The sequence below is a fragment of the Pedobacter ginsenosidimutans genome, assembly GCF_001442625.1.
In the GTDB taxonomy this organism is placed as follows: domain Bacteria; phylum Bacteroidota; class Bacteroidia; order Sphingobacteriales; family Sphingobacteriaceae; genus Pedobacter; species Pedobacter ginsenosidimutans.
Genome location: NZ_LMZQ01000016.1, coordinates 1 through 57,671, shown reverse-complemented (window position 1 = coordinate 57,671; position 57,671 = coordinate 1). Strand labels below are relative to the sequence as shown.

General features: G+C 40.4%; 40 protein-coding genes and 1 tRNA gene (1 of these 41 running past the window's edge). 15 read left to right on the top strand and 26 right to left on the bottom strand.

All coding sequences use genetic code 11. The annotated features are described in order from the left end of the window. The 4 genes from ASU31_RS18685 to ASU31_RS18670 form a co-directional block, all read right to left on the bottom strand. On the bottom strand, positions 1-3,274 hold the 5' portion of the coding sequence (locus tag ASU31_RS18685) for an FtsW/RodA/SpoVE family cell cycle protein (protein ID WP_057933802.1). The gene continues 830 nt to the left of window position 1, outside the view; only the first 3,274 of its 4,104 coding nucleotides appear in the window; it begins with the start codon at positions 3,272-3,274; the stop codon falls past the left edge of the window. Then, complete coding sequence (locus tag ASU31_RS18680; RefSeq protein ID WP_057933801.1) at positions 3,261-4,706, bottom strand: PP2C family protein-serine/threonine phosphatase; 1,446 nt, start codon at positions 4,704-4,706, stop codon at positions 3,261-3,263. Before ASU31_RS18680 ends, ASU31_RS18685 begins: the two co-directional genes overlap by 14 nt. A gap of 94 nt (positions 4,707-4,800) precedes the next feature. Then, positions 4,801-5,754 carry a hypothetical protein gene (locus ASU31_RS18675; protein WP_057933800.1) on the bottom strand — a complete coding sequence of 318 codons (954 nt, stop codon included), beginning with the start codon at positions 5,752-5,754 and terminating at the stop codon, positions 4,801-4,803. Positions 5,755-5,802: 48 nt separating this feature from the next. Continuing rightward, entirely contained in the window at positions 5,803-7,146 is a 1,344-nt protein-coding gene (locus tag ASU31_RS18670; RefSeq protein ID WP_057933799.1) for a serine/threonine protein kinase, read from the bottom strand. A 779-nt stretch (positions 7,147-7,925) separates the two neighbouring features. Between ASU31_RS18670 and ASU31_RS18665 the strand changes: the two genes are divergently transcribed. Further along, entirely contained in the window at positions 7,926-8,516 is a 591-nt protein-coding gene (locus tag ASU31_RS18665) for a GIN domain-containing protein (RefSeq protein ID WP_057933798.1), read from the top strand. A gap of 113 nt (positions 8,517-8,629) precedes the next feature. Here the strand turns inward: ASU31_RS18665 and ASU31_RS18660 are convergent, their stop codons facing one another. Continuing rightward, positions 8,630-9,097 (bottom strand): Lrp/AsnC family transcriptional regulator, encoded by a 468-nt coding sequence (locus ASU31_RS18660; protein WP_057933797.1) that lies wholly within the window; start codon positions 9,095-9,097, stop codon positions 8,630-8,632. 199 nt (positions 9,098-9,296) lie between these two features. Between ASU31_RS18660 and ASU31_RS18655 the strand changes: the two genes are divergently transcribed. The 3 genes from ASU31_RS18655 to ASU31_RS18645 are packed head-to-tail and all read left to right on the top strand — an operon-like array spanning position 9,297 to position 12,490. Beyond that, entirely contained in the window at positions 9,297-10,343 is a 1,047-nt protein-coding gene (locus ASU31_RS18655) for a PLP-dependent cysteine synthase family protein (RefSeq protein WP_057933796.1), read from the top strand. A 28-nt stretch (positions 10,344-10,371) separates the two neighbouring features. After that, entirely contained in the window at positions 10,372-10,821 is a 450-nt protein-coding gene (locus tag ASU31_RS18650; protein WP_057933795.1) for a protein-disulfide reductase DsbD domain-containing protein, read from the top strand. Positions 10,822-10,834: 13 nt separating this feature from the next. Continuing rightward, entirely contained in the window at positions 10,835-12,490 is a 1,656-nt protein-coding gene (locus tag ASU31_RS18645; protein WP_057933794.1) for a protein-disulfide reductase DsbD family protein, read from the top strand. Positions 12,491-13,720: 1,230 nt separating this feature from the next. Here ASU31_RS18645 and ASU31_RS18630 read toward each other — a convergent pair. The 4 genes from ASU31_RS18630 to ASU31_RS18615 all read right to left on the bottom strand — a co-directional run bounded on the left by ASU31_RS18630 (position 13,721) and on the right by ASU31_RS18615 (position 15,529). After that, positions 13,721-13,794, bottom strand: a tRNA-Ala gene (locus tag ASU31_RS18630). A gap of 121 nt (positions 13,795-13,915) precedes the next feature. After that, positions 13,916-14,122, bottom strand: a complete 207-nt coding sequence (locus ASU31_RS18625) for a hypothetical protein (RefSeq protein ID WP_057933791.1) — start codon at positions 14,120-14,122, stop codon at positions 13,916-13,918. A gap of 58 nt (positions 14,123-14,180) precedes the next feature. Beyond that, the gene (locus ASU31_RS18620; protein WP_057933790.1) at positions 14,181-14,837 is read right to left on the bottom strand and encodes a chloramphenicol acetyltransferase; all 657 of its coding nucleotides are present in this window, start codon (positions 14,835-14,837) and stop codon (positions 14,181-14,183) included. Then, positions 14,834-15,529, bottom strand: coding sequence for an HAD family hydrolase (locus tag ASU31_RS18615; protein ID WP_057933789.1), 696 nt, complete (start codon positions 15,527-15,529; stop codon positions 14,834-14,836). Before ASU31_RS18615 ends, ASU31_RS18620 begins: the two co-directional genes overlap by 4 nt. Before the next feature lie 78 nt (positions 15,530-15,607). Between ASU31_RS18615 and ASU31_RS18610 the strand changes: the two genes are divergently transcribed. The 4 genes from ASU31_RS18610 (at position 15,608) to ASU31_RS18595 (ending at position 18,770) form a co-directional block, all read left to right on the top strand. Continuing rightward, positions 15,608-16,249: a Crp/Fnr family transcriptional regulator gene (locus ASU31_RS18610; protein WP_083505427.1), complete on the top strand. Its 642-nt coding sequence runs from the start codon at positions 15,608-15,610 to the stop codon at positions 16,247-16,249. A gap of 321 nt (positions 16,250-16,570) precedes the next feature. Continuing rightward, positions 16,571-17,179, top strand: a complete 609-nt coding sequence (locus ASU31_RS18605) for a hypothetical protein (RefSeq protein ID WP_057933788.1) — start codon at positions 16,571-16,573, stop codon at positions 17,177-17,179. A 147-nt stretch (positions 17,180-17,326) separates the two neighbouring features. Next, positions 17,327-17,986 (top strand): hypothetical protein, encoded by a 660-nt coding sequence (locus tag ASU31_RS18600; RefSeq protein WP_057933787.1) that lies wholly within the window; start codon positions 17,327-17,329, stop codon positions 17,984-17,986. A 157-nt stretch (positions 17,987-18,143) separates the two neighbouring features. Continuing rightward, a complete protein-coding gene (locus tag ASU31_RS18595; RefSeq protein ID WP_057933786.1) occupies positions 18,144-18,770 on the top strand; it encodes a carbonic anhydrase in 627 nt (208 codons plus the stop codon). Positions 18,771-18,887: 117 nt separating this feature from the next. Here the strand turns inward: ASU31_RS18595 and ASU31_RS18590 are convergent, their stop codons facing one another. From ASU31_RS18590 to ASU31_RS18555, 8 genes are all read right to left on the bottom strand, one after another. After that, positions 18,888-19,652, bottom strand: a complete 765-nt coding sequence (locus ASU31_RS18590; protein ID WP_157258109.1) for an SDR family NAD(P)-dependent oxidoreductase — start codon at positions 19,650-19,652, stop codon at positions 18,888-18,890. 85 nt (positions 19,653-19,737) lie between these two features. Then, on the bottom strand, positions 19,738-20,577 hold the full coding sequence (gene kduI / locus ASU31_RS18585) for a 5-dehydro-4-deoxy-D-glucuronate isomerase (protein ID WP_057933784.1): 840 nt from the start codon (positions 20,575-20,577) through the stop codon (positions 19,738-19,740). Between the two features lie 86 nt (positions 20,578-20,663). Next, positions 20,664-21,887 carry a DUF2264 domain-containing protein gene (locus tag ASU31_RS18580; protein WP_083505429.1) on the bottom strand — a complete coding sequence of 408 codons (1,224 nt, stop codon included), beginning with the start codon at positions 21,885-21,887 and terminating at the stop codon, positions 20,664-20,666. 213 nt (positions 21,888-22,100) lie between these two features. Next, entirely contained in the window at positions 22,101-23,285 is a 1,185-nt protein-coding gene (locus tag ASU31_RS18575; RefSeq protein WP_057933782.1) for a glycoside hydrolase family 88 protein, read from the bottom strand. Positions 23,286-23,305: 20 nt separating this feature from the next. Then, a complete protein-coding gene (locus ASU31_RS18570) occupies positions 23,306-25,399 on the bottom strand; it encodes a polysaccharide lyase 8 family protein (RefSeq protein WP_083505426.1) in 2,094 nt (697 codons plus the stop codon). An 18-nt stretch (positions 25,400-25,417) separates the two neighbouring features. Beyond that, complete coding sequence (locus tag ASU31_RS18565; RefSeq protein ID WP_167346205.1) at positions 25,418-26,341, bottom strand: DUF5017 domain-containing protein; 924 nt, start codon at positions 26,339-26,341, stop codon at positions 25,418-25,420. Between the two features lie 23 nt (positions 26,342-26,364). Continuing rightward, positions 26,365-28,269, bottom strand: a complete 1,905-nt coding sequence (locus ASU31_RS18560; RefSeq protein WP_057933779.1) for a RagB/SusD family nutrient uptake outer membrane protein — start codon at positions 28,267-28,269, stop codon at positions 26,365-26,367. A 21-nt stretch (positions 28,270-28,290) separates the two neighbouring features. Next, positions 28,291-31,497, bottom strand: coding sequence for a SusC/RagA family TonB-linked outer membrane protein (locus tag ASU31_RS18555; RefSeq protein WP_245224562.1), 3,207 nt, complete (start codon positions 31,495-31,497; stop codon positions 28,291-28,293). A gap of 203 nt (positions 31,498-31,700) precedes the next feature. Between ASU31_RS18555 and ASU31_RS18550 the strand changes: the two genes are divergently transcribed. Further along, positions 31,701-35,756 (top strand): hybrid sensor histidine kinase/response regulator transcription factor, encoded by a 4,056-nt coding sequence (locus tag ASU31_RS18550; protein WP_057933777.1) that lies wholly within the window; start codon positions 31,701-31,703, stop codon positions 35,754-35,756. Between the two features lie 215 nt (positions 35,757-35,971). Here the strand turns inward: ASU31_RS18550 and ASU31_RS18545 are convergent, their stop codons facing one another. Both ASU31_RS18545 and ASU31_RS18540 read right to left on the bottom strand, forming a co-directional pair. Continuing rightward, entirely contained in the window at positions 35,972-36,856 is an 885-nt protein-coding gene (locus tag ASU31_RS18545) for a HEPN domain-containing protein (RefSeq protein WP_083505425.1), read from the bottom strand. After that, positions 36,822-37,994: a hypothetical protein gene (locus ASU31_RS18540; protein WP_057933775.1), complete on the bottom strand. Its 1,173-nt coding sequence runs from the start codon at positions 37,992-37,994 to the stop codon at positions 36,822-36,824. Before ASU31_RS18540 ends, ASU31_RS18545 begins: the two co-directional genes overlap by 35 nt. 129 nt (positions 37,995-38,123) lie before the next feature. On the opposite strand from ASU31_RS18540, the gene ASU31_RS18535 reads away from it, so the two are divergent. Next, on the top strand, positions 38,124-38,747 hold the full coding sequence (locus ASU31_RS18535) for a S24 family peptidase (RefSeq protein ID WP_157258107.1): 624 nt from the start codon (positions 38,124-38,126) through the stop codon (positions 38,745-38,747). Positions 38,748-39,189: 442 nt separating this feature from the next. Here ASU31_RS18535 and ASU31_RS18530 read toward each other — a convergent pair whose 3' ends face one another. Both ASU31_RS18530 and ASU31_RS18525 read right to left on the bottom strand, forming a co-directional pair. Continuing rightward, positions 39,190-40,719 (bottom strand): RagB/SusD family nutrient uptake outer membrane protein, encoded by a 1,530-nt coding sequence (locus tag ASU31_RS18530; protein ID WP_057933773.1) that lies wholly within the window; start codon positions 40,717-40,719, stop codon positions 39,190-39,192. A 10-nt stretch (positions 40,720-40,729) separates the two neighbouring features. Beyond that, entirely contained in the window at positions 40,730-44,002 is a 3,273-nt protein-coding gene (locus ASU31_RS18525; RefSeq protein WP_057933772.1) for a SusC/RagA family TonB-linked outer membrane protein, read from the bottom strand. Positions 44,003-44,319: 317 nt separating this feature from the next. Between ASU31_RS18525 and ASU31_RS18520 the strand changes: the two genes are divergently transcribed. From ASU31_RS18520 to msrA, 3 genes are all read left to right on the top strand, one after another. After that, positions 44,320-45,567 (top strand): YdcF family protein, encoded by a 1,248-nt coding sequence (locus tag ASU31_RS18520; protein WP_209435020.1) that lies wholly within the window; start codon positions 44,320-44,322, stop codon positions 45,565-45,567. A 3-nt stretch (positions 45,568-45,570) separates the two neighbouring features. Further along, positions 45,571-46,446: a hypothetical protein gene (locus tag ASU31_RS18515; protein WP_057933771.1), complete on the top strand. Its 876-nt coding sequence runs from the start codon at positions 45,571-45,573 to the stop codon at positions 46,444-46,446. A 624-nt stretch (positions 46,447-47,070) separates the two neighbouring features. After that, entirely contained in the window at positions 47,071-47,559 is a 489-nt protein-coding gene (msrA, locus tag ASU31_RS18510; protein WP_057933770.1) for a peptide-methionine (S)-S-oxide reductase MsrA, read from the top strand. 581 nt (positions 47,560-48,140) lie between these two features. Here the strand turns inward: msrA and ASU31_RS18505 are convergent. The 5 genes from ASU31_RS18505 to uvrA all read right to left on the bottom strand — a co-directional run bounded on the left by ASU31_RS18505 (position 48,141) and on the right by uvrA (position 56,213). Further along, positions 48,141-50,582 carry a bifunctional YncE family protein/alkaline phosphatase family protein gene (locus tag ASU31_RS18505; protein WP_083505424.1) on the bottom strand — a complete coding sequence of 814 codons (2,442 nt, stop codon included), beginning with the start codon at positions 50,580-50,582 and terminating at the stop codon, positions 48,141-48,143. 25 nt (positions 50,583-50,607) lie between these two features. Beyond that, positions 50,608-51,447, bottom strand: coding sequence for a hypothetical protein (locus ASU31_RS18500; protein WP_057933769.1), 840 nt, complete (start codon positions 51,445-51,447; stop codon positions 50,608-50,610). A 16-nt stretch (positions 51,448-51,463) separates the two neighbouring features. Then, complete coding sequence (locus ASU31_RS18495; RefSeq protein ID WP_057933768.1) at positions 51,464-52,306, bottom strand: metallophosphoesterase family protein; 843 nt, start codon at positions 52,304-52,306, stop codon at positions 51,464-51,466. A 431-nt stretch (positions 52,307-52,737) separates the two neighbouring features. Beyond that, positions 52,738-53,391, bottom strand: a complete 654-nt coding sequence (locus ASU31_RS18490; protein ID WP_057933767.1) for a LysE family transporter — start codon at positions 53,389-53,391, stop codon at positions 52,738-52,740. Between the two features lie 8 nt (positions 53,392-53,399). Beyond that, positions 53,400-56,213 carry an excinuclease ABC subunit UvrA gene (gene uvrA / locus ASU31_RS18485; RefSeq protein WP_057933766.1) on the bottom strand — a complete coding sequence of 938 codons (2,814 nt, stop codon included), beginning with the start codon at positions 56,211-56,213 and terminating at the stop codon, positions 53,400-53,402. Between the two features lie 259 nt (positions 56,214-56,472). On the opposite strand from uvrA, the gene ASU31_RS18480 reads away from it, so the two are divergent. Continuing rightward, positions 56,473-57,057, top strand: a complete 585-nt coding sequence (locus tag ASU31_RS18480; protein WP_057933765.1) for an RNA polymerase sigma factor — start codon at positions 56,473-56,475, stop codon at positions 57,055-57,057. A gap of 88 nt (positions 57,058-57,145) precedes the next feature. Next, a complete protein-coding gene (locus ASU31_RS18475) occupies positions 57,146-57,340 on the top strand; it encodes a hypothetical protein (protein WP_057933764.1) in 195 nt (64 codons plus the stop codon). Positions 57,341-57,671: the final 331 nt, after the last annotated feature.

Genomic DNA, 57,671 nt, shown 5'->3' with positions numbered 1-57,671 from the left:
ATTTTTTTTCGGCAGCGGCCATGCCCAGTTTATTGAAGGATGCCATGGCGGTAATCAGCTTAGCGGTTGAGCCTGGCTGTGTGAAATTGGTAAAGCCAAGGTCAGCGGTCGTTGTCCACCCCGAAAGCTGGTTCTGTTCTGCATTGGTCATGGTTAACCGTTCCCAATCATGTATGGGTGGCAGCGGATATACGGCTGAAGTAAGCACATCACCAGAACTTGCTTCCATGATCACTACAGAAACACGGTTATCCGATAATGAAGTGTCGCGGGCAATTGACTTTTGGATCTTGGTCTGCAGGCCGGCATCCATTGTTAACTGTACATCGCGGTTTTTATTTTTAAAATCTTCCACCTCTTTGCTGCTGATTCCGGCAAGGAGCAGCGGAGAAAGAGCGCCGTAATCTTTTTTCACGACCGTCATTTCCTTAACTCCCCGTGCCAGGAAACGGTTTTCACTGTATCTCTTTGCAAGTACTGTAAAGCTCTTTACAGGCAGTTTAAAGCCGCGAAGTTCGGCCGCGTGTTCATAATCGGCAAAATAGCCATTAATACTTCCGTTAAATATACCTGAATTTGCATCGCCTGTCCAAAAAAACAGTTGTTCTTCGAAAGGATAATACCGGTCTAAACGCTGATGTACTGCAGAATCGAGATTGTAATTCGGAATACCTGCGCCAATAAGTTTGAAGTGTTGCGCCCTCACACTGTCAACGTTACTGGTTGCCATTAAAATGCCCTTGCGGTCGTGTATGGTTCCGGCTTTTAAACGGCTCATCAATATTGCGATACGGGGATTGTAACTGAACATTCTCGCGCCGCTACGGTCGGCTACCAAGGCCGGCTGTACCACCCATTTCCGGTTGTTTAGCACATAGCCCGCTACATTAGCACCCAATAGCAGGATGCCCAAACAGGCAGCAATCAATGCCGGCACAAGGTTTTTGTCCTGCGCCTTGGCGATGTACTGCATCTGTACTTCGCTGCCCCGGACAGCAGATACCGACATCAAAAATCCGGCGGCTAAAAAATTGAGTACAAGTGATGATCCCCCATAACTTTGAAAGGGCAGGGATACCCCCGATAGCGGTAGCGCTCCGGTAGAACCACCCGCTATGAGCAGAAACTGTACAAAGGTGGATACGCCGACCCCTGCACTTAAATAAAAGAGAAATGGTGATCCGGTCCTCCTCCCGATAATAATGGATCGGTGAAGGTACAACAAGAACAGCAGGAAGATGCACAATATGCCCGTTAATCCAAATTCTTCACCTATCGAAGGTAGGATCATATCGGTATGTGCTTCAGGAATGGTTTTGGCAAAGCCCTGCCCCACGCCCTGGCCGGTTGCGCCACCTGTAGACATGGCCCACAAACCGTTGGCCACCTGGTCGCCGCCATAAACCTCATTGTTCCATGCATCCTGCCAGATTGCTTTGCGATCTCCCAGGCGTTGCACCGGCCCAGGGAAAACGCGGTCCAGATATGGAATCTGATCAATCGTTAAAAAAGCCGATATGATCACCAGCACCATGATGGCGGACTCACTGAGCTGTCTGCGCCCGAAAAACATCAGCGTACCGACCAAAAGCAAAGTAATCGCGGTGGATATCCATACGTTTTCAAAAATCCATGAGGCCAATACGTACAACACGATAGCGCCTGCCATGAACATAAAATCGCCCCGGGAGAATGAAAACAGTATAATAAAGGTGAAACAAACCACCATCGCCGGACCAAGGTCTCCCAATATCAGAAATAACATGAGGGTTAACAGTATCGCCAATAGGGCAAAGGAGAAAAATGACCATCGTTTTTTCCAGCTCATATATTCACTGATCAGTTTCTCGTTTACGGCAAAAAATCCTGCGAGAAAAAAAATGATCAGATACTTTACCACTTCACTGGGCTGAAATCCGAACAAGTTTACCTTTACACCACTTCCTTCTGGTCCGGTTCCGAATAAGATCGTGAGTGCCAGCAATCCAATGGCGGCCAGGGCCCAGGGCCAGCCGTTTGCAGCTGATCGGATGTTCTTAAATAAGAGCAGGCGATAAACCCAGGTATCGGTATTGAAGCGGCGCAGTTTAATGCACATTATCAATAAGATACCCCCGAAACCCATGAGCAGGTATAAGAGGGAATCTTTAGCTAAAAAACGGTCGCGCAGTGGATCCTGCAAACTCAGCAGCATAAGGAATGATATGCCAGTAAGCATCATCACTACGGGCAATATGACCTGATCGGCAGTGCTGAATTTCCATGACAGAATGAAGTGGACAAGTAAAAATCCACCGATCAGGCTTCCGCAGATGATTAGAAACCACTTGTTGAATTCTTCGGGTGTTCTGATGATCAGTGATTTTTCCTTTTTGAGGATATTAAAGTCCCTGGTAGAGAAAAGCTTTATCGTATGTGGACGCTGTTCAAATGTGAAGGTGGTATTTTCATCAAGATTTTGTACGCCCTTTGAGGCGCCAAACTGAAAACCTGGTTTTAAAGGCAATATTTTGAATGCCTGGTTGCCGGGCAAGTTGGCAAAAGTAAATTCCCCGGTAGCACCAGTACGGGCATAGGCGGTAAGCTGTATTAATTTTCGTTTATTGGCAGTATCCAAAGTATAAACCTTTGTGATGCCATTTGCTTTTTCAGTTATATTTTTGATGGTTTCTGTCGGCTCATCATTGTAAATACTGTCCTGTGGCAAGATCATTTCCAAACGTACCAAAACACCTGGCGCAGCTTTTTTATTTTCTATAATTTTCCCACTGATATCATGCTCACCTATGGCGAGGTTTACATTGGAGGGGTACGTGCGGGGTTTATTTTGCTCCTGGTCGAATCTAAGCGAATCATCACCGGTATAACCAAGCAATGCACGGGATGCCAGCACCCTTGCTTTAAATGATTTACCCCCTTTTTCAAAAGCCTCATCTGCAGGTAAAAAGTACCTGCGTTTGTTCACTTCGCCAATGTTGTCGAGTTGCTCGGCATTTGGCGTTGCAGATGCAATGGTTTTTTCGATCAGATCAATGTCTCGCTGATCTTCAAAATAGTAACCTTTTTTAAGTAGGTTACGGATATGTTCGGCAGGTTTTTCGGCATTCAGGTTAACCATCGTACCAGCTTTTAAGCGTGGTGCAACTTCTGCAAATCTGGGCTGAATGATCGCGTATAATTGGTAGAAGAAGAGCGCGAGAACAGTTGCGGTTGCTAATATGAAGATCCGTTCCTGAGTCCGGCTCACTTTGACAGTTCCTTTATTCTGCTCCATTTTTTGAATCTGCGGTTTTAGGGGTGTTACCTTTTAGTGTACCAATCTTCATCAGTTCTGCATTTACCGGTTTCCGGTCAGGGAAATGGATACTATTCTGTACAGGGATTAAGCAATTGGTAAAAGTGACATTTTTGAGTAACAGTGCCTGGTCTGAAATGGCGATAGCAGTAGCGAAGCCTTTAAACTGCAAACTGTCCAGCTTCAATAGCCTGGATTGAGACAGCATCGTTATAGCTGTACCTTTGTATCCGCTATCCGCTTGCAGCACAATGCCCTTTGCGATAACATACAGGGTATCTTTCCGCAGGCGTAAAGTATCGCTGATTAGTACCGGACTTTTAAAAATCGAGTCGGATAGTACCAGCGTGTCCCCCAGGGCATGGTCAAATGCATCTTGTAGCAACCGCTCCTGACTGTTTCTCACTTTTTGTTTTGGCGATGGATTTAGTGTTGAAACAGGGGCTACTTCGTGCTGGTGCTGCAGGTGCATAAATATGGTAGTGCCAAGCAGGATGAGGCATAAAATAACCAGCGCGGTGAACCGGTAATTTCTTTTGGGCGCTGCATGAGTTTCCGGTGCTGGATTTTCAGGCATCCGTATCGCCTCATTATTTTCTGTCCCTGCGGCTGCCTGGGGCTGTTGTATAAAGTCTGGCCTGGTTGGCATTACCTTTTGAGGCTCCTTGTTGTTCTGCAGCAGCACAACGGTGATGTTGTCACGCCCGCCGTTTTCATTGGCAAGCGCGATGAGATTGCCTGCTTTTTTAGCAAGTGTATCTCCTTGTAGAAGCAGGGTGGTAATATCCTGCCTGTTTACCATATCGGTTAGCCCATCACTGCATAATAAGAGCAGATCGCCTGGCAGGAAAGGAGATTGACCGGTTTCAATATAGCTCTCATCTGTAGCAATCTGATCACTGAAACCAATCGCCTTATTAATTTCATTACGTTTTGGATGCTGCATCGCAGCGGCCTCATCCAATCTTCCCGAATCTTCCAGAAAGCCCACAAATGAATGGTCTTTAGAGATTTTGATCAGCGATCCGTCCCGTAGCAGGTATAATCTGGTATCGCCAACATGCGCATAATAAAATTGATTATGCTCGATATCCGCAATTACCATAGTGGCTACGCAGGCCATTTCAGAGAGGTCTGTTTCTTTTTGCTTTTTGGCAATGATCATTTCATTTGTATTCCTGAATGCCATGATCATCTCCGAGATTGGATCGGCCGGACGATCTGAGAATTGCATCGAAATCTGCTCGGTTGCAATACCTGCTGCTACTTCACCGCCATGATAGCCACCCACGCCATCTATTACAGCTGCCAAAATCAACTGATCGTTGATGAGGGACTTGACAATAAAGCTGTCCTCGTTGTTGTCTCTGGATTTGCCGGTGTCTGTGAGGCCTAAAAAGTGTTTATCCATTTTTATTACGGGAATTTTTAATGTCTTTAAAATGAACGATCATCAGCGCAACAACAAGTGATAACAATAAAATTGATAGCAGTTGCGACATAAGTTAGGATTTAAATAGGTTTATACCAATTATACCGTTGAGCAACATCCTGGAGTTCAGTGGCAAAGAAACCCATTGCGGTGAATTAATTTCGCTGCGTTGTACCAAAACCTCGTTCAAAGTAGTAAGCTCGCCGAAAGAAGCTAAATAGAAATTGCCGTCTGTTTTGTTATAGCGGATGTGTAGGTGTGGTGAATTAGCCCATTCTGAGGCGATCTTGAAAATATTGGAGTCTTCGCGTTCGTCATCATTTCCCGAAACGATAGTATCTTCTGTTTTAATCAGGAACTCGATTTTTTTGCCGGAAAACTGCTTGTCGGGTATAATGGCTTCCAGCCGACCGAGAACGGCCTGGTCTTTAGACGGGGCCGTATTACCATCAACATATTCCAATTGAGCATCGTATGGGATTTCCATATAGCCTTCGCTATAGTAAGTGAAGCCCTTTAAAATATCGTTGTTAATATCGAATGTCTGCGCAATACCGGTTTGTCGGGGAATGAAGGTTACCCGTAGATTTTCCGATTTCTGATTGTTGTCTGGCAGCAGTTTTCCGATAAAGCCCTTATCGCCCCTTGCATAATCCGGATGTGATACCAACCGGAATACCCATTTTGAGCCGGATGGCTCTACATTTTTCCCGGCTTGCCGGTGTTCCCTTAAAATTGCATAGAATTTTTTGACTGTTTCCTGTACGATTAAGCCCAAAATTCCTTGTTTATTGTCTATAAATTCATGGTAATCTTCAGCGTTGAAGGTGATAATGAATTCATGATAAAAAACGATACGATCGGCAAAAGATAATTCCCTGATAGACTCCTTAAATTTGTCCACGATAAAGCTGTAAATGGTTTCCGGAGTGAGTTGCAGTGCTTTTTGGTCACTGCTTTTGTTTTCATCGGTCAGAAACCAATCCTGAATACCGATACGCTGCCAGAAATTTGATTTTGTTTCCATAAGTTAGGGTGCCTATGCGGCGGTTAAGGGCAATTGTTTTTTAAAAAATTAAAACTGTACAGGGCTAACTGAAGTATCAGGGTTAAGGTCTTCTGTGCTATCGGCAGCTTTATCTCTGGCTTTTTTGATCTCCGCGTTGATTGCACTATCCACCATCCGCTTTGCTGCTGCTGCTTCAGCCAGCTTGCGCTGATTCGCGATTCTCCTTCTTTCCTGTGCTGTGGTATCAACTGCCGGTGGGATCGAATCTATGGGTTGGATAGCTTGCTGTGCCTGTGGCTCGCTGCGAAACTGCGAATAGCCCAAGAAAGCAATCAATCCAATAATTGAAATGATCATAAGAGCAAATGCAAAATGAGGCAAGAGTATACCTTTTCTTTCCGGGGCCTGCGCTGTACTTTCCAGAGTCAATACCTGTTTGCGGAGCATTTCGTTCTCTGCTTTGAGCGAATCCATAGCTGAATGGTCTATGGGTAAAACATTGCCCGATAAGCTTCCGCTAAGTACTGCTTCATATAAGGCCATTCCATCGCTGTACCTGAGCATAGGATCTTTCTGCAGGCATTTTTCGATCAGTTTTAGGAGCCAATCCGGAACCTGCATTTCACGGGTTTTCTGTTCCCCGGTCCAGCCCGTGGGCAAGTTTGCTTTGCGCAGACCTACTACGTCAGGCACTTCGCTTTCCATATGACTGATCATTACCGAATTACGTCCGGTATCGCTATTTCCAGGCAGAGGAAAGGGAACCTGACCTCCGAGTAATTCATATAAAATGATGCCATAACTGTAAACATCGGTTTGCAGCAGCATTTTACCTTCATTTTGTTCGGGCGCCATAAACTCCACCGCACCTGCATGCCGGATACTACTTCTACGCTGCTCCTCACTCATAATAGCCAGTCCAAAATCCAGCAGCACATAGTTCGCTGTATGCAAATTGTATTTAACGTTGTTACTCTTAACGTCGCCATGTTTTACCCCAAGTTTATGGCAATGCTCGAGGGCGGCAGCGAGGTGTTGCGCAACTTTTATGACCTCGCTTAGTGTAAATATCTTTTGATGTGGGGGTTGAAGCAGCTCACAAAGGTCAGGCCCTTCTATATACTCCATTTCTATAAATGGGAAAGATCCGCTTTCGGTTATGCCAAAACTGAGCATTTTTACAACATTCGGACTGGGATTCTCATTTACCTTTAGCAACTTTGCAACCTCGTTTTCAAAATTGCGGTAATTTTTATCATCGCGGTTTTCGGTGTATATTGGAGTAGGGATTAATTTCACCGCGGAGTAAATTGCACCGATGCGTTTCCCTTTATATACCGATCCCTGTCCGCCCGTTCGCAGCGCTCCTAAATTCTCTAACCCTTCTGTAATTGTAAATACTTTACTCATATTTCTCCTTATAACAATAATAGGAATTTTTTGTTGCCAAATAATAATTTAATGCGATGGGGGCATACACAGCCCCTCCTTTTTTTTGCCTGGCCTGGAGAAAATTTCCACTGTTGCCAGCATTATCCGATTTATAACATGAGCTGGTTAAAAAATTATAATATCCCTAATAACGTGCCTCGGTTTCATATCTTATTTATGGAGCCATTATTATGCCAGAACCCAGGTTGGTAATTCAACAGGGTCATTAGTACGAAGTAAAAAATGGTGGGTCCGAACTTTCGCCGACTCATCTATTGAATTATATGCGTTATTTGGTCAAAAAAACAACTAAACACCAAAAAGAAGCTTGCAATCAATGATTTGCAGCCTTTTAGTTTTTTTAATGATTTCTGATACTGATTCCAGTAGAGCCGAAGGGAGTCGAACCCTTGTCCGGTTGCAAAGCCAGAAAGGCTTTTGGCAAAATCATTAAACAGTACATCTATTAAAGAATCACTATCACATAAGTCGACAAGGACTTTTATATCTTTAATTCTTTTCGGAGTGTTCAAAACTTACCCGTAAAGTAAAAAAGAAATCCACTCCATCTCTCAGGAAAGAAAACCTGGAAAATTTACAGCGACCACCATCTTTTTGTCTCTGAATTTCTGGCGTTGGTCGATTAGCTTCCCAGACTGGTATAATGCTGCAATTTGCGCTGAAACGTTTCCAGTGGTTGCACGTCTTAATATCAGAACAATCAATAAAAACATTATAAAAATTAAAACTCAAAGCATATGAAAACTTTATTCAAAACATTATTCGCATCATCTTTAGCATTAGTATTATCTACTGCAGCAGTATTATCAGCTAATGCATCTGAAACCATCAAACCTGTTCATGCTTCAAAAGCATTGAGCTTCAAACGCATCAAAGTAAACGGAAATGTAGAGTTGACCATCATACAGGGAAAACGTACCGGCATCAGCTATGCAGATGAAAACACCGGCAAAGTTAAGGTTATGCAGAGCGGAGATGGTTTAGAGATTACCTCTTTGGATAACAGCACCGCAAAACTTACCATTTACGTAAATGATATTTATCGCATCCATGCAATGGATAACGCTAAAGTAAAAACACAGGGTAAAATCAATGCGCAATATTTGCAGGTTTTCTTAAGCGGAAATGCATCGCTCGACTTAAACTCACAGACTGAAGGGTTGTATACTGTGATCGAAGATCATGCTGATTTAACCTTAAGTGGTTCAACTGGCGACCATATGCTCGTAATGGGCAACAAACAAAAGCTGACCATGGATAAATTCGTTGCAGCCAATACAAAAACCAGCGTAACCACTGAAAATGCACTAGCTTCCCTTAACAAATAAAAAAAGAATTATATTTTGGTTCAGGCGGTCTGTTTACGGACCGCCTTTTTTGTTTAATCGATATAGGTCTGTTCTCGATCACTTCCACAACAGGTTTTTCTCCATCAATTACATCAGATAGGATATGCCGTTTCGCTTTTAGGCTCTGAGAGCACAAAATAACTTTGAACAGTTGTGATATTGGGCAGTGTAGCGAGTTTGTTCCGCAGAAATTCGTGGTAATCATCCATATCCCTGGTAGCGATACGGAGAATAAAATCGTGAGCACCGGTCATCTGCAAACATTCCATTACCTCGCCAAACTTCGAAACTTCGGTTTCGAATTCGATCAGGGTTTTAGCTGTATGTTCTTTCAACAGTACATGCGAAAAAGCAATCAGGTTTCTGTTGATCTTTTTCCGGTCGAGAATGGCCACAATCCTTTTAATATAGCCTTGTTCCTTTAATCGTCTTATCCGTTCATGGATAGTGGCTATAGATTTATGCAGCTTCAAGGATACTTCTTTATTGGTTAAAGAAGCATCATGTTGCAACAATTTTAATATTTCTACATCAACCTGATCTAAATCTCCGTGGGTCATAAACGTTAATAAATTGAAAAAAAATATAATGGACCTTCAAAAAAACAGTCAAAACCAAAATAAAGACTAAATTTTCATCAAAAAAGCAGAAATTTTCTGTAAAAAACAACATGTATTGACGTAAAAAATTATAATACTGAATTTTACCGAAATAAAAATCAATCAAAATAGCTATTGCTACACGATTTAATCAACAGTCATGACCACAATAACAGCAAATAAAATGACTTCTGCCATGGAGGGAAAATTCGAACATTTATCGCTTCTGATTGGTAACACACCAATGCTTGAGCTCACCTACACCTACCAGGGGAGTGTAGGCAAAATTTATGTTAAATGCGAGCATTACAACTTAACTGGCAGCATTAAAGACCGGATGGCGCTTTACACCCTAAAAAAAGCCTATACCGAAGGTAAGATCAAAGCTGGCGATCTGATTGTTGAAGCCACCAGTGGCAATACCGGGATTGCATTTGCGGCCATAGGTAAAGCTTTGGGCCATCCGGTTACCATCATTATGCCAAATTGGTTGAGCAAAGAGCGCATGGACATCATTAAAAGTTTAGGTGCAGAGATTATTCTGGTGAGCAAAGAAGAAGGCGGTTTTATCGGCAGCATTAAACTTGCAGAACAAATGGCAGCAAACGATCCAAATATTTTCTTGCCTAAGCAGTTCGAGAATATCGCCAATCCTGAAGCACATGAGCATACCACAGGTAAAGAAATCTGGGAACAATTGCGTTTGAAAAACCTTTCGCCCGATGCTTTTGTTGCCGGAGTAGGTACTGGGGGGACTATTATGGGAGTAGGAAATTTCTTAAGGAAGCAAAATCCGGCCATTAAGATACATCCATTAGAGCCTGCAGAATCACCAACCTTGACTACTGGTTATAAAGTGGGCAGTCATAGGATACAGGGTATTTCTGATGAATTTATCCCTGAAATTGTTAAGCTTAACGAGCTTGATGAGGTGCTACAGGTAAATGATGGCGATGCCATACTCATGGCACAAAAACTGGCCGAGAAACTTGGGCTGGCTGTAGGCATATCATCGGGCGCAAACGTGATCGGTGCCATAAAGCAACAACAAAAAATGGGTACAAAAAGCTGTGTGGTGACTATCTTTTCGGACAGCAACAAAAAATATTTAAGTACCGATTTAATGAAGGTAGAGCCTGTTAAAACCGGATACATTAGTCCTGAAGTAGACTTTATCGATTACCAGGCCTTTAGCAGATTACATTAATCAAAACAATCAACAAATAAACCACAACATGAAAAAAATCACACTTTTATTCTGTGCCATATGCCTGATCAGCCTTAGCGCATACAGCCAGATTTTAAAACCTGTAACATGGAGTTACGCAGCAAAAAAAACCGGTCCGAATACGGCTACTGTTTTCATTAAGGCCACTATAGATCAGGGCTGGCACTTGTACTCGCAATTTGTTAAAGATGGTGGTCCGGTTAAAACAACCTTTAGTTTTCCATCATCGAGTGCTTATACCCTGGTTGGAAAAACCATCGAACCAAAAGCCATAACCAAATTCGAATCTACTTTTAAAATGGATGTAAGCTATTTTGAAAAATCGGTAGTGTTTCAGCAAAAAATTAAGCTAAAAGGCAAAACTGCAGTCGTTAAAGGCAATGTAGAGTTTATGGTATGTGATGATAAGCAATGTTTACCACCAGAACAGGTAGATTTTAGCATTCCTGTAAAATAAGCGCAAAGAGCATATGACATCCTTAAAAAAAATCTGTCTCGGTTTACTGTTCTGTTGCACAATATCCTTAAATGGATATGCACAGGACAGTACAAATACCGAAGAGCTGACTTTTACAGAGATTAAGCCAGAAGCGGTTGACAGCGCAATTAAAGCAACTGATACTGTTGCTAAAATAGCTGTTCCTGTTCCTGCTGCTAATCAAAAAACCATTGCCCAACCAAAAGAAGAACACAAAACCTTGTGGGGAATTTTTATTGCAGGTTTTGTTGGCGGTTTAGCAGCACTGCTGATGCCCTGTATATTCCCCATGCTGCCCCTTACGGTAAGTTTTTTCACTAAAGGATCAGAAAAAGGAAGGGCCTTTCGGCGTGCGGCACTTTACGGTTTTTTCATCATCCTCATTTATGTGGTGCTTGGGCTTTTGGTAACGGTAATTTTTGGTGCCGATGCCCTGAACAGCCTGTCTACTAATGGTATCTTTAACTTTTTCTTCTTCTTATTGCTGGTTTTTTTTGCAGCTTCGTTTTTAGGGGCATTCGAAATTACCCTGCCCTCATCCTGGGTAAATAAGATGGATGCCAATTCTGATAAAGGCGGTATTGCGGGATTGTTTTTCATGGCCGGAACATTGGCCCTGGTATCTTTCTCCTGCACAGGCCCTATTATCGGCACGCTACTGGTACAGGCAGCAACAACAGGGGCTTTATTAGGGCCTGCAATAGGCATGTTCGGTTTTTCCCTGGCCCTGGCCATTCCTTTTGCACTGTTTGCACTCTTTCCATCGGCAATGAACAAACTGCCGAAATCTGGCGGTTGGTTAAACAGCGTAAAAGTAGTATTGGGTTTTCTTGAACTAGCATTCGCATTAAAATTTTTGAGCAATGTAGATCTGGCCTACCATTGGGAGTGGTTTGACAGGGAAATATTCTTAAGCTTATGGATCGTTATTTTCGGGATGATGGGCATCTATCTTTTGGGTAAACTGAAGTTTTCGCATGATAGTCCGCTGGCATTTATCTCCGTACCAAGGCTTTTTCTGGCAACAATAGTTCTTTCTTTTACCATTTACTTAATCCCTGGTATGTGGGGCGCACCGTTACGCAGTGTATCGGCTTTTCTTCCCCCACAGGAAACACAAGATTTTGACCTCTACACTGCTGGATTATTGGCAGGAAAACAAACATCAACAAATGATGGCCCACATAAATATGCAGATAAGTTCCATGCACCGTTAAAGCTGAATGCTTATTTCGATTATAGTGAAGGTTTAACCGCAGCCAAAAAACAGAACAAACCTGTGCTGATTGATTTTACCGGCCATGCCTGCGTAAACTGTAGAAAAATGGAAGCTAATGTTTGGCCGGACAAAGATGTGTACAAAATGATCAATGATGATTATATACTGATCCAGTTATATGTAGATGATAAATCGGAACTGGCCCTGGATGATGTAGTGACTACCCCGGAAGGGAGAAAACTCAATACCATTGGTAAAAAATGGAGTGATCTGCAGGCCAGGAAATTCCAGTCTAACTCACAGCCTTTTTATGTACTGCTCGATCCCAAAACAGAAGCACTACTGACACAACCACAGGGTGCAGATTATGAAGTAACAAATTATAAAAAATTCTTAGAAAGCGGATTAAACGCTTTTCATAAGAAATAAAAAAATACTGGTCATTGTAGAAGTATGGCTAGTAGTTAGTGATAGTTAAGACAACGATATGGGCATTGCCGGATGGCATGCCCATTTTTACCACCAGATGCGTGTGATAAGACACACCTGATCCCAAACTTAAAATTTTTGTTGCCGCTGTATTATCAATAGTAAATACGGTTGTCAACGCACAGTCCCTTTACCAGTGGAAAACGGCCAGCAGTGGCGGCGCAAAAGGCATTCAGCCTATCAAAAAACAATGCATTGAGTGAATTGGAGGCCGAAAGAATTAGTAAAGACGGGATAATTTATACCTATCTCGCGGATAAAAAACTAGGCTACGGCTACGATTCAAGAATAGATGTCTATTCTTGAATCGTAGCCGCTGGGTTTCGATGACCTCAAGTCTTTCCATGAGCAGAACATTTCTGGTAAAAACTATAACTACTGCGTTGTGGGTTCAGAGAAAACCATCAAAATAACCGATCTTGAAAAACTTGGAACATTGGTTAAGTTGGATTTATCTACAATTTTTGGCTACTAAAATTAAACAATAAACTGAAGTCCCAAGGTCGTTGATCGTTGGGACTTCTTCATTTCATAGGGCTGGGGCCAAAGGGCCAACCATCTTTCAAAAGCCGAGTAAAATTGGTATGGCGCATCGAAAGCTGATGCACACCCATTCCTGCATAATTATGCCCACATAAAATTATATTACTAATGTTGTTTTTCAAGATAAAGTCAATTACATAACAGATATGCGTATCCAGGTTGATAATATATTCATATTCAAGCCCCGGCAACGTTAAGGAAATACCTTTCTTGCATAGAATTGCTAATGGGGTAGTACTTGAATCAAATGACCATCCTCCAAGCCATCCCACGGAGCAAAAATATGGGTGCTTGCAAAGTTTGTCTTCATCAGCAGTAATAAGCAAAATTAAAACGAATCGTTATCCGAAATTGTATATACTCAATACTAATATACAAGCATATGGTAATCCTTAAATATTGCCTGATATAAATTTAACACTAAATAATATTATTGATTTAATAATTATTATTCAAGGTGAGACCATTAAGTTCGGACTACTCCCAGTTAATATTTAGCTGTGCCAATTGTTTTGCACTTTAAATGCATTTATTTAAAATATTTACATGTTTATTTCGTGCTGAAAAACCACTATTTCAAGGCGCAAAAAAGCCCTTAAAAGTTAATTTAAGGGCTTAATATAGGTGTGGAGAATATCGGATTCGAACCGATCACCTCTTCACTGCCAGCGAAGCGCTCTAGCCAAATGAGCTAATCCCCCAATTTTAAATATTCAATAACCAAAAAATTAAATAATCATTCGGTAATTGAAACAAGCTTCCTGCCTGAGCAGCAAAAATAGCAAATACTTTCTCGAATGCAAATCATAATTCATTTTTTAATTAATCTTTAGGTTTAAAAGCAAACATGGCCATTAAACAGATTACAGCAAAAACCGATTGCATAGGATAATTGATGAACAGAAAAAGTACAAATGTGGCAATAAGCAACAGCACAAAAAACATAATCGCCTTAAAAGCGGTATCCATATAACACATGGCTATAATAGCCAAAAGATAGAAAGGAATAATAACGGCAGCTATAAACATCGCCGAAAATAAATTCCTAATATTAACCGAACATTAAATATCCTTTAGGTTTAATTCCTTAAAGTTTTGAATTAAATATATTCGCTAACCTCTTTTTGTTTAATAGTTCCTGATAGGCATCTACAAATTGCGCAACGCTATAACCATCCATCAAAGCATGATTTACATGTATAGAAACCGACATTATTTTTCTTCCGTTTTCATCCCTAACCTTGCCAAAAGATATTTTAGGGCAACTGTCCTGATAAGCAAAATTGCGGGCGTGTGATAAAGAAGTGAAATTTAACCAGGGCAATGCCGAATAATGGATTACATTTTCACCCGATGAGGAAGGGATTAAACCTGTACTGCCTTGCACCTTTTCGATCTCGTTATTGGCTGCTGTTCTAAAATTTTCAAAATCATGATAGAAATCCATGTAACCAAATCCAAATGTACCGTTTGGTCTGTTGATGGTAGCTGCGGCATTCACGCGATTATACTTCCAAACTTCGCCATCAATAATGCGGTAACTAAAAGGCTCTACCTGATTTGCGGCAACCAGCGATTTGTGCAGATAAAGCAGGAAAAAAGAAACATTATGTTCTTTTGCTTCTTCGTAGGTAGCAGTACAGTCTACCTCTACTGTTACGCCAAAGAAAGGTTCATCAAAGGCGCTAAAAAATTTAAAATGATCTTTTCTGATCCAGGTGTTTATATCTATTTTTTCTTTCATTCAATTAATTTTGGTAAAACCTCAGACAGACTTTCCATCTGATAAAAATTTGCATGTTCAATGGTATGATCAATATGCTCATGTACCCATGTGGTATGGAAGGGGATGTGAACAGCATGTCCGCCAATATTCAGTACGGGTAAAACATCCGATTTTAAGGAGTTGCCCAACATCAAAAACTCTTCAGGTTTACAATCCAGGTGTTTGATCAGTTTTTGATAATCTTTTTCCTGTTTATCACTCATAATTTCAATATGGTGAAAATAATGATCAAGTCCTGATTTGGTGAGCTTGCGCTGTTGATCGAGCAGATCGCCTTTGGTCGCAACCACTAATCTGTATTTTCCATACAGGGCTTTAAGTACTTCTTCTACCCCATCAAGCAATACAACTGGTTTATTGAGCATTTCCTGTCCGAGTTCAATCGCTCTATTCATAATGATAGGATCTATTTTGCCCGAAGTGATCCTCAATGCAGTTTCGATCATACTCAGCATAAAACCTTTGATTCCGTAACCATAGATTGGCAAATTGGCAATCTCAGTTTTATAAAGCTCTGCCAAAATGTTATGATGAGGCATAAAATCTTCTAAAAGACCTGCAAACTGTTCTTCGGTTTCACGGAAATAAGGTTCGTTAACCCAGAGGGTATCATCAGCATCAAAAGCAATTACAGTAATTTGATTTTTCATGGATATGCTTACTTTAGTGCCACAAAAGTAAAGCAACAACTCCCTCTAAAAAAGGACATTTGTCTCGACTAAATAAATATGCTACGTACCAATCTTACTTTCTTATCCTTTATTGAACGTTTTTGCGCCGAAAATGAAGGAGAATCCATTACACTTAAAAACTTTAAAGGGGGATATAGATTTATCGAACAGGGCGAAAAAATCAGCAATATCTACATCATTAAAGATGGGATCAGCAAATGTTTTATTTCTGAAGAAAACGGCAAAGATTTTATCATCGAATTTTTAGGTAAGGGTGAAGTAGTTGGCGAATTAGAAGCTTTAAAAAAGATTGATTGTTTGTGCAACGTAGCCGCAATAAGTGATGTTACAGCTTATGTTATCCCTGACCATCTATTTCTTTCCTTGATTAATAAAAGTAGTGAATTTACTACAATCTTACTCCAGGAATTGTCTACAAGAATTATACAAACCAGTACACGGGCGTCCTTCCAACAGCTATATACCTTAGAGTATGCACTTTTAAAATTACTCAAACTGCAGGCTGACGAGCATATTTCCATCTCCAAGGAAGACATGGCTGCCTACCTGGGCATCTCCGTAAGGAGCTTTAACAGAAGCTTAAAGCAGGTGATAGATAAAGGTGGTTTTGATACGCCCGAATTTAAAAACATCCTACAGCTAACCAACATGAAAAGGCTGCTGGAAAGATTAAAATAAGCAACGTATTTGTGGTATAATTATTGCTTTGAGGATATTTTAAAGTTAGCTGTAACGTTTCGGTAATTCGACCCGTTTATGTAGAAAAAAAATTAAGCGCTGTTTTTGCGCATGTGATGACACACAAATAACCATATATATACAAATGAAAAACTACAACCACCAATTCACTTTAAGATTTCCAAGTTAATCGATATTGAGGAGTGGCATCTATTTAAAATGGATCACTCTGCAATGAAATGATATCCTTAATTATCATCTAATAAAGCCTATGGCAATTGCCCATTCGCGATAATTGATTTCAGCTAATCTTAATTAAACATGAGTGCTTATATAAACATCTACACCAATTCATTAACAGACGATCTTATCCCAACAATTTTAAAACGTTTAAATGAACATGAAAATGTTCTGGATATTAACTCCTCTTTTTCATTTAGAAATCCGAATGGAAACTTGCCAATCGTTTTTAAATGGGACAAACCCAGTTTGGAAATATTTAACGAAAATAACCTAAAACTAAATTTTGGCGTATCCCTTAAATCATTCGACCTTAAGGAGTACAAGAAAAAGCTCTTTAAAGACAAAATCATCAAACAGAGTTTTGTCCAAAAGATCATGGGATTATTTAAAAAGAAAAAAAGAAAGGTTGCAAAACCTGTAAAACTGAGCGCAGAGGTTGAAGCTCAGCTTCAAAATTATAACAAAGTATTTTCTTTAAAATATCATTCGGGCCATGTTTTCGAAAATCATTTTGCAACCTTAATTTGTGCAATTATTACCGAGCTAACCAATGGCGTTTGTCATTTTACCCAAGAAAACGTGTGGTATGACGCTAAAAATGTGTTAAGAGAATCGTTGGTTAACTTATACACACTTGAAGAACTGCCTAATCACATTAACAAGAATGCGGTAGCAGTTGCCAGTTAAAAAACATTTTTAAAGCCAATATTAATCCGCGTTAAATAATAACGGTGATTGATATTGGCTTTTATTTTTCTTCATATATAAATTTAATCGAGACTATAAAAAATTAGATTAAATGGGATATATTCGAACAGATTAATTGCTCGATAAATGAATACATTTGAAGAAACAGGTGGTGCCAGAATAGGTGGATTTAAGGCAACCTGGCCTTTTGCCACTTTAAAAGTAAGCGAATTTAAACTCGAACTTAGTGCATCCATCAGGGGTAATTTTGTTTTTAAACGCTCAGATATTATCGCCATTACTCCCCACACTTCTATATTAGGTAGTTCAATCAGGATTACCCACCGTGTTGAAAAATATAACAAAGACATCTTCTTTACCTTTCTGGGAAATGCAGAAGAGCGGATGGCAGAAATTATACAAACCGGTTTTCTTAATTATACCGAACCTACTCCAGATCATATTGACCAGGAGATCAGCCAGCTTCAGGCCCAAACTGGTTTCCCGACTAAAATTCCATTTGCCGTTGGCATAGTGGTGATCTGGAACTTACTGTTCTTATCCGATTTTTTCAACGTATTCTATACCAGAAAAGAGACAGAAATATTTGGTATTGGTGTTGGTACGGCGCTTGCTTTCGTATTTTTAATTTGCATATCATTGCTCACTTCAGATGTAGCCAGGCAACTGATGCTAAAGAACGGCAGCAGTACTGCTGGCATTAAACCTTTTTTATTTTTCACAGCCTTTATCACATTTATACTATTTATTGCTGGTTTTCTTCCTCAATACCTATCAAATCACTAAACATTTAAGGACAAAACTTGTTAGTTAAGTTAACAAAAGGAAAGACGAGAAACCTGACGAAATCAGGAAATCTTTTTTTAGTTTTATGGCAATGTAAACACCTTATTTAGTACTCATCATAATTTATATATTCCAAAATTCTATTTAAAGCAAAAGCATGAATGTAGAAGAAGTTTTTAAGAACAACGAAAAATGGATTGCCGAGAAACTGGCCATTAATCCTGATTATTTTACTGAATTATCGAAAGGTCAAAGCCCTGAGTTTTTGTACATCGGCTGTTCAGATAGTCGCGTTACAGCAGAAGATTTAATGGGTATTCAACCAGGGCAGGCTTTTGTGCACCGAAATGTGGCCAATCTGGTAAACAACGTAGATTTAAACGTAATGACCGTTTTAAATTACGCCGTACGCCATTTAAAAGTAAACCATATTGTGGTTTGCGGCCATTACAATTGCGGTGGCGTTAAAGCAGCCATGCAACCTGCAGATTTAGGCATATTAAACCCTTGGTTAAGAAATATCCGCGATGTATACCGTATCCATAAAGAAGAACTAAATGCCATTGAAGATGAAAGTCAGCGTTATAACAGATTGGTAGAACTCAACGTTCAGGAGCAATGTGTAAACCTGTTAAAAACCGCAGCAGTACAGGAAGCTATCGCTGATCGCGGATTAACCGTTCACGGTTGGGTATTTGATATCCACACTGGCCGGTTAATTGACCTGAAAATCGATTTCGAAAAGATTTTGAAGGATATTAAGGAAATTTATAACCTCTATTAGTCCATAGTCATAAGTCCGAAGTCTTAAGTCCTAACGACATAAAAACCCCGCAAGTTTAAAACTTACGGGGTTTTATTATCTTCGGATTACTACCCTGAACTTCTGGCTCGAGACTGACTAACGTCCCATCCAACCGCCATCAACGGTTAAAATTGTTCCATGCACATAGTCACTTGCTGCGGAAGCTAAAAATAAAGTTGGTCCTTTAAAATCTTCTGGTGTTCCCCATCTTCCGGCAGGGATACGCGATAAAATAGAAGTGCTTCTGTCCTGATCTTCGCGTAAAGCTGTAGTATTATCTGTTGCAATATAACCAGGTGCAATGGCATTTACATTCACGCCTTTTGATGCCCATTCGTTTGCAAACGCTTTGGTTAAAGATGCAATTGCCCCTTTACTCGCTGCATAACCGGGAACGGTAATGCCACCCTGGAACGACAGTAAGGATGCCGTAAAAATTACTTTTCCGCTTCCTCTTGCAATCATTTCCCTCCCGATTTCTCGGGTTAAAATAAATGGTGCAGTTTGGTTTACCGCAATTACTTCATCCCAATACTCATCCGAATGCTCAGCAATTGGCTGACGTAAAATCGTTCCGGCATTATTTACCAAAATATCGATAACCGGATGGTCGGCCTTTACCTGAGCTGCAAAAGCCAGGGTATTTTCTCGTTTACCAAAATCACACTGGTAAGCATAAAACTTTCTACCCAGTGCTAAAACTTCTTTTTCTATAGCGCTACCTTCTAATTCAAGACTGGCAGAAACACCGATAATATCGGCACCTGCTTCGGCCAAAGCTAAAGCCATTGCTTTTCCTATTCCTCTTTTACAACCGGTAACTAATGCAGTTTTACCTGCTAAATTAAATATGTTAGACATGTTCTTTATTCTATGATGCATTTAAAAAAAGATCTCTCTCCCGAAAGTTCGGGACTGTGCTCCAGTCGAGATGACAACTGTAAATTTATTTCAGTTCGGTGATGGCACAGTGATCCATATCACCATAATCTAAATTTTCGCCAGCCATACCCCAAATAAAAGTATAGTTGCTTGTGCCTGCGCCTGAGTGGATTGACCAGTTCGGCGAAATAACCGCCTGATCACTTTGCATCCAGATGTGGCGGGTTTCTTGTGGCTGGCCCATAAAGTGGCAAACACTCTGTCCTTTCGGAACCTCGAAATAGAAATAAGCTTCCATCCTCCTATCGTGCGTATGTGCCGGCATGGTATTCCAAACACTGCCCGATTTTAACTCGGTCATACCCATCTGCAACTGGCAGGTTGGTAAAACACTGTTCACCAACAACTTATTTATTATTCTATGGTTTGCGGTTTCAGGCGTACCTAATTCTACAATCTCTGCTTCTGCTTTGCTTACTTTTTTGTTAGGATAAGTGTGGTGTGCAGGGGCAGAATTAATGTATAACTTAGCCGCCTCACCTGGTGTGGCAGATTCAAAAAATACTTCTTTTGTACCCTTACCAATGTATAAAGCCTCTTTATAATCCAATTCGTATTTTTCGCCGTCAGCGGTAACGATTGCTTTTCCACCTACATTGATAATACCCAGTTCCCTACGCTCTAAAAAGTAGGTCGCTTTTAAATCATCAGGGTTTGGAAGTGCTATTTTCTGATCAACAGGCATTGCACCACCAACAATATATCTATCAAAATAAGATAAAGTTAGGTTTACCTGGTTTGCCTCAAATACGTTTTCAATCAAGAAATTATCCCGCAAAGCTGCGGTATCCATTTGTTTAACTTCTTTAGGGCTCTGCGCGTAACGGCTTTCGAATTTGTTCATTGGTTAAAAATTGAGTTTTGCGATGGGACCTAAACCGATATCAGATCCTATCCGCAAATATATTTATACGATACTTATTATTTGTATTAATACTCAACTTTATAATCCTTTTTTATGGTTTCTCCGCTCCAGGCTTTTAAACTGGTCCATGGTGTGGGTGAATCTGCCCAAAATTTATTATCGGCAGGCAAACCTAAGGTTAAAAAGCCCAAGGTGGCCATATATAAACTTCCTGTAGAAGTATAGGTATCGGCCACTTCTGGTTGATGGCCATTAAAGCCAAGCACCAACCATCCTTTATCATCAAAATTCTGGTTTCCATCATACAGTTTATGCATTACAGCGGTTAAGCCGCCACGAACTTGCGATGGTTTTACATATTCTGGCAGTTTCTCCATTAACGCTGTTTGCGCGAGGGCCTGAAAGGCCGCCGTACGGTAAGTGATCGAACGGCCGTAGGCAGGATAAGTGCCTTCTGGTGAAATGATCCTTTCCAAATATTCAGAATAACGTACCATTCTTTTCAAGGCTATATCATAATCGACCTGAGATGCTCTTTTCTTATCGACCAATACCTTTAAAAGATCAACCAGCATGGGATGGATCACATAAGAATTGTAATAATCCATGCTAAATTTTTCGCCATCACTGTACCAGCTATCGCCTACATACCATTCTTTCATTTTATTAATCGAGAATTGAACACGTGCAGGATCGTACTGTTCACCAATGCTCAATAAAAATCCTTCAGTTAAGCCCGAAAACAATAACCAGTTATTGTAGGCGCCACTTCTGGTGCGTAGCGATTTAAATTCTTCTATAAATCTTTTTTTGGTGAGCTCATCAAGCGGTTCCCAGAGTGCTTTTGGCGCACGCAAAAAAGCATGTGCAACATAAGCAGCATCAACAATAGGCTGACTTTCTGAGCGGTAACTGATATAATCAGGGCTTGCAGGGTTTACTGAATTGGCCAAAGCTTTTAAAAGCTCGGTACGCATGGTTTTTCTTAGTTTACCCTCAGTGGAATCATCATCTGGTAAAGCCAGCCATGGTGCAACTCCTGCAATGGTACGACCCAGGGCTTCGAGATACGTAACTTTGGCTACGTTTAAGCCATAGCCCGGGGCTTTTTCTAATGGCATGTTCTTTTTTAAAGTTTCGTTAGCCAGGTTGTGGATTACCGGGTAAGCAATGCGGTGTAAAGTTTTAACCCAAAAAGCACGGTCTTCGGCACCTGTTGCAGGTTTCTTTTGTGCATTTGCCAACTGAGAAAAAATCAGCAGGGCAGAAAAAATCAGTTTGTATTTCATTATAATTGTTTTAATCAATTTTGTAGATAGCTTAAATTCCATTGACATACAATGAAGTGACGATGACAAGCTGAGGGGGAGTCGTCATTGCGAGAAGGCTTTTTCAGCCGACGAAGCAATCTTACAACGATCGCTATTAGCGTGCGCTTTAAGATTGCTTCATGCCTCGCAATGAAGACTCTTTTTTATTGAAATCCTCTCATTTATCAATCTTTACAAATACCACTTTTTATATCTCGCCAAAGCCTCTAAGTAGTAGTAATCGGCATAAATTAAAGGTACATCAATTTCACTGTTTAATGGGTAAGCGCCTGTGCTGTGCATCAACAAAAAGCCGCCGTTTTCGCCTAATTTAGCATGATAAGCGCTGCTCGAAAGCGAATAGATCATGGTTTCGGCCGCAGATTTAAATTCAGTTTTCTCGCTTCCTGAAGTGTACTGACCAAGCTCTAACAATGCCGAAGCCATAAGCGCACCTGCAGAAGCATCGCGTTTGGCAAAAGGAATACCCTGCGCATCGAAATCCCAGAAAGGAATTTTATCGGCAGGTAAATTTGGATGGTTCAATATAAAGTGTGCAATACCTTTTGCCTGTTTTAAATAGATAGGATTTTTGGTAAAACGGTACATCATAGTATAGCCATACAAAGCCCAGCCCTGCCCACGCGACCATGCAGAACAGTTTGCAGCACCCTGCCATGTGGCTTTCCTGATTACTGCTCCGGTTTCCGGATTATAATCGACCACGTGAAAAGAGCTGAAATCTGGGCGGAAATGGTTTTTTAAAGCGGTGTTGGCATGGATAACCGAAATTTCTTTATACTTTTTATTTCCTCCATTATCACTCACCCAGTTCATCATTTCCAGATTCATCATATTATCAATAATTACCGGACATTCCCATAATTTGCTTTTATTCCATGATTGGATAGATTTTACAGCAGGGCGATAACGCGTAGCCAAAGATTCTGCCGAACGCTCAATAACTGCTTTATATTCTGGCTTGCCGGTTAAACGGTAGGCATTGCCAAAACTGCAGTACATCATAAAACCCAAATCGTGGTTTCCGGTATAGGTCTGATTTGGCTCTATTACCTTTAAAGCTTTCTCAGCCTCTTGCTTAATCTCTGCATTTTTGGTCTGTTCGTATATATACCACAAACTGCCAGAATAAAAACCACTGCACCACCATTTGATATCGTAATTTACGGGTTTTCCTTTTTCGAAAGTCTGGGGTGTTTTCCCTTCAGGGATATTTTTAGCCAGCACTTTATATTGATCGACGGCAAATTTAAATTCATCGTTAATTAACTGGGCCATAGGCTTTTTCTCGGTCTGCGCAAATGAAACTGAACTGCCAAGCATCAGCAATGCGACAGCGAAATTGATTTTTTTCATAATTTAATAGTCTGTGTGTATTATTCTTTAATTTTAAAATTCGCCGTAGCACCTGCAAAGGCGCCAACTGGCAGATTACAATCTATACTTTTTGGTTTCAATAATCCTGGCAGCTTTAGCAACACCTTGATGCTTGTATTTTCCTGTGCGGGATCTGCGATATACAGTGTGGGGCTTTTACCGTTTAAATTTTTAATGTAAACCGTACATGGCTGATCTACCTGAAGCGATAAGCCGTTAGTAGCCAGTGTTCCTGCTTTATAAAAAACTGCTTGCAACATATCCAGGCCAGTATGTTTCACAGCCTGCAGTTCATCGGTATTTTTCAGTATCTGTATCATCGACCGGTTGTATTTTTTTAAACCCGCAGCGTCAATTCCCGGCACAACAACATACTGATAGCTGGCATTCTGAGGATTTATACCATGATTTAACCAGATTTTAAATACGTTATGTTTCAGTTCGGTTTTACCCTGAAAATGATTGATGCGGTACCAGTTTCCGGTTTGTGCTTTGCTACTGATTTCTAAATTCCCACCTTGGGGAAAAATATACCCAATACTATCATGAACTGCCCAGCGCTCGCTTTTAGCATCGGCCTCCGTTCCATTGGAAGAAGCCACATCGCCCCTTAGCCAGACCTGATTGATTGTTGTGGTGATATTTTCCTTTGCACTGCTTTTAATTCCAGCACCCAGGCACACCACTTCCTGATCAAAAAAGAACCATGCTTTTTTTGCCTGAACGCTGTCGTAATTTAAATCATAACATGAAACGCCATAAATGCCATCGCTAACTCCCCCAACAAACTTGGTTGTACCCGGAATTCCCCATTCCTTTAATACTGTGACACCACTGTCATCAGGATAATCTCTGCTGGTGGTTCCCGGGATTTTATCCCATTCCCAAACGGGCATCAGGTTGGCATATTCCGATCCGCTCCGCTGAATATTGGTCGCCCCATCGGGGAGAAATTTCCCCAATATGTTTTCGTTGTTGCCACGTTCTGTCCGTAAGGTTCTCGTTGATGCGGTTTGCACACTAAAGGTATAAGCCGGGCGAAGGTGCAGGGTATACCCACTTTTCCAAAACTGGTTATGGGTAGGCATAATTTTATAGCTAGGTGGCTCGGCTCCAGAGGTCCGTTTAACCGAAGCGTCCCAATACGCTGCATTTTCAGGGTCGAAGAGTTTTATTTTGCTAACCATCCCACCCATGCCACTGCTTAAAGAATCTTTACGACTGATGCCGCGGCCACGCACATTAAAATCATAAAACGAACCTCTTACCGTTTTCAGAAAGGTATTTTTAAGATAATCGACCAAAATAACCAACTGATCTTTCGGCAAGGCATATTTGGTATCTCTTAAATAAAATGCAGCATTTACGGAGTTTCCGGCAAATACCCGCCCATAACTGGCAATGGCCTGTTGTTTCCCATGCTGATAATAACTTCCATCTGCCTGAACGCCTTCTTTTCCATCTGCAATGGCAATGGGTTCGAATAGATATTTCGCAGCCGAATCTAATGTTGCTTTGTTCTGTGTTAGGCAAGCACGATACAAATAATGTAAAGCTTCATCAGAGGTATTGGCACCATCCCCTGTTTTTAACCTTCTGATCATTCTTTTAATCAATGTTTTTTCCAGCTCGACAGGAAGCCCCGTTTTGGCACTTCGCATTAATATTACGGTCTCTCCAATAGCCTGCGGATAAAAGATATCATTGTACCACCAGTTTTTATTTTTCGGGTTTTTATCCAACCAGTTCTGTAAAGATTTAACAATAGCAGCATGCAGTTCTGCATTGTTATAAAGCTTATTCGATGGGCGGACAAAAGCGGTTGCCATATCTTTAATCCGTTTTAAAGGATCGTACTGCGCATCTGCGTAGTTGATATCTGGCCAACTTCCATCTGTATTTAAAGATGTCATGTTTTTGGTGATCCTTTTCACCAATACCGCATCGTTCACCCCACGCTGTAGATCCAGATTGATGCGTCCCATAATTACAGCGTAAGGTTCTTCCTGGGCAACGGCAAAAAATGTGGTAAAACACAAGAAACATGATGCTAATAGTGTTTTTAATCGTCTATAGTTTATGCTAACAATCATTTTTTATATCGGCTTTCCTTACTGGATTACTTTAATATTAAATTCTTTGACGGCTGTTTTACTTTCATTAGGATTAACATTATAAGAAACAAACGTTGCCCTATATTTGCCTGCCGCCAGGTATTTATAGGCGTAGGATGTAGTTGCAGATGCCGTGATATTTTTCACCGTAGCAGTTGAAATATCAGGTGAAACCCGGCCCACATATAAGGCTTTACTCACAATCCAACTGGTATTTGTCGGAGCGGTAGCTGCGCCACCCACAATGGTAAGGGCCGTTGTTGTGGGCACCCATCTTGCGCTGGCTGGTGTCCAAACATTACCGTATCGGGTCCAATAGGCATTATCATTGGCTAAAGCGGCCAGGTTATAGCTATAATCGCTTAATACGTTGTTTACCGTATAATTGGTAATCGTCCAGGTCCGCTGTGTTGAACCTGTTACTCCTGAATATTTAAAAGCAATAAAAAGTGAATCATTTACACCGCTTACCAGATCAGATAGATTAACATTACCTGTGTTCACCGCAGTAGCGCTGGTAGCCAAAGGCGTACGGGCTGTAATGTTTGTCCAGGCAGCATTTACAACGGTTGCCGAATCTCTTGAGGGCAGCTTATTGGTAGCCAATACCTGTAGGGTATTAGTTTGTACGCCAAACTGAGCAGTGCTGGTAAAAGACAAGGTAGGTACGCCCAATGCCATTGCCCTATCGCGGTATTCGTATTTATTACCAAGCGTACCGGCCCAGAATGCAATGTTATCGGCATAACCATCAAGCGCAAACCTACAGGTATCGCCAAGTTTAAAAACAAGTGTATCGCCAATGGTAGAACGCGCGTTTACAAGATTAATGCCTGCAGTTGGTGCATCGGTTGTGAGCTCTTTTTTACAGGCTGTAAAAAACAAACCTGCAAGCAAACATATATTGAATAGATATTTCATCTTCATTTCCATTTTGAGGTTAATTAATATCCCGGGTTTTGAACCAAAGCTTTATTTAAGTTTAACTCGTAGGTTGGTTTTGGCAGCAGTACGTGTCTCTGGGTAATGCCGGTAATTCCACTATAACCAATTGCATTTCCGGTTGTTGCAGAAACCCCGTTAGCGGTTGCATAATTAGCAAATGCTTGCATATCGCCTACAAAATTTCCCCACCTGATAAGGTCGGCTTTACGGTAAGCTTCAAAGCATAATTCGCGCATGCGCTCATCTCTTATGGCCAGTTGAAAATCAGCTTTGTTTAAGCCCGGTGTTAACAGGTATTCGTTACCGTTGGTGATGGTTGCAGTGGCTGTAGCGGTTACGCCGGTAGTTGGCGCGGCAATGGTTACCGTTGGTGCATTAGTAAAATAAGGTCCTGCAGCAGTTAAATTCCCTCTGCTGGTTAGTTTAATTCCAGTAACTGCTCCGGCAGTAGAAACTACAGCAACTGCTGTAGCACCCGATCCACCACCACCGCTGATGGTAACCACAGGAGGATTGGCAGCGCTATATCCAGATCCACCAGTTACTATGGTAATATTTTTCACAATATTACCATACATGGTTCCATAGGCTCTTTTTCTTACCTGGTTAATGGCATCATAGGCTGCAGATGTCGGACCATTCACCTGATTTTCGGCCTCTGCTTTCATCAACAACACATCCGAATAACGGATTACAGGCCAATTGATATTATACGTACCAAGATTTTTTGAGGCATCAGGGCAGTATTCACGGCGGAATTTTCCACACATCATTTGCCATGGGTTTGGCTTATCTGTTTTAATCCTTGTAGCAGTTGTGGTATTTACCGTCCAGATGAAGTCGGCACAGTTCCAGTCTCTCCGCGTATCTAAAGATGCTTTGTTCACCAATGTACTGCTTGGCTCAACCTCGTAACTATCAAATAATTTTTTAGTGGTCTGAACCCAGCCAACTGCCGAATAAGAGGCCGGATCGAAAACTCCGTTTACATTAAGTATGGCCGATTGGATACCCACAAAATTTCCGATATCGTTACCTGTTTTATTGGTTACGCCCGCAGCAGCACCCGCAGATCCCCATTCTAGAATATCTTCCTTAACATCATATTTATCCTGGCACAGGTTGATAAAAACCTGTTTGTAATCGGGGTTTAAACCATGCAGTCCCGAATTGATTACTTTATCAGCATATACCACTGCATCTGCATATTTAGTAGCATCATTTGTTGGATAACCCGCCCAGTACAGATAGACCCGGGCCAACATGGCCTGAACAGCAGTAATGGTTACCTGATCGTTGTAACCCAAGGCGGCAGCAGTTCTACCCTGCAACAAGGTTTCAGCCTCTTTTAAATCGGCAACAATCTGTGCATAAACAGCAGCCTGAGAAGATGCAGGAATATTGGTCTCCGAAATGCCCGGGCTGTGAAGAATGATCGGAACCTCACCGAAATTGGTGGTGAGTATAAAATAATTGTAGGCCCTTAAAAACAAGGCCTGGCCTTTAATATAACCACGTTGTTTTTCGTCCATTGTTGGTTTATTAATATTATCGATCAGCACATTGGCGTTGTTGATACCCAGATACGGCCAGCGCCAAACATCGGCAACGTACGCATGACCTGCATCGTACGAATAATAAAGGCCGCGAGCCTCGCCGTTTACCGGGCGGTTGGGCAACATTTCATCTGTTGCGCTTACAAAATTAAAGTTCAATACCTGCCCATACATCCGCTCATACATCATATTGCTGTATATGCCGTTAAGTGCTACCTGCAACTGATCTGCCGTTTGGTAATAATTAGATGGGCTATAGAAATCTGTTGGCTCAGTATCTAAGAATTTTTTGCATGATGATGATAATCCCATCACAAATAAAAAAGCCAGAATATATTTATTTTTCATTGTCTTATCTTTTAATGGTGATTAAAATGTTGCGTTTAAACCAAAGGTTACCGTGAAAGATTGCGGGTAGGTTCCATAATCGAACCCGGGAGTAAGGTTGCTTGGCCTTGACGAGGCCTCAGGATCCAGGCCTGAATAACCGGTAAGTGTTAACAGATTCTGTGCCGATGCGTTTAAACGCAGTTTCGACATACCAATATTTTTCAGGATTTTATTAGAGAAATTATAACCTAGCTGAACGGTTTTCAAACGCAGATACGATCCATCTTCTACCACCCTCGATGAGTAATTCGCCGCGGCCATTCCTCCTGCCCTAAACAGATCGTTGTTCTGGTTGGTAGGTGTCCAGCGGTTTTGGAACGAAGCATACTGGTTAAGGTTCGGGTTGGTTACGATACCGCCTTCAAAAACATAACGGTTGGCATTGATGATATTATTGCCATACGACCATTGTAAGAAAACCCCTAAATCCCAGTTTTTATAGCTGAAGTTATTGCTAAAACCGCCTGTGTGGATGGGTAAACCCCTGCCGATAATGGTATAATCGTTATTGTTTACCACTAAATCGCCATTTAAGTCTTTGTATTTGATATCACCCGGTTGTATTGATGTCCTGGTTGAGCCATTGGTGGTAATATTTGGTTTTAACAGAAATGTACCATTTGGCATTTTATCGAAATCGCTGTATTGATAAACGCCATCGAAAATCAATCCGTACATCTCCCCAACCGAACGGCCTTTTACAGAAATATATGGCGATAAACTGGTATAAGTGGTATTAAAAAATGTTCCAGCACCAGCTAGCAGCGAGTTTTGTCCTTCGGTTAATTCTAAAATTTTGTTTTTGTTAAAACTGATGTTGAAATTACTCGTCCAACGGAAATTTTTGGTCTGGATATTGGTACTGTTCAAGGTAATCTCTAAACCTCGGTTTTCTAAACTTCCTATGTTTTTAAAGCCGGTTCCGCTCTGTACTCCGCTTGCATAGGGCAACTGGGCATTCAGCAATAAATCGTTGGTCACCCTTTTATACACATCGGCTGTTAAGCCCAAGCGGTTTTTAAAAAAACTCAGATCTAAACCGATATTGGTCTGTGTATTAGTTTCCCATTGTAGATCATAATTTCCAGATGCTGTAATTACCGAACCGATGGCTACCGGTTTGCCGTTAAACGAATACCAGTATTGTGTATTGCCTAAGTTTAGCTGTGGCAGGTAAGCAAAATCGCCAACACGGTTGTTTCCCGATTCGCCATAACCGATACGCAGTTTACCGTCAGATAACCAGGTGGCGTTTTTCAGGAAAGATTCCTGACTGAAGCGCCATCCGGCAGATGCCGAAGGGAAATAACCCCAACGCTTGCCAGGTGCAAATTTCGACGATCCATCAGCCCTGAAACTGGCCGTTAATAAATATTTGCCTTTAAAATCATAGTTTAACCTACCCAGGAAAGATTGTAGTGTCCAAACCGAGCTTCGTGAGTTTACAACCGTATTGGCTGCCGGCACCAAATCCAATGCATCAATACCCAAACTTTCGTTGGTAATCTGCGAGGCATATATCGACCGGTAAGAATTTTTGCTCCGCTGTGCAGAGTAGCCAGCCAAAACGGTTAGGTTGTGGTTTTTATTAAAAGTATTTTTATAGGTTAAAGTATTATCATTTAACCAGTTAAAGGCCGGACTGGTAGCATAAGTTCCGTTTGGCCCTGAAGCATTCCATTTACTGCCCGATTGCGTTAAAGAGTTATTAAAAATATTCGTTTCGGTATTTGCGTTGGTAATCCCCGCAGCTACCCTGAGTTTTAATTTAGGCGTAAAAGCATATTCAGCATAACCATTGGCTACCATAGTAGTGGCTTTATACATGGTTTTCTGGTTTTCTAAACTGATTAAAGGATTTACCCGGTAATCCTGATTATTTGCAAGTTCGTTCGTAGGATCGTAAAACGAATCAAGCAGGTCGGTATTCTGATCTCTGCCCGAAATTGCTGCAGCCGGACGGTATCCCCAAACCGAATACAACAGTACCGAAGACGCATAAAAATTGGTTGCAGAAATTGGTGTCCCGAAAGTTTCGCTGTAAGCGTAATTTACGTTTATACCCGCTTTTAATTTATCGGTAACTGTCTGATCGAGCACAAAACGGCCCTGGTAACGTTTAAAACCGCTAAATTTTACGATCCCTTTCTGGTTGTTGTAGTTACCGGAAATAGAGTAGGTTGTTTTATCATTTCCACCTCTTAAGGCAATATCATGGTTTTGGTTCTGCCCGTTCTGAAAGATATAGTCCTGCATATCCAGGCTCGATACATTCTGATAATCGTTTATGGTGACACCATTTTTTAAGTAAACGGAATCGGCAAAAACAGAATTCAGTTCTTTAACGTATTTCACAAACTCGAAAGCGTTCATCACAGGAATTTTATCAGGCGATTTTTGTGTGCCGTAATAGGCATTATAACTCAGTTGAGGTTTACCTGCTTTCCCTCTTTTGGTGGTAATCAATACCACACCGTTAGAACCACGGGCACCATAAATCGCAGTTGCGGAGGCATCTTTTAATATATCTATACTTTCAATATCCGATGGATTGATGGAATTTGCATTGGCATCTTCGGATGGAAACCCATCAATAACATAAAGCGGAGAGTTATCCTGGGAGATTGATCCGGCGCCACGGATCACAATGTTTGCAGTTGCACCCGGTTGACCATCACTTGTAGATACCTGTACACCTGCTACACGTCCGGCCAAAGCCTGATCGAATGATTTAACAGGTGCCTGTTCTAAATCTTTCATATTTACTGAGCCCACAGCCCCCGTAAGATCGGCTCTTTTGGTGGTTCCATAACCCACCACAACAACATCACTCAACCCAGTAATAGAAGATTTCAACACAACATTAATCGTTGTACGAGTGCCTACATTCACTGATTGCGAGGCATAACCTACATAGTTAAATACCAATTGATCTGTTGCCAGCGCCTGAATTTTGAACCTGCCATCAGCATCTGTTTGCGTAGTGGTTTTGCTCCCTTTTACTGATACAGATACACCAGGAACAGTCTGTTTACTTTCATCTGTAACTACGCCAATAATGGTTTTACTCTGGGCAAAAACATTTACATTGGTTAGTAATAAGATTGTGAGTAATAATAAAAGCTTAGGAAAAAGATATACATGCACAGGCATGCGCGTTCTCCCTTGGGTGTAGAGTTTACTCATAATTATCGGTTTAGTTGGTTATTAGTTGTTTGTTACTAGATATGGCTTTTTAAAAACCGCTACCTGCTGAACAAACTTATAGATAAGCATTTTTTAAGGGGGTATAATTTTCTAAATATTTAGGTGTAATTTTCTAAATATTTGGCAAAAATGCTTTTAAACCATAATTTAGATTGCCAATAACCACTATAACCAACTATCCCATGCCTACTGCCTTCCTGAAATATTTGCTATGTGCAACCCTGTTTTTAGGATCAGTAATGCAGGGTAAATGCCAACAGCCCATCCTGTTCGATCACCTTGGAGTAGAAAAAGGCTTATCACAAACTTCGGTACTGGCCATCTGCCAGGATAAAAAAGGATACATGTGGTTCGGCACCCGTAATGGCCTAAACCGGTATGATGGTTATAACATTAAAGTTTATCAATTTTCAAATACCGATTCCCTGTCCATACTGAACAGCTACGTCGTGAGTCTTTTATCCGATTCGCACCAAAATTTATGGGTAGGCACCAATACAGGCTTAAACAGGTATAACGAAACAACCGACAATTTCGAACGTATTACCGCACGACCAAAAGGACTCAGCAACAATATGGTCAACTGCATTGCCGAAGATAAAAAAGGAAATGTCTGGATCGGCACACTAAACGGATTGAATCTTCTTGTTAACGGGGACACTTCGAAAATAAAAGTGTTCTTTAGCGACAAGCTTAAGGATGGAATATATCATAACATTAGAACTGTAAAGCAGGATCACCAGGGAAATATCTGGGTCGGAACATCCAATGGATTATTAAAAATGACCCTAAAAAACGGCTTTTACCAAAGCGTTGTTTTTAAGAATCACGGGAAACCTGGCGATATCAGCGAAAATTATATTACCGGCATTATCGAAGATGCTCAAAATAAACTGTGGGTAAGCACACAGGATAATGGCCTGAACCTTTTTGACCCTTCGGCTAAAACCTTTAAAAATTTTAAACACTCAGGTAGTCAAAAGAATTCGCTTGTAAACAACACCATCCGCACCATGGTATTGGATGATGCAGGCAAACTTTGGATTGGCACATTGGATGGCATCAGTGTGATGGATACCCAGAATTTCAATTGTGTAAACCTTCAATATGACCCAGAGAATAAAAAAAGCCTGAGTCAGAATTCCGTACACCGCTTGTACAAAGATCAGAATGGTTCTATTTGGGTGGGCACTTACTTTGGCGGTGTTAATATCAACTATCCTTATACTACGGCATTTAATATTTACAGCACGAGCAAATACACCTCCAGTATCAATAACAATGTGGTAAGTGCTTTCGCCGAAGATGAAAATAAAAATCTCTGGATCGGAACAGAAGGCGGCGGATTAAACTATTTCAACAGATCGGCAAATACTTTCACCGCTTTTAAGAATGATGGCCGCAATAACGCTATAAAATCAAACCTGATCAAAAAAATAATATTGGATCAGGCCGGCAAACTTTGGATCGGTACACATTCGGGCGGACTTAATGTTTATGACAGCAAAAACCGCACGTTTAAGAGTTTCAATTTCAGCAGGCATCCTGAAGATGTACCCGATGAGGTTACTACACTAGCTGAAGACCAGAACGGCTACCTATATGTAGCCACTCAACGAAATGGCATTAAGATCTCCAGTCCTGATAAAACAAGGTTTTACGACTTCAAACTTCCAAACATTCTCTCTAAATCGGCAATAGTTAAAGCTTTAATGGTTACCGATCGCGTTTACTTCGGCACCACAAACGGGTTTTGTATCTATGATATTGATAAAAAAGAGTTTTACACTTTATGCGATGCACAAACCAAAAAGCCTTTAGATTATTATGTAAACGGCATTACAGAAACAAGAAATAAAGAGATTTATATCTGCACCAATAACAAAGGGCTAATCCGCTACGATCAAAAAACAAATAAAGTAATCTACTACACCGTAAAAAATGGTTTACCGAACGACAATGTGCTTGGTGTATTGGAAGATGATAATGGCAACCTTTGGATAAGCACAGCCAATGGTTTATCTATGTTTAACAGAAAAAATAAAACCTTTAAAAACTATACTGTTGCCGATGGGCTTCCAGGAAATGAATTTAATGCCAATGCCTTTTTTAAAAGTGCCAATGGCGAAATGTTCTTTGGCGGATACAGTGGTTTTATAAGCTTTTATCCCAACCGCATACAAACCAATAACAAGGCAGCAACACTTGTAATAACAGATTTAAAAGTCGATAATAAGCCGATAAAAATCAACGCTGAAGACGGTCTGCTCGATCAGAACATTGGCCTAAAAAATAAACTCGTTTTTTCGAACCGCCAGAATACATTTAGTTTAAGTTTTGCGCTCTTAAACTTTATTAAACCAGAAAAAAATCGTTATGCATACAAATTAGATGGTTTCGAAAAAAACTGGAACGATGTAAGTATCCCAACGGCTGCTTACACCAATCTTCCCCCGGGCAACTACACTTTTATGGTTAGGGGAGTTAATAATGATGGCGTTCCGAGCGCCAATATACGCAAGATCAGCATTACAGTAAATCCACCTTTTTACAGAACCTGGTGGGCCTATCTGTTTTATTTCTTCGTTTTTGTAGCTATATCTTTTGTATTTATTCGCTATTTGTTAATAAAAGCTGTACTTAAAAAAGAAAAAGAGATTAACGAGCATAAGCTAGAATTTTTCACCAATATTTCTCATGAGATCCGCACGCCTTTAACACTCATTGTTGGACCGTTAGATAAATTGATCGAAAACGCAAAAGACGACCCCGTCCTGAACCGGGATCTGCAACCCATAAAAAATAATGCCGACCGTTTAATGAACCTGGTTACCGAACTGCTCGACTTTAGAAAGGCAGAAAGCGGAAAAATGGCACTACATGTGAGCCCAGGCGATGTGGTAAAATTCTGCAGGGAAATATTTCTGGCTTTTCAGAACATGGCCATTTCTAAAAACATCGATTACCAGTTTGAAACCGCACAGGCAGAAATTGAGCTTTATTTTGATAAAGTTCAAATGGAAAAAGTGATGTTTAATTTACTCTCCAACGCCTTTAAGTTTACACCGGTAAACGGAAAAATTAGCCTAAAAATAGAAACAGAAAAACAATTGGTTAATATAAAGATCTGCGATAACGGTAAGGGCATTCCATTAGAAAACCAGGCGAATTTATTCACCAATTTTTATCAGGCCAATGCCACTACAACCATCGGTACCGGTTTGGGCCTATCACTTTCTAAAAGCATTGTAGAACTGCATCATGGCCAGATCAGTTTCGAAAGCACACCTAAAAACGACAATGCTTTTGGCAATACCGCTTTCACCGTAAGTTTAAAAACAGGGAAAGCACATTTTAATCCATCCGATTTTATCCATGATTATGTTTATTACGACGATGCCTTAAATTATAACCTTAGTGCAACACAGGTAACCGAACAAATTAAAGAAGATGATGCGGTACCAGATGACTCGGACAAAAAAAGGAAAAACAGCATCTTACTCGTAGAAGATAATGAAGATGTAAGAACCTTTATCAAACAGGCTTTAAGCCACACATACCAGATTTATGAGCGCGAAAACGGGGCTACGGGCTTAGATTATGCTTTAGAACTGATTCCTGATTTAATTATCAGTGATGTAATGATGCCCGTAATGGATGGGCTGGAATTATGCCGGAAACTTAAAACGGACGAAAGAACCAGCCATATCCCTGTCGTTTTATTAACGGCAAGATCGGCTTATGTGCACCAGGTAAACGGTTTCGAAAATGGTGCCGACGCCTATATCATGAAACCTTTTAACCTAAAAATACTTGAACTGAACATTCAGAACTTATTAAATGCCAGAGAAACGATAAAACATAAATTTGGACAGGTAATTACGCTCGAGCCTAAAAATATGGTGATTAATACCACCGAGCAGAGCTTTTTGAATAAAATTATCCAGGTTATCGAAGACCGCATCGCCGATCCTGATTTTGATGTGCCAACCCTATCTTCTGAAATCGGCATGAGCCAACCTGTACTCTATAAAAAAATAAGGGCACTGACTGATCTTTCGGTAAACGACTTTATTAAATCGATGCGGATAAAAAGAGCAGCCCAATTACTTAAACAGGGCACAGGAAATATTGCTGAAATTGCCTATGCAGTAGGATTTAACGATCGGAAATATTTTAGTTCTGAGTTTAAAAAACATTTCGGCAAAACCCCGAGTGAGTTTATGAGCAATGATTAACCTGTAAGCGCTTTGCGAAACATTTAAACCGTTTTTTTAACAAGGCTATTGTTGACGTATTTATTAGCAAATGAAAGGCGTAAAATGTCATTCATATTGATTTCATCCCATAAATTAACCCTACCATTTACAGGCTCGAATAAAAAGTATCGTCATCTCAACCGAAGTACCGCAGAGTGTTCCAAAGGAACTCCTTCGGAGGAAAGATCTTTGAACTACAGATGGCTGGTTATGGAGAGACCCAGCTTCGGGTTTAAAAACATCTCAGTAACCTGCTGATCAAAATGGTTATTCATAATGCCCTGATAAACCTGTTCTGAAACACAGTACAATAGATCTATTTTTTCAAACAGTCGCATCACATCCGTTTCACTGATCGTGTAATTATTTTCGTACCGAACAGCCAGATAAGCCTCATCAAGCAAATGCAACAGGGAAACCTCTTCCTCATCATCATTAAAAAGCTCAGAAAGTGGTTTAACATAGGCTTTAACATACAGTTGATGGGCACTGATGCGGTGCGTTTTTTTATCCTTTCCCATTACCAAAATTTCAATGGCTCTGTACATTAAATCGAAAACCTGGTGCAGCATAAAAGCGCAATGTTCGAAATTTCGGTGTTTAAAATAGAAATTGGCTCCTGATAAAAATTTGTTGGCCTTACTAGTTTCGTGTTGATAGGTGCTGCTAACCCGATCTGCAACGAACTCAGGTGCCCCACATTCAAGAAAACTTCCAGATTTACTAAATAAGCAATTTTGAGCTGCCGTGGCATAGTAAAAAAACAAACTCCCCGCTAGCAAAGCTTGCTCAACCTCGTGCACATGGAAAACCCGATAAGTAAATTCCATTTGCCCATTAAATACAATATTTAATACCGGCGTTAATTCGTTTAAAATACGCACATGTTTAAACGAAACCATAATCAGCATTTCTTGTACTGCTTTACCGGCAAAAAAAATGTTATGGAGATAAACATATTGAATGGGTACCGCAGCTGTAATACGCTTTAATAAACGCATTACGGTTTCTTCTTTTATGGCACTGTGGCTAAGATTTAAGGATTTATTCCGCATAATGCCGCCTTTCTCTAACATCATCACTCAATGAAGGATTCCCAATCATCAGAAAAAAAGCTTCCATGATCATCAGCATGGCTTCGTACTGCTCAAATAAAAATTCTTTATCCATCAGTTTAATGCTGCTCCCGGCACTAAAGGCAGCATACAACCACTCTAAAAGGCCTAAGCGCAATTGTTTAATTTTTTCAGGAATGAAAAAAGACGCTACAAAGCGATAAGGATTTTCTATGTGTTCGGGCGCCAGCGTATTTACTTCGAAAAGGCCTTTGTTATACACTTCGCTTGTAATAAAACGATCTGCTGTAATTAAGCCTTCAGGCAAGGCTTCCTGATAAATCAACTTTTTGTTTGCAATTAAATAGCCAGCGTTAAGCAATTTCGTAAACTGGTTATACAGAAAAAAATAATCGGCAACATCATTTAAACGGTGCGCTTCTGATAAGGCCATTTTATACCATTTTTTCAGGTATGTTTTATGCCCTGCAAGGTTATCCAAACTAAAGAAAAATTCAATTGCCTTAAACGGATCATCAAATAATTCCTGATCGAAAGCCAGAGGCGATGTACTTTCGAACATGGCCATATGGTAATAGCGATCGATGCTTTTAAAACTATTTTTAGTAATGAGCCTTTCGTGGATGAGCCAACAGGCCTCCAGCATTTTCATGGTATTCTCATAAAACGCGGCAACATACTGATCCCAATCCAGATCGAGCTTATTTTCCAATCCGGCCAGTAACCATTCCTTATAAACGATCTTATAGCTATCCGATTCAAAGAAGATAAAAATATCTAAAAAAGTAAATTTTGGATTTTTCATTTCGCCCTTGCTCAACAACTTCGGGCAATAATCAAGCACAACCGATTCGCGTTCCAGATTACATTCGTCAAGCTCAATCGCTTTTACAAAGGCCGTATCAGCTTCAATCCGGTTAAAAATTAAATCCGAATAATCGAACAGTGGCACCAGTTTTTCATAAAACCCCAATAGCTTTGCAGGGTGCTTTTGTGGCGAATAATCGAATTCGTTTTGAGGTGGGTTTATCCAGTTTTTTAAAAAATTTAAATGATGGCCTACACCATCCGATAGAAAAAAGTTTTCAATGGCATCAATAAATGCCATAGTTTCTTTTTTAAAATTTGCGATCCCTTCCATAGCGTATATTTTTTAAATGATTATATTAGCTAACGAATTTAGCAAAATAAATAAGTATTTACTTATAAAAAATAAGAAAACCTTACTGAATATATGCAACAATCTGAAAATCAGCGACTAAAAATCCTAATGGATTTGTTAAAATTTAGGACTCAAAAAGAGTTTGCTGAAGCCTTAAATATTAAGGCTGGGTCTTTATCAGATGTTCTTCGGGAAAGAGGCGGTTTAAAAGTATCCAATGCGATTAAAGATAAACTCGAACTTAAATTCGACGTAAATTTAACATGGCTTGAAAACGGAACGGGCGAACCATTTTTTAAAAAGAAACCAGCCGTTGGCGAAAGCAAAGAAGGTGTTCCCTATTTCGATATGAGCCTATCGGATGCTAAAGATCATATGGTAGAAGAACAACGGGCAGAATATCTGGTAAATTACCTCCCTTTTAACGATTGTACGGCCTATTTACCGGTTTATGGCGATAGCATGTACCCTAAATATGCCGCAGGCGAAATTATAGCCATAAAAGAAATTACCAATTACGAAATTCTACAATGGGGCGAAGCTTATGTGGTGATGACGGATGAAGATAGTAACAGTTTACGTACCATAAAACTAATTTTTCAGCACACCGATAATACCAAACTAATCCTCCGTTCTTCAAATCCAAATTTTAAAGGCGATACCGTAATCCGTAAAAAAAACATCCAGGCACTTTATATTATCAAAGGAAAAATTACACGGAATATTATTTAGCTGAACAGTTTTCAGTTCGCAGTTGGCGGTTAACAGTTTATAGCTAACTGAAAATTGCAAATTGCCAACTGAATCTGCGTCATCATCTTTTATCAGCGGGAATGAATAAAAAAGGGTTCCCGCAGATCAGCAGATTTCCGCGGATTTTAAAAAAGCTATATGGGAGTTTGTGTTAAAAAGTGCCACTTTGAAGGTTAATTTATTGCGATGAACCGTCATTGCGAGAAGGCTTTTTCAGCCGACGAAGCAATCTTTCTAGCAAGAATCACTAATATGAAAGATTGCTTCGTCGTTCCTCCTCGCAATGACGACTCATGACGACCGCATGATCAAAATCATCACCCACACGCATAAAACTATCATCCGCACGCCTAAAACTCCAAACTAAAAAAGCGGCCCGATCAATGATCAGCCCGCTTTCCTTATTATGTATATTAACTTTTTAGTATCCCGGATTCTGATACATTTTAACCGGATCTAATTTCACCTCATCAAAAGGAATAGGATAATACCTGTCTTTTGTGGTTACGTTAGTCAGCTTAGCAATTCCATACGCCGACTGTGGTTTCGCTTTTAAGTAAGTAACCAACTCTGCAGCAGTAAAATTCCTGATTAAATCAAACCATCTTTGGTGTTCGAAAGCAAACTCTACCCTACGCTCGTGTAAAATGGCAAGCTTTAAAGTCGGGAATTTAGCCGCATAAGTAGCATCCGTTTTGGCTACAGCGTATAATGGCATTCCAGCCCTTGCCCTAACCATATCTAAATATTGAATAGCTATTGCATCGTTGCCCTGCAACATATTTACTTCTGCAAGCATTAATATTACATCGGCATAACGCATTAAAATCCAGTCGTTGCCTCCATAACCCGCATTGGTTGCCAATTGGCTCGCATCCCGGAATTTGGTGATAAACCAATCTTTTACAATCGGATCATTAGCAAATTTAACAGAGAAATCTTTCCTTAAATCGTTTGTTTCGTATTCATTAATCAGATCAAGTTTTACATTGCCACCAATACCGGTAGAAGGTTTAAGCGAGTTGATGGTTTCGCCTTTGGCCTGGTTATTTGCGGCAATGCTCGAGCTAAAACTAATATCGCCCTGTTTATTTGAAATCTGAAAAATCAGCTCTTTACAGGTCGCTTTTTTCGCTACGTCAAAAACATCTGTATATGGAATTTCTGATAAATTTCCGAAAGCTTTCATATTGTAAGCTGCCATCAGATAAGTATTCGCATTGCTTATGTTCTCGGTTTTATTTGCTGGTAATGTAGCCGCCATTGTTAAATAAGCTTTACCCAGATACGCGTTTATTGCCGCTTTTGAAGTTCTACCTATGTTCGCTCCTGTTTGGAAATTCGGTAAGGTGCTGTTAAGGGCATCTTTTAAATCGGTTACAATCTGGTTGTATACATCCGCTTCAGGCACACGAAAAGTGTTCTCTTTTACTTCATCGGCTGTGCTAAGCTGTTTGGTTACCACTGGCACAGGTCCCCATTTCCTCACCAGTTCGAAATACATAATCGCCCTGATAAACTTGGCTTCTGCCTTATAATTTTCTTTGGTGGCCGCATTAGCAAAAGATACTTTATCAATGTTTGTCAATACAACATTAGTTCTGCCAATGGCCTCATAAAGTGCCAGCCAATGGCTCCTTAAATAAGAATTGCTTGGCAGGAGCGAAAAATCATTAAACTGAAATGGTTCACCGGCATTACTCTGGTTATCATTCCTACCCGCATCGTCCGAGCGCTCATCGGTAAACAGACCGCTGTTCTCTCCAAGGGTATTGCTGCTTCTAAGCGATTGGTAAACACCATTAACAGCCAGCAACACATCATTTTCTGTTTTAAAATAGTTTTCTACAGCAATGGCGTTGGGATTACTCTGATTTAGAAAATCTTTTTTACAGGCACCCAAACTTAAAATTGCACTTAGGGCCAATACTTTATAAATATGTTTTTTCATTTCTTTAGTTCTAAAAAGTCAATTTGATACCAAGGTTATAGGTTCTGGCCAATGGATAGTTTCCATAATCTACACCAGGAGCAAGGTTATTGCCCGCACTATAATCTACCTCAGGGTTATAACCTTTATAATCTGTAATGGTAAAGGCATTATCTACACTGGCATAAATGCGGATATTGCTCACCTTAAGCGTATTGGCCAATTGCTTTGGAAAACTGTAGCCTAAAGTAATATTGGTACACCTGAAATAAGATCCATCCTGGATGTAAAATGACGATAAACGCGTGCTGTTACTTTGTGTGCCCGCACGCGAGGCGCGGTAGTTTAAACCACTGCCTGGATTGGCTTCATTTCTGTAACGATCGGCAACCTCTACATATTGGTTTCCTGAACCTTCAAAGTTGTACAGGTAATAATCCTGTCCGTCTAAAACCTGGTTTCCGTACGATCCGTTAAATGATGCCCTTAAATCGAACGTTTTGTAAGAAGTGTTTAAGGCGAAACCATAGGTAAATTTTGCATATGGTGTGCCAATTACGGTTTTATCTGCATCGTTTACAATACCGTTACCATCAGTATCCTGAAAATATAAATCGCCGATTTTTGCCGGGTTGGTAGAAGCAGCTGATGGCGCTACCTTGCCTAAATTATCGGCCGTAATTCTACCCAAAACCTTAAATCCATAAAACATACCTATCGGCTGGCCCTCTTGTGTAACGTGTGTAATGTACGAACGCTCTGCACCAGCGGTAAATATCGTACTATTACCGCCCAGGTCTAAAACCTTGTTTCGGTTTGCCGCGATGTTTCCACTTAAGCCGAAAGTAAAGTTTTCGTTTTGGATAATTTTGCCATCAATCTGCAAATCGAAACCCTTATTGCGCACCCTACTATCAGTAAGATTGGTTAAAATTGATGAGGTTCCGGCAATTGCAGAAAGCGGTTTGTTAAACAATAAGTTGAAAGAATAACTTAAATAATAATTTGCCATAATCGATACACGGTTTTTGAACAGACTGATATCGGTACCAAAGTTGAACTGGGAAGTAGATTCCCACCCTAATCCCCTGTCCTGAATGCTACTTGGCCAAATGGCCGTAGAAATCGCGCTTCCGAAAACCGCGCCACCTGGTGCGCTTAACTCTTGCAGTGTCCGGTAATCCGGGATATTATTATTTCCACTTAAGCCCCAACTGGCCCTTAGTTTAACTCTCGATTGTTCACCCAAAAAGTTATTGTAAAAACTTTCATCAGATAAATTCCAGCCCGCAGCGATTGAAGGAAAGACACCGTACTTATTTAACGGACCAAACCTCGAAGAACCGTCGCGACGGAAGGAACCAGTTAAAAAGTATTTGCCCGCATAATTATAGCTGAAACGGCCAAAATAAGAGAGTAAAGTAGTAACCGTTTTACCTGTTCTGTTACGGTCTAGCGTAAAAAAACCCGCATCAGCTCCTTTATCCGTAATTTCACCAATATAATCGTTCTGGAACCCGCTTGCTGCTACCCTGATCAGATCACTTGATGTTTTTTGGGCAGAATATCCACCTAAAACATCTATGCTATGTTTGCTAAAGGTTTTATTGTAATTTAAAGTAAACTCTGCCAGTTGATCTACCTGACTAAGCGTTTGCGCAATTGCATTTGCAGCCCTGATCGATTCAGGAGAGTAAGGCGGGGTATTGCCACTGCTTAAGCTGGTAGGCAAATAATATTCATATTTCTCATTGTATGTTTGTGTTCCTAAGTTAGCCTTAAAATTAAGCCCCTCTAAAATTTTGTAAGTAGCATTGGCATTATAATTACTTCTATTGCTCTTTCTGGTAATCTTTAACTGTTCAACCGTTGCCAAAGGATTTTCAGGGTTTTGTATGCCAAACTGAGAAGACAGTGCACCCATTCCAAATTGGATAGGATTCCCGTTCGCATCTCTTGCTGGCAGATAAGGTAAATAAATTAATGCCGACATCATCGGACTTAAGTTATAACGTCCTTCCTGTACCTCTCTATTGTCATTCTTTGTGTAAGCTATGTTTGCCCCCACATGTAAACGTTCGCTCACATTTCCATCAATATTCCCCCTAAAGTTGGTTACCTTTTGGTTGGTGTTGGTTACAATACCATTGTTGTTCTGGTAGCCACCACTTAAAAAGTATTTTACATCTTTGGTACCGCCAGAAAAGGAAAGGTTATGGCGTTGAAAAGCCGCATTGCGATAGAGTTCATCCTGCCAGTCGGTATTATAAGCCGCAGGGATAGCCTGTTGCGTACTAAAATTATAAAGATCGGCCGGAATACTTACACTACTTCCATTACCTACATTGGCAATACGTGTAGTATTGTTATCGCTGAACATGGCATCATTCCAGGTTTTGCCCGAGTTTACCCATAAATCTTTATAGGCATTGTTACGTCCGTCGATTAAAAGCTGTATAAACTGGTTGGCATCCAATAACTTTACTTTTTTAGCCAACTGAGAAATACCACCCTGAACATCGTATTCAAACTTTCCTTTTCCATCCGCACCTCTTTTAGTTGTAATTAATACGACCCCACCCGATGCTCTTGATCCGTAAATGGCTGCAGAAGCCGCATCTTTTAAAATGTCGATGGTTTCGATATCCTCTGGATTGATGGATACGTTGTTTCCTGCCGGATAACCATCAATTACATATAAGGGATCTGAACTGGCGTTAATGGATCCGATACCCCTCACCCTAATTTTGGTACCCGAATATGGCGCACCACTGGTTTGCGATACCTGAACCCCTGCAACCTTACCAACCAATGCCTGGCCAACAGTAGGAGAAGTTAAGTTCATTTCGCTGGCTTTAACACTACTGATGGCACCGGTTACGTCCGATTTTCTGATCTTCTGGTAACCAATGGCCACAACCTCATTAAGTGTATTGCTGCTTTCTTTTAAAGTAACATTAATATTGGAGCGGCCGTTAACTGCAACTTCCTGATTATCGTAACCGATATAAGAAAACACTAAAATTGCACCTTCTTCTACATTAATTGAATATTTACCATTTGGATCAGTAACAGTTGTTTTTTTTGTTTTCTTTTCGAAAACACTTACTCCTGGTAAGGGTTGGTTATTTTGATCGGTAACTGTTCCGCTTACCGTGGCAAATGCTTTATGATGCAAGCCCGAAGCAGTTACTTCATAATTAATCGCTATTGCACTGGAATTACAGATGGCCAGTAAGCCTAACGGCAAAAGCAATTTCCGGCAAGCACTTTTTATACTTGCGGTTAAAAAAAATGATGTCATCCTTTTGTTCTTAGTAATGGTTTTGAAATATAATTGGGATTTTGTTTTAAGTAGAAGCGTAGATTTTCACATTTACATAGGCTTATCCTTTAAGGTTAACAAGTAATTTTTGAGCGTTCTACAGCGGCAAAAGTAACGGTGTACTTTTAACACGATGTATCTATTATGTTAACTCTATACACCAATTTGAACTGGCACTTTAAATTAATATTAAGCACCATTAGATATATAATAAATCGTTTTAATAACCATCAAAGCATAACATCTTGTTAATGTTTCTTTAATGGCCAATCTTTAAGTTTGCTTCCAAAACTTTGATGAAATCCCTTTATACCTTCTTTGTATTCTGCCTTTTTTGGCAGGGCTTATCTGCACAAGATTTAACAAGCCAGTCTTATCAGTTAATTAAGACCAGGAACGAAGTACAATACAAAAATTATTACCTGCTTACACTTTTCCAGCAATTGCCCGAACTGCGCAAAATGCTGAGTACAGATACGGCATTCAGCAACATCTATAAATCAAAAACGGCACAGGTAAATGAAGCCGTTGCAACCTGCAAAACAGACATTACATGTTACGCCAAAGCCTTAAAATTTACCAATGAGGAAATAGCCGATATCGGAAACCGTTTGGCCCTACTTTACACAGAAAACAATCCCTTGGGAAATTTGGTAAAAAATCATCTTATCCCATCAGGTTGTTATGCCATGTTTGCCAAAGAACAACGCAAAACCCTTTTAGTAAAAGCATGGGAACAAGATGCCCATGCCATTAATTATGCAATTGGCGTATACGTAGAAGGAAACAAGCCCAACTACCCCAAAATAGATTCGATCAGCTTTAACTTAAAGGATAAAACGTTCGCAGAACTTACTTCGGCAAGTGCATTGTTAGCCTTACATGGCAATAATAAGCTCTTTTTCGAACCTGCTATGTTATTTGCCCTGGAGGCTTTAGAACTGAACGAACGCAATGAGGCCGCTGATTACGAACCGATGAACAAAGGCGTAAACCTGGCCGCCATTAACCAGATCAAAAAAACAGATTGGAAAAAATATCCTTACAGCGTAATTCTGGTTCCAGGGGCTGGCCCGGAAGAAAAAGATGTTGCGCTAAGTGCTGGCGGAATGATCCGTTGCCGCTTAGCAGCCATACAATATAAAAAAGGTGTAGCCCCCTTTATTGTGGTATCGGGTGGCCGCGTTCACCCTTATAAAACCAAGTTCAGCGAAGCATACGAAATGAAGAAATTCCTGATTAAAGTACTTCAGATACCCGAAAGTGCCATTATTATGGAGCCTCATGCCCGTCATACCACCACCAACCTACGGAACTGTGCAAGGCTGATGTTTAGGTACGGGATGCCAGTAGATAAACCAGGTTTAGCCTGCACCGTAAAATCGCAGAGTTATAATATCACCAATCTGCTCCCCGAACGTTGCAAAAAAGAACTCGGCTACTATCCTTATAAAAACGGAAAACGTTTAAGTGATACCGAATCTGAATTCTATTTAAATACAACATCCCTACAGATTGATTTTGATGAACCTTTAGATCCTTAGTTTATGAAAACATTAAACCCAATTTTAGTACTGATCGTGATGTTTTTTGTGGCCAGGTACAATAAAACAGAAGGAAAGATCACAAAAACAATTACAATTGATTCATTAGGTGCCTGTCAGGGCATTTCTTACCAGAACGGAAGGTATTTTCTTTATGGCGATAGAGAAGTGGGCATCATGCGCGAATATCAGCTTCAGAAAGATTCGTTGATTTATCAGCATAAGGAATATAAGTTCACCGTTAAAGGCGAAAACATCATCAAACATCCCACGGGTATTGCCTATCACAAAGGCTTACCAACTTTTGTGGGTAATTCGGTAAAGCAAAATGCAGCAGGCACCATTTGGAAAGCGGTAATTAATTGTATCAACTGGGAAGGGTTTTTAAAAACCAGAAAATTAGATGGAAACCTGATTAAAAGCATTGAAGATGATGCCTGTATCCAGGGTACACGGCCTGAGTATGTAAATTATAAAGGGAAATGGTTCGTAGCAACGGCTGATTATGGCAATAAAGCCAATGAAGTACGGTTATACAATCCCGAAGCCTTATCAAAAGCCGATAAAACAAGTGAAAAGGGAATTCTCTTTAAAAAATTTACCTGCTCACCATGGGTACAGAACTTACATTGGATTGCGGCTAAAGGTATTTTGGTTTTAATCCAGAACCAGATGGAAGGGCGTAAATGGAGACTGACCTTTCTTGATCTGGAAAAATCTATTGCCAGCGGTCAGGAATCTGTTATCAAAGTTATAGACACCGATAAACCGGATGAGCTGGAAGGTTTTACCTTTACAGATCAGGTCGATAAAGGAATTGCCGTAAGTTCTTCGCGCAAAAACAATGTAAGTTTTATGGATTTTGCGGATGGCGGGTAGCGTCTGGCGGTAAGCTCAGCAATAAATAGCATTTCGTCCTATCGGTTGGTGTCTCACCGACCGAAAACGGATTTGTTAGTATGTTGAAATTAGGAAAAGAATGGCTTGTGGTTCTTGGCCGCTGGTAGCCCCGCTTTTCATTACAAGTCCGTGCTCGTTCCTCGCTACGTGCTTTCCATTACAATCGGGTTTAGGAACAAGGGTTTGTGCCCTTTGCAACCTCACAAATGAAAAACTGCACTACCTCTTAGCCCCGGTTGAAGCGTTACCCTGCAGCGACGAGGCATCCCGAACTTTCGGGAAAGCGTAAAAGCGAAAGACGGGAAGAAATTTAGTGTGTTTGCAGAAGCCTTGCGCTCCAAAACATAAGCTTGCAGTCGCCCTAATTTGTCAGTCTGCGCGTAGTCGAAGAACCCTAGATGCGTTTAACCATGTAAGGAATATAAGATCATGTAAGCTTATCTAGCAAAATAATCCTTCGACTACGCTCAGGATGACACTATGTAGTTTATCCTATCGGTTGGTGTCTCACCGACTAAACCATACAATTAAACAGCCACCCTTCTTTACTTTCCCTTTACACATCTTCACCGTATCTTTATTAATCAAAAAAAGGAAAGATATATGAATACTGAAAAAGCCATTCTTGCAGGCGGCTGCTTTTGGGGAGTAGAAGAACTGCTCCGTCATTACCCAGGTGTTACCTCTACTGTGGTAGGCTATACTGGTGGTGATGTTCCCAATGCCACTTACCGGAACCATGGTACACATGCCGAAGCCATTGAAGTTACCTTTGATCCAACTGTTTTAACCTACCGTAAATTATTAGAATACTTTTTCCAGATCCATGATCCGAGTACACGCAACAGACAGGGAAATGATGTAGGTACCTCGTACCGCTCAGCTATTTTTTACAATAGTGAAGAACAGAAAAACACTGCAAACGCATTAATTGCCGAGTTGGATGCGTCTGGTAAATGGCCTGGCAAAATTGTAACCGAAGTGGTACCGGAAACAGATTTCTGGAATGCGGAAGAAGAACACCAGGACTATTTACAGAAAAACCCTTACGGTTATACCTGCCACTTCGAAAGACCAGACTGGAAATTATAAATAAGATCGTCATTTCGACTAATCCCCGTGGTCTGTGTCCTCACAGACCACCTAGATTCTTAGAAAAGATTTATCCATTTCGTTGCACTTCAGGAAATGACGATATAGATTCATCTTCATTTCTGTAGTGGAGAAATCCTTGATGTAACATATAAAAACAAAATGGTCTGTGAGGACACAGACCATGGAAACAAATTATATAAAAGGCAATTTTCTTAATCGAAAATTGCCTTTTTGTTTAAAATAGGATCATGACCTAACCCATCCCCGTGGTCTGTGTCCCCACAGACCACCTAAATCCATAGAAAAGATTATCCATTTCATTGCACTTCAGGAAATGACGATATAGATTCATTTCCATTGTGGAGAAATCCTTGATGTAACGTATAAAAACAAAATGGTCTGTGAGGACACAGACCATGGGCGCAAATTATATAAAGGCAATTTTCTTAATCGAAAATTGCCTTTTTGTTTAAAATAGGATCATGACCTAACCCATCCCCGTGGTCTGTGTCCTCACAGACCACCTAGATTCTTAGAAAAGATTTATCCATTTCATTGCGTTTCAGGAGGATCATGACCTAATCATCATCATCTTTCTTCTTCTTCTCCAAAATCACAAAAGCACTCCGTTTTGGTGCTGGCATTACTGATTGTTCCCCTTTAACCGATTTCCATACCACCTCGTTTAAATCTAAATCCGGTGCCGAATCTTCCTTTGCAAAATTGAACAGTTCAGAACGTCTGCTGCTCTCATTCACTGCCACATTCCGCGTATCTAAATCGATAAGCGGCTGAATCACATTATAAGGTGTAAAATCAGGCGTAGCGGTAAAACATTCGTACAGTGGCATGGCAGCAGCATCGTACTGGCTCATTGGTGGCAAACCTAAAATAAGCTCCATTGTTCTTAAAAAACCGGAAGTAGAATACATCGTATGAACAGGTGTATTCCGCTTAACATAAGGACCAACCACATATGCTGGCGAACGGTGTGCATCAACATGATCTGGTCCGTTTTGTGCGTCATCTTCCAAAATAAAAACAACCGACTCCTTCCAGATCGAGCTGTGAGATAAATGCTCCAAAATACGACCTACTGCTAAATCGTTATCGGCAACTGCGGCCTGTGGCGAGTATTTACCTTTCTTTTGTCCGCTGGTATGATCGTTAGATATTCTTAAAGTATTAAACTGTGGTACAACGCCTGCCACCAGTAACGAATCGAAATCATGCTGCCATGCATCAACCCGAACCTGGTCTTTAATATCCATATCAAAACCTGGTGAAGCGGTGCACATATGACCCTGTAACGATTTAATATTCGCTTTTCCATAATCGCCAAACTCACCATAACTGCGGTAGCTTACTCCTGCCCTTTGGCAATAATCCCAGATAAAACCACCTTTAGGATAGGTAACCGGTCGGCCGCCTTCAAAGGTAGTACTTCCGCCGCGAGCACCATAACTGGTTGGCCAGGTTTTCTCAACTACATCTGTAGCGTAAGCAGCCATGCTCCAGTTGTGTCCATCGGCACTTACCTCTGCATCAACATAGAAATTGTCAAGCAGCACATAGTTTTCGGCAAAAGCATGCTGGTTAGGTGTAATTTTTCTGCCGAAAAGTGTTAAAGTAGAATCGCCGTTTCCTTTTGGTAAATCGCCAAGCACCTGATCGTAGGTTCTGTTTTCTTTAATGATATAAAAAACATGTTTAATGGGCGATTTTTCGTTCTGTTTACGCGGAATAGGATTTCCGGCTTCACCATCGGCCATGATCGTCCGCTTATCGGTAAAGGGCGTATTGGCATATACCTGTTTGGTATATGCTTTTAACTGCTCAGGTTTTGGTGCATCAATAAAAGATAAGGTTCCTTTAAACAAACCGGCAATATACTGCAACCGGCTATTGGCTGTACTGCCCATATGGTAACCGCTATTGTCGACTTTTGAAATCGGTTGCGGCCCTTGAGGGTTAGCCATAGGCGTATTTCCTTTACCGTTTGTAACCAAAATTTTCGAGCCTAAAACCTTCACACTTGTTGGATACCAGCCTACCGGGATAAAACCCTGGCTTAAGCTTAGTCCAGGTTTGCTCACATCAAAAACAGCCAAACAGTTGTTATCTGCATTGGCGATGTACAAAGTTTTTTCATTGGCACTCAAAGCCAAACCATTAGTGGTAGAGCCTGTTAACTGCGTGGCATAAAGGGTAGTAGCAATAGTTTCGATTACCTTATTATTCAAAGTATTAATTACCGAAACCGTATTGTCGTTTGCATTGGCTACGAATAAAATATTTCCTTTTTTATTAAGCAATAGTTCATTTGGATGATCGCCAACAGGAATACGCTGTGAAATGCTTTCTGAAACCAAATCGATAACCGCAATAGATTTTCCACCCCAGAGCGAAACATATAGTTTACTTTCATCTGCAGATAAAACGCAACTGTAAGCAATTGCAGGAAGCTGGATTTTTTTCAGGATCTGCTTTTCAGCCGGATTGATAATGTATAAACTGCTGTCTTCTTTGGTTACCGTATATAATTTACCGTTGTTTTTGTTTACAACAATCCCCGCCGGACTGATTTTCCCTTTTGGCCAAACGGGGCCTAGTTTAATCGTATCACTTTTGCCCAGTTTATCATTCTGGATATTAAAATCTAAAATCCAGTTGTCGTTACCGCCTGAGGCATAAAGGTGTTTTTCGTCTTTACTAAAAGCAATGCCGTACCAGGATTTGCTCAGCACTTTTTCATTAATAATCTTTTCTGTTTTCGCATCAAGCAATTGCAGCGACTGGGTGCTTTGCCCGTTATTGGTAATGGCGAGGTATTTACCCGAAGCGCTCAATTGCATATTTAAAGGCAGATCGCCCAATTGCAGCGAATGTCCCGCCGGACTCAGTTTCCACCCATTCGGCAATAAAATCTGCTGGGTACTTTCGTTTTTGCCGGGCCATTGTGCAAATCCTTTTTGGATGAACAGGAAACCGAATAATATAAATAGGTATGATTTTTTCATTTTCTTAAATTGATTTAGCAACACATTAACGATGAAGATTAAAATTAACCAGGGCCCTGATGGTATAGCCATTGCCTGAAGCTACGGAACCGATTTCGCGGATGGCCTCTGATGGGATTACCTGGCTACGGGTTGCATAAAAAACAGGTCCGCCAGAAAGAGAGAACGAAAGTTTTGAATGGTTTGGCTCCAGATTGATTGATGGCCCGATCATTACCTTTGCACCACCTTCTGCTTCATCCTTTTCCCAAAAGCCTTCTAAATCCTGTCCTAAGGCTTCAAAGCCAAGATATAAAACGTTAGAAACGCGGTGCTGATAGCCAAAACTGCTTATAAAATCGAGCTTATCCCTGGTTTTATCGAAAGCTTTTTCGAAACGAAGGTTACCCGCCATTCGCCAGTTTGTCTGATCGAACGAAGCGGTAATCCGGCTAATCGCAGAACCAATACTCGACCAATCTCTGCTTAAGCCTAAACCAGCACCTAACCTAAAACCAGTTATGCCTTTACCGCCTACTAAATCCCTGATCACTTCAGCCTGTTGGGCAGAGGTTACACCTCCTGAATTGGCAAAACCGATGGCCGCAGTGGCATACAAGGTTAACCTGCTGCCTAAATACCCTTTAACACCAAACTGTTGTCCTAGGCCATCATAACCAAACTGTCCGTTGGTTCTTTCGCCATAACTTCCAGAGTAATGGATATTCCAACGGGGATTTTCTGCGGTTAAGGTATTCAGCGAAAACAGAAAGGGCTGAGCGGCATCGGCTCCTCTTTTGATTTCAGGCGTGGTCTCATTTATTTTCTGTGCTGCACAGTTTAAAACAGCACCAGCAAAAATGAGCATCAAAAATGTCTTTTTCATTGCGATGATCTATCAATTAAAATTTGGTTTCATTTAATAGTGGCGATTGACTTGCATTTACCTGATAAGTCTGGATCTTATCATTTTCATCAACCTCTACAATCCGGTAACCTTTATAGGCTGTACCCCAGTTTCCACCAATATGTGCATCAAAAAAATGAGGAAGTTTATCAGTATAAAAAACGGCATCTAGACTGTGGTCATGCCCATGAAATACAGCCTTTACATTGGCATAACCATGCAGCAGTTTAATCGTATCCGGACAGTCTACAAAAGGGCTTTCGGGCACCCAGAAATGAGGTGGGATATGCAACACCACGAAAACAGTTTTCAGATTTTTAAACTTATCGAGCTCCTGCTTTAAAAAATCGTTGTTAGGGCATAAATAAGTGCCCTTGGTATCAGAAGTATTGGCCAAAACAAAACCTACTCCATTTTTTTCGAAAGAAAAGTTATCTTCGTAACCGAAAACCGATTTCCAGATCTTTGCATCAGCATGATCGTGATTACCTGGAATGGCGTAAAAAGGGACTTTAAGTTTATCGTAATATTCTTTTTTTACTTCCGATAATAGTTTCGGCCGGTCGTGAACAAGATCCCCATTAATAATCACAAAATTGAGTGGATTTTTATCATGCGATTCATTTAACCATTTCACAATATTCTCGTGGTGCAGTTTGTACTCCGTTCCAGGCTGACCATAATGTCCATCGGATGCGATAGCGAAACGTAATTTAGGTGCTTTGCCCGATCTGGCGGGAGCGCTGTGTTCTTCAGCAAATGAAGAAAGAACTGGCGAAATACTGGCTACTACAGCAGCAGCCAAACTATTTTTCAGAAAAAATCGTCTGTTAGACATAAGGATAAGATATGTTTTGTATCAAAGTCCAATATTAGCCTGACCAGACTTCTTAAACATAAATTTAATGTTATGATTAGGTTAACCGAAGCGTATCTGTGTATCAATTTTATAACAGAAATCACGCGCATATCTTCTCAAGCTTATCCCTCGGTCTGTGTCCTCACAGAACGGAAACAATGGTTTGCAATGAAAAATTCAATGAAAGAGCGAAAAATAAAAGGTCTGTGGAGACACAGACCTTGGGATTAGGCTAGAGATCATTAACCTACGGTATCTTAACTTTGGGTCTTCGACAAGCTCAGACTGACAATTAAAAAAGGAGCAATTATTTATTTTTGGTAAAAGACCCAAACGGATGTCATCCTGAGCCTGTCGAAGGACCTTCAACTTATTTAAGAAGATTCTTTCTATTTCGCAGGCAAACAATGTTATAGAATAATAATCGCCTGTTTTATCACCATATAAGCTGCCAGCGCGTATAAAAATATCGCTATCGATTTATTAATAATTAAGCTACTAAGGGCAAACTTCTCCTGAATATAAGTTGCAAAATGCGCATATAAGTAAAGTGCGAGTGTAGAACCAACGCCCGAGCCCAAACTAAAAATCACTAATGAAAGGTAATCCGTTTCGATCCATTGGTGTAAAATTACATAATTGCCAAAAAACAGCCAGAATGGAATCTGAACAGGGTTTAATACGCCTAAAATTAATCCATACAAAACACTTCCACTGCGCTTATCTTCTTTTTTGTTGCTAGTTTTAGGCACTTTTTTCCGGTTTTTCCAGGTAATGGTACCCATCACCAAAAACATCACGATCATAAAACAATCGACTAAAGTACTTAAGCGCACTTCGCTTACAGCCTCGTTCGGATTGATATCGCTCATGGCCCAGCGGGCAAAACGCATCATACCAAAGGTAAAAAACACTTCTACGCAAGAGAAGGAAAGAATAAAGTACCATACCTGCCGCATACCCTTATTAATGGCAAGCTGCGCAACGGTGAGATTAATGTTGCCAGGAGGAATATAGCCCATGGCATTGAGAATGATGCCTATGAAAAACGTTAGAAAAAGCATTGCCGAAATTATGGATTTAAATTTAAATGCGATGCTAAATATTTTCCGGTGTACGATTTTTCTACCTTAGCTAAATCTTCGGGGATACCCTCAAATACCACCTGACCGCCGCCATCGCCCCCTTCAGGGCCAATATCGATTACCCAATCGGCACATTTGATCATGTCCATATTATGTTCAATTACCAAAATAGTGTTCCCCTGTTCAATCAAGGTATTCAGCGCCTTTAACAGTTTTTTAATATCATGGAAATGCAGACCGGTTGTTGGCTCATCAAAGATAAACAGGGTTTTATTCGCATTATTTCCTTTAATCAAAAACGAAGCAAGTTTAATCCGCTGCGCTTCACCACCCGATAAGGTATTAGAAGATTGACCTAAATGTACGTAGCCCAGGCCTACATCAACCAATGGGTTTAATTTATTGAGGATCTTTTGTTCATCCTTAAAAAATTCTACCGCCTCTTCTATAGTCATATCCAAAATTTCGGATACATTTTTCTCTTTATAGGTTACATCTAAAACCTGCTGCTTAAAACGTTTACCGTTACAGGCCTCGCAAGGCAGGTAAATATCCGCCATAAACTGCATTTCGATCTTCACCTCTCCCTCACCCTGGCAAACATCGCAGCGGCCACCTTCTACGTTGAAAGAGAAAGCAGCTGGTTTTAAGCCCGCAGCTTTTGCCGATGCCAGACCCGAAAACAGGGCGCGGATATCATCCCAGGCCTTTACATAAGTAACCGGATTAGAACGACTAGAACGGCCAATCGGATTCTGATCAACCATTTCTACAGCACTTACCAGATCGTAATTGCCAAAAATGCCATCATAAGCACCCGTTTGCTCACCAGCGTAGTTGCCAATTGCCTTTTGCAGTGCAGGATATAGGATCTTTTTAACCAAACTGGTTTTACCCGACCCCGAAACACCACTTACTGCTGTAAAAACCCCTAAAGGAAACTTCACATCGATATTCTGCAGGTTGTTTTCCCTTGCTCCTTTAATCAGGATGTGATCTTTCCAATTACGGCGTTTATCCGGAATGGCAATTTTTTCTATTCCCGATAGGTAACGGCCTGTTAAGCTATTTTTATCTTTTAAAATCTCCTCATAATTTCCACTAAAAACCAAATTACCACCATGGGTACCAGCTTCAGGGCCGATATCGATAATATAATCGGCTGCACGCATCATTTCTTCTTCGTGTTCTACCACCAAAACAGTATTGCCTACATTACGGAGCGAGATCAGCACTTCGATCAGTTTATTGGTATCACGAGGGTGCAAACCAATGCTCGGTTCGTCCAAAACGTAAATAGAACCCACCAAACTACTTCCCAATGAAGTTGCCAGGTTAATCCTTTGCGATTCTCCACCCGAAAGCGTATTCGATAAACGGTTTAAGGTGAGGTAACCTAAACCTACATTGTTTAAATAAAGGAAACGGTTATCAATCTCTGCCAATAACCGTTTGGCAATTTTGGTATCGTTGGTGTTTAATTTCAGCTCGTTAAAGAAAACCAGCGCTTTTGCCAATGGCATCAGCACCACATCGATGATCGATTTTTCAGCAATCTTTACATAAGATGCATCCTTACGCAAACGCGAGCCTTTACAATCAGGACAGGTGGTTTTACCACGGTAACGTGATAACATTACGCGGTACTGGATTTTGTAGGTCTGCTCTTCCAGTTCTTTGAAAAAAGCATCGAGGCCCGCAAAATATTTATTTCCTGTCCAAAGTAAACGTTGTTCCGTTTCTGTTAAGGCACTATAAGGCCGGTGAATCGGGAAATCGAATTTTGGTGCAGCTTTAATAAAATTCTGCAACCATATATTCATTTTTTCGCCGCGCCAGGGGGCAATGGCATTATCGTAAATACTTTTGCTCTTATCGGGAATAACCAGATCTTCATCAATGCCGATTACGTTTCCATAACCTTCACAACGTTTACACGCACCATAAGGATTATTGAAAGAGAAAAAGTTCGGTGTAGGTTCTTCAAATTTTATTCCATCCAGTTCAAACCGATCGCTAAAATGTTTAGTTGTGCCCTGGGCTTCCACATAACAATCGCCTTTACCTTCAAAAAAAGCAGTCTGTGCCGAATCGGCCAATCTGCTTAATGTTTCTTCTTCCTGGTTGGTTACAATACGGTCGATCAGGATCTGAACGGTTTTATCATCCGTAAGTTCTTCATCTTTAAAATCAGCATCGTCTAAAACCGTTTCTATTTTTTCTATTTTATCGTTAATCAGAACGCGTAAAAATCCTTTCTGTAATAAAATAGCCAGTTCTTCCTTAATCGTACGGTTATTGTGTGGGTACAGCGGGCAAAAAATAGTAACCGTTGTATCTTCGGGCATGGCATTTACATAGTCTACCACCGTACTTACCGAATCCTTTTTCACTTCTTTTCCCGAAACAGGTGAAATGGTTTTACCGATCCGCGAGAAAAGCAGTTTGAGGTAATCGTAAATTTCGGTCGAGGTACCAACGGTAGAACGTGGATTGGAAGTAATAACCTTTTGTTCGATGGCAATTGCCGGAGCAATACCTTTAATATAATCAACATCGGGTTTATTCATCCGCCCCATAAACTGGCGGGCATAAGAAGATAAACTTTCTACATATCGGCGTTGCCCCTCCGCATATAAAGTATCAAATGCAAGCGAAGATTTCCCCGAACCCGACATACCTGTTACCACCACAAGTTTATTTTTTGGAATGGCAACATCGATGTTTTTTAGGTTGTGCACACGGGCACCTTTTATGATAATATTTTTATGCGGATCTTTTTCGGCCTCTTTTTTGCTCATGTATAGTAACGAATATAAATGTATAACCCCAGAATGTTGTTAGGGTTTTAAGAACATACAAAAATAGGGTACTGAGACGGTTAATTTATTTTTTAACATTTTATTTTTTGTTTTTTGATAAAAAAATAACTTTCTTTGAATATTAACAACCTCAAAACCAAACTAACACATTCAAAAAACATAGGAGAGAAGCTATAGAAATTAAACATCTACAAATTAATTTTTAGCAAATAGTACGGGATTTAGTGTAGGTAAACCTATGAATTTACAATCATATAATGATCAGGACCTGGTAAAGGTATATATTACCGGGAACGAGAATGGATTGCAGGAACTTTTAAGAAGACATAAAAGTAAAATTTATACCTCTATCTACTTATTGGTTAAAGACCAATATCTGGCGGAGGATATTTTTCAGGATGCTTTTATAAAAGTAATTAATACCCTGCGGTCGGGAAGATATAACGAAGAAGGCAAGTTTCTGCCTTGGGTAATGCGTATTGCCCATAACTTGGTTATCGATTATTTCAGAAAAGAAAAGAGAACACCAATCATCACCAGTGCTGATGGAATGGATGTATTCAATATGCTACACTTTTATGACGAGAGCGCGGAAGATAAAATGCTTCGCGACCAGACCCATAAAGATTTAAAAGCAATGATCCATTTATTGCCTGATGAACAGAAAGAAGTGCTCTTAATGCGCCATTACGCTGATTTAAGTTTTAAAGAGATAGCAGACTTAACCGATGTAAGCATTAATACAGCATTAGGCCGTATGCGTTATGCATTGAGTAATTTGCGTAAAATGCTTAAAACAAAGGAGATGACCTACAAAGGGTAGTAAAAATGTTACATAAAATTTTTTAGGGGTTGAAATAAAGCATCTGAACTATCGTTAAGTTTATAAAACTTATCACATTTAGTTGCTTATGACAAAAACCTCTACATCAAAAACAAATGTAAATTTACCTACACCTAACATGTTTCAGCCTAGAACTGATATTGAATCTGACGCAGAAATCGACTTATTTTATGATCAAATAAAAGGTAAGTTAGATAGACTGGCTAAAAATCCTCAAGATGAAACCATCAACAAGATTTTAGCTTACAGCAGAACAAAGTAGAAAATCTTTACATGAGCCAAAAAAGCTTGTTCCACAGGGTGGGGCAAGCTTTTTTTTATTTTATGCATTCAATAATTCATTTGCCATTCTTTCATTGGTAATTGCAAACCGGCTGGATCTATAACTGGCGGTGCTTTATTATACCTTCGCAAGTCATTAACTATTTGTCATCAAATATTTAACCATATAACCCTCCTATCCGTAGTGTTAAGCACAGCGTCACTACGGACTATCATATCATGTTGAGTTTCCAGATTCAACTTTTAGTTATGAACCAGAAATGAGTCAAAGACTCTTTTCCATAACTCAATCCGTAGAGACCCTTCGGAAC

Coding starts and splice junctions, on each gene's coding strand:
- ASU31_RS18680 (WP_057933801.1), bottom strand. CDS start 4,706: ATGGATAAACACTTTTTAGGCCTCACAGACACCGGCAAATCCAGAGAC.
- ASU31_RS18675 (WP_057933800.1), bottom strand. CDS start 5,754: ATGGAAACAAAATCAAATTTCTGGCAGCGTATCGGTATTCAGGATTGG.
- ASU31_RS18670 (WP_057933799.1), bottom strand. CDS start 7,146: ATGAGTAAAGTATTTACAATTACAGAAGGGTTAGAGAATTTAGGAGCG.
- ASU31_RS18665 (WP_057933798.1), top strand. CDS start 7,926: ATGAAAACTTTATTCAAAACATTATTCGCATCATCTTTAGCATTAGTA.
- ASU31_RS18660 (WP_057933797.1), bottom strand. CDS start 9,097: ATGACCCACGGAGATTTAGATCAGGTTGATGTAGAAATATTAAAATTG.
- ASU31_RS18655 (WP_057933796.1), top strand. CDS start 9,297: ATGACCACAATAACAGCAAATAAAATGACTTCTGCCATGGAGGGAAAA.
- ASU31_RS18650 (WP_057933795.1), top strand. CDS start 10,372: ATGAAAAAAATCACACTTTTATTCTGTGCCATATGCCTGATCAGCCTT.
- ASU31_RS18645 (WP_057933794.1), top strand. CDS start 10,835: ATGACATCCTTAAAAAAAATCTGTCTCGGTTTACTGTTCTGTTGCACA.
- ASU31_RS18625 (WP_057933791.1), bottom strand. CDS start 14,122: ATGTTTATAGCTGCCGTTATTATTCCTTTCTATCTTTTGGCTATTATA.
- ASU31_RS18620 (WP_057933790.1), bottom strand. CDS start 14,837: ATGAAAGAAAAAATAGATATAAACACCTGGATCAGAAAAGATCATTTT.
- ASU31_RS18615 (WP_057933789.1), bottom strand. CDS start 15,529: ATGAAAAATCAAATTACTGTAATTGCTTTTGATGCTGATGATACCCTC.
- ASU31_RS18610 (WP_083505427.1), top strand. CDS start 15,608: ATGCTACGTACCAATCTTACTTTCTTATCCTTTATTGAACGTTTTTGC.
- ASU31_RS18605 (WP_057933788.1), top strand. CDS start 16,571: ATGAGTGCTTATATAAACATCTACACCAATTCATTAACAGACGATCTT.
- ASU31_RS18600 (WP_057933787.1), top strand. CDS start 17,327: ATGAATACATTTGAAGAAACAGGTGGTGCCAGAATAGGTGGATTTAAG.
- ASU31_RS18595 (WP_057933786.1), top strand. CDS start 18,144: ATGAATGTAGAAGAAGTTTTTAAGAACAACGAAAAATGGATTGCCGAG.
- ASU31_RS18590 (WP_157258109.1), bottom strand. CDS start 19,652: ATGTCTAACATATTTAATTTAGCAGGTAAAACTGCATTAGTTACCGGT.
- kduI (WP_057933784.1), bottom strand. CDS start 20,577: ATGAACAAATTCGAAAGCCGTTACGCGCAGAGCCCTAAAGAAGTTAAA.
- ASU31_RS18580 (WP_083505429.1), bottom strand. CDS start 21,887: ATGAAATACAAACTGATTTTTTCTGCCCTGCTGATTTTTTCTCAGTTG.
- ASU31_RS18575 (WP_057933782.1), bottom strand. CDS start 23,285: ATGAAAAAAATCAATTTCGCTGTCGCATTGCTGATGCTTGGCAGTTCA.
- ASU31_RS18570 (WP_083505426.1), bottom strand. CDS start 25,399: ATGATTGTTAGCATAAACTATAGACGATTAAAAACACTATTAGCATCA.
- ASU31_RS18565 (WP_167346205.1), bottom strand. CDS start 26,341: ATGAAATATCTATTCAATATATGTTTGCTTGCAGGTTTGTTTTTTACA.
- ASU31_RS18560 (WP_057933779.1), bottom strand. CDS start 28,269: ATGAAAAATAAATATATTCTGGCTTTTTTATTTGTGATGGGATTATCA.
- ASU31_RS18555 (WP_245224562.1), bottom strand. CDS start 31,497: ATGAGTAAACTCTACACCCAAGGGAGAACGCGCATGCCTGTGCATGTA.
- ASU31_RS18550 (WP_057933777.1), top strand. CDS start 31,701: ATGCCTACTGCCTTCCTGAAATATTTGCTATGTGCAACCCTGTTTTTA.
- ASU31_RS18545 (WP_083505425.1), bottom strand. CDS start 36,856: ATGATGTTAGAGAAAGGCGGCATTATGCGGAATAAATCCTTAAATCTT.
- ASU31_RS18540 (WP_057933775.1), bottom strand. CDS start 37,994: ATGGAAGGGATCGCAAATTTTAAAAAAGAAACTATGGCATTTATTGAT.
- ASU31_RS18535 (WP_157258107.1), top strand. CDS start 38,124: ATGGATTTGTTAAAATTTAGGACTCAAAAAGAGTTTGCTGAAGCCTTA.
- ASU31_RS18530 (WP_057933773.1), bottom strand. CDS start 40,719: ATGAAAAAACATATTTATAAAGTATTGGCCCTAAGTGCAATTTTAAGT.
- ASU31_RS18525 (WP_057933772.1), bottom strand. CDS start 44,002: ATGACATCATTTTTTTTAACCGCAAGTATAAAAAGTGCTTGCCGGAAA.
- ASU31_RS18520 (WP_209435020.1), top strand. CDS start 44,320: ATGAAATCCCTTTATACCTTCTTTGTATTCTGCCTTTTTTGGCAGGGC.
- ASU31_RS18515 (WP_057933771.1), top strand. CDS start 45,571: ATGAAAACATTAAACCCAATTTTAGTACTGATCGTGATGTTTTTTGTG.
- msrA (WP_057933770.1), top strand. CDS start 47,071: ATGAATACTGAAAAAGCCATTCTTGCAGGCGGCTGCTTTTGGGGAGTA.
- ASU31_RS18505 (WP_083505424.1), bottom strand. CDS start 50,582: ATGAAAAAATCATACCTATTTATATTATTCGGTTTCCTGTTCATCCAA.
- ASU31_RS18500 (WP_057933769.1), bottom strand. CDS start 51,447: ATGAAAAAGACATTTTTGATGCTCATTTTTGCTGGTGCTGTTTTAAAC.
- ASU31_RS18495 (WP_057933768.1), bottom strand. CDS start 52,306: ATGTCTAACAGACGATTTTTTCTGAAAAATAGTTTGGCTGCTGCTGTA.
- ASU31_RS18490 (WP_057933767.1), bottom strand. CDS start 53,391: ATGCTTTTTCTAACGTTTTTCATAGGCATCATTCTCAATGCCATGGGC.
- uvrA (WP_057933766.1), bottom strand. CDS start 56,213: ATGAGCAAAAAAGAGGCCGAAAAAGATCCGCATAAAAATATTATCATA.
- ASU31_RS18480 (WP_057933765.1), top strand. CDS start 56,473: ATGAATTTACAATCATATAATGATCAGGACCTGGTAAAGGTATATATT.
- ASU31_RS18475 (WP_057933764.1), top strand. CDS start 57,146: ATGACAAAAACCTCTACATCAAAAACAAATGTAAATTTACCTACACCT.